Raw genomic sequence first — 57,671 nt, 5'->3', positions numbered from 1 at the left:
CAGCATAATCGGGTATATATTTAATTCCACAGTAGGGTGCTGGATTATGACTAGCAGTAAACATTAACGCCCCAGCGGAATTTAGGTGACGGGCGTTGTAGGCAATTACTGGTGTGGGGCAATCCCGATCGGTAATTTTCACAGTCCAACCCAAGTCTGCTAATACTTGGGCCGCTGTTTGGGCAAACTGGTCAGCTAAAAAGCGAGTATCGTAGGCAATAAGTACTGGTCTATCTTTTGTGTAGGCTGTTTCTAAGTAAGTGGCGATTGCCCTTGTTACTTTCCGCACATTCGGAAAAGTAAAGTCATCGGCAATAATCCCTCGCCATCCATCGGTACCAAATTTTATCTTGCTAGACATTTTTGCCACTTGCTCCGGTACATTATCAGTACTATAAAAGCTTCCCGCAAAGCGTGTGTAGCAGCAAGTATCCTCCGAAGTTCTTTTCTAAGCAAGCCTTAGCTTAAACTTCTCCCCACCGTATTTTCTCTCACTGTTTCTGAGCAATGTCAACCCCCGATCGACCTTTTGCCAGTTATCACCTTTGGTCTCTAGTTGCCCCAGCGACTGGGCAAGAACGCTGGCATTGCCAGATGAGACGGGGGTTTATCAAAGCACGGCAACACGAGCCACAAGTCAAAGCGCTTTTAACGCAAGCCACAGCGCCCCAGCGCATTGGCATACTAGCTCAAAAAGGCGTTTATGAGTTTCATCATCACAGGCATCTGTTGAAGCAAGCAGATGGTGTAGAAAGAGTTGCACAGCTACTTAAATTAGGCAACTCAAGCGTTCAAGTCCAGCAACGTGTACTGCAAATTTTGCAAAAATATCATGATGCGCCGTTGCTTTTGGATAAAGATATTATCCAATTAACTCCGGGTGATGAAGGCTTTCCTAAACCGATAGTAGTTGAACAAGAAGATTATTGCTTTCGTTTATATGCGGCTATGGACTGCGTTTTTATTGAGTCTGATAGCACTTTACATATTTTGGATTTCAAAACTGGTAAGTCGGCTTTTGACAGACGACAGGCATTGGTTTACTTGTTAGCTGCTCGTTATCTTTACCCTGGACGAGAAGCTGTTGCATCATTTTATAATTTAGAAATATGTAAAAAGTCTGAGCTAATTAGTATAAATAATAGTGAATTGGAATCCTTAAAATTTGAGTTAGCGAATATTGCCCACAAGCACCAGCACGATTTGCAAAAATATCAGGAAGAAACTACTAATTTCAGTAAAATATTCCCTCCTAATCCTGGCTCTCACTGCCGCTTTTGCCCATTTAACTCCATCTGTGATTTTGCCGATTTTAAGCAGCATCAATCATATCCATTGCCCAGTTTAAGAGTTAATAGCTAATTGGTTTACCTATACAGCTTGGTCAATTTTCAAAACAATCTACTAAATACTCGTATTTTTACTGACCTGATTCTCTTCTCCTATCAGACAACCTAGATGTTAGATACACCGATTTTTATCTTTGGTTGTAAGGAGTTAAGACTAATGCAATTAACCACAAATCAATCTGTATTTAGATTAGTAGGAATTTCGACGTTTATTTTACTTCTAATATTTAAGGGAATTTTACCTCAACCTATTTATGCATTGCTGTCATCTCTAGACGCTTGTGATATTCAACTTGAATGTGCCGCTGCTGGCTCAGAATTAACTCCTACTACGAAGGCTGCAATTAGCACAATTAAAGCTGAAAATGAGCAGGCTCTAAATAAAGCGAAGGAGAGATATTGTTCTTTTTATCCACTTAATTTGGTTTGTGGGCCACAAGGTCAACCTTCAGTTCTTTATAATTACAAATTTCACCAAACAGTACATTACAAGAGGTCTGGTTCTCCTGACAAATTTGTAACTCATCATTATCGAAGTTGGCGACCTGCACCAGGGGCAATTAGAAGTTTAGCTCAGTATCCAGGTATTGAATTTGGTGGTGGTTATCCTCCATCTGGTGATTATGTAACCTGGATTCGTTTAAATGATGGAGATGGTAATAATCAAACTCGTGGAGTCGTTTATGAATACTCTACTGGCGACACCATGACATGGGATGATTATGCAAATTCTTCTAACAATAATGTTGAGGGAGAATGGATTAGCGATGTAGTTCGTGCTGATACACGGCCAGCTAATTCACCCCCTCGTGATAGGAAAGACTGACCTCAATACAAGCGCGAGTCATGGTCTAAGATAATTTTTTTCTATTCTGTAGATGAGCATGAGGCACTACAAAAATTTTTTGAATTGTTTGAAGAATACTTGACTCAGAACAAGAGTTCAGAAGTAGACGAAAATAGTGGTTAAGCAGAGAGGATTAAGGTGCGTTAGCCTACGACATAACACACCCTACTCGCTAATTTTTCTATTGCATCACGATTAATCTGGTAATGTGAGTATTAACGTGATGGCTATTGCACCAGAATAGGTTTATTCAAAATGCTCATTACCTCGCCTGGATTGGGGCTTGGTAGCAGAGGACTCCAATCGCCAACATCTGCATAACTAATAATTTGCAAATAACGAATTGTGCTGGTTACAGCTTTAGAAAAACCAATTAACAAATGTTTGAGTGGTTCTTTAAGAGGAGTTGCTTGAGAGGATATTTGATTGATGGTGAAATCAGCCCCTGACAAAAAGCCTTGAGTCATAAATCCCACAAAATAATTTGCACCTACTTCTGGTCTTGCTTGTTGAGCAAAAAATTCCTCAAACTCAGCCTTGGCTTGTACTTGTGTCATCATTTATTAATCTCCCAATAGGGGGGGTAAACATCAGCGATCGCTTTATTTGGTGTCCAGCCGGAGGGCGATCGCATTCCAACACTCACAATCATACTGCCTAAATAGGACAATCGGATAATAGGATAAACCACTAAATCAACATAGCCTAAAAAGCTATGCAAAAATTAAGCGGTTGTAAACTGTGCAAGGTTGATGAGTGAAAAGAAGGAATTACGGGGCTATGTTTCTCCAGAGTTAAACCGATTGTTTCGGGCTGTGGTAGCTCTCAAAGATAAAAACCTCAGCGATACGATCGCTGAGGCTCTAGAAGACTGGCTCAATAAACCTGAAAACCAGGAGCTAATTAAAAAGCATAATTTGGGTAAATAAATGGAAGAAATTCAAAAAGGCGGTAATTCTTTAAGAATTGTGAACCGGATATGATTAATCGCCAAATCACCGATGGGGATATCTTCTTTGGTTAGGCGCGCACCTTGACTTGTCACGGTTTCAAAGGTGATACCTTTGCCAATTTCAATGTGATACCAGCACAAACCCATAAAAAAGCGCGTCGGATAAGGCCCACCTTCACTCACATCGTCAGGATTTGATTCCATTGGCAACCAGCCGAAATTTGGGACGTAAAATTCTAGCCAAACATGATTAAAGTCGGGTTGTAGCGGTACTCCTACGAAGTCACTATGGGGAGGACATTTGTACCTGCCTACGGTGCGGCAGGGGATGCCATTTAAACGGGATAGGGCAAGTAAAACACCGACATATTCGCCACAGGAACCAACGCCCCGCTCTAAAACTATATCTGGTGTGTCAATGTAAGGTTTAATACCGTAGGATAACTCATCATAAACATAGTTACGGATGCTGTGCATTTTCCGCAGCACATTGGTTTCAGAACCAATCGATTCTCTGGCGGAACGGCGAACAATGGTAGTATCCATTGCTAAATGGTCGTCGTCCACTAGGTAGCGTGTTTGTAATTCTAGGGACAGTTTAGGTATATTTTCTACATCTCTAGGTGTGATGCGATACTTAATACCTCGAACTTCCAAAAGTGCTTTCCAGCCAAATATATGCCGTTCGCCTGGTGCAAGAGAATCAAATTTAAAGACTGCTACACGTTGCCCCTCTATCACTTCTTCGGTAAAAGGTATACCAATAGGTTCAACGTGTTTCACCTTTTGACGCTCAGTTTCCGATGGTAGAGCGATGCGCCATTCCACATCAGGTAAATAAACTTCGTCTAGAGGTGCAATTTCCTCAGCATAAGACATTTCAATCAGATAGCCGTTAGAGAGGGCGTAACGCTTATCTGGCTGGTAATGATAATACAGAGGATGAATAAAAGTGCGATCGCGGAATGTTAGCTCATGACTCGGATCGGCATTGGGGTTATCCCGGATATAAGGCTCCTCTGAGGCGTAGGCGACGTAAATACTTTCTTTGCCTGTTTCGTCATTTTTGTGTATTGCTATGCCTGTGGGACATTCAAAGGGTGTCAGGACGCTAAATTGCAGTTCTCCCGTGGCTCTGTCCATCGCGTAAACTGATTGTTCGGTGCTATCGCAAATCCATAGCATTTCTTGGTTGACTGCCAAATTCTCTATCCCAACTCCAGGGGCATAAAATCTGGTAATCTCTTTTCGCGTTTCGCGGTCAAAAACCAGAATGTAGCCCAGCCTTTGGCAACTGACATAAACTGTTGTTTCCCAAACAGCAACGCCATCAGCTGCATAAGGCAATGTTACAAAATGTTCCAGATCCAAAGCGTTGAGCTTGCACAAATAAACACTATTTTCTCGGCTTGCCCATAGAGTATCATCCCACACCGCTAGACCAGTGACATCGGTAAATTCTTCAACTTGATGGGGATTGAGAATTTTGCTGTTGTCAGAGGTGGGATCGATCTCCAGTAGATGCCCTTTAATACTGTCAATGGCAATCAGTCTATCTTTAATGAAAGTAATGCCACACAGGGCAGCAGCAGTAAGCGGTCGAATTGTTCTTTGCCCAAACATCTGGCTAACGGTCAAAGTGGGGAGTGCAAAACTCATAAAACCTTGTGGTAAGTGTAAAAAACCCTCACCTTTAGGTAGGGGAGGAAACATGACTCAAGCGGTTTTACCGCCGTCACACCAATTGCTTGAAATGGAAAATCCTAGTCGAGCAATGGCTCCCCCGATTGGGGTGGATGAAGAGTGCTGAGTTAAAAGACTGCCCACAATGGGCGTTGCTCTTACCAAGTACATCAATTAGTGGTTCTCGATCGCTACGTTTACGGCGAGGTACTAATAATTATCGGTACAATGTGTTCCGAAAAACTCTTTCGTGAGAAATAATACTATGTCAAAAAAGGAGGAATTTACAAATATTAAGAATTACATATACACTCATACAACTGGGCGATCGGCTTAATGTAACTTTAGAAAATGGAATTCCTGCCATCACTAAATTATGATCGAATTTTGTAACCATTTGCTGTGACCTACACGATGTCTGCTAATTCTCTGCCTGAAGGTGCCGCCGTTTGGCATAGTTTAGAAGTTGATAAAGCGCTAGACCTGCTTGATAGTAACGCAGACAGCGGCTTAACACCCCAAGAAATTCAACAGAGATTACAAAAATACGGCCCCAACGAACTTGAAGAAACTGCTGGCCGTAGTGCTTGGGAAATTCTGCTGGATCAGTTCAAGAATATTATGTTGTTGATGCTGATTGGCGTAGCTCTCATTTCTGGGTTTTTAGACCTGATGGCTTTGCGGGAGGGCAGATTAAAGCCTGGTGAAGTGCCATTTAAAGATACAATCGCAATTTTAGCAATTGTTATCCTTAATGGCATACTCGGCTATGTGCAAGAAAGCCGTGCTGAAAAAGCCTTAGCAGCCTTGAAAAAAATGACTTCTCCCTTAGTGCGGACGATCCGCGACACCAGACTGGTGGAGATAGCAGCTAAAGAACTAGTTCCAGGGGATGTAATGCTGCTAGAAGCTGGGATGCAGATAGCCGCAGATGGACGCTTGATCGAACAGTCTAATTTACAAGTGCGTGAGTCGGCATTGACTGGTGAAGCGGAAGCGGTGAATAAACAGGCATCATTAAAATTGCCGGAGGAAACATCATTAGGCGATCGCCTCAATGTCGTTTTTCAAGGAACTGAAGTAGTCCAAGGACGCGCCAAGGTTCTGGTGACTAACACTGGAATGACTACAGAACTAGGCAAAATTGCCACCATGTTGCAGGCGGTGGAAAGTGAACCTACGCCTTTACAGCAGCGGATGACTCAACTGGGTAATGTCCTGGTTACAGGTTCTTTGATTCTTGTGGCGATCGTCGTCGCTGGTGGTGTGATCAGAGACGGGGGTTTTAAAAATATTCAAGAACTCTTGGAGGTTTCCTTGAGTATGGCGGTTGCTGTAGTGCCAGAAGGTTTACCAGCTGTAATTACTGTCACCTTGGCACTGGGAACCCAGCGAATGGTACGCCAAAATGCCTTGATTCGCAAATTGCCAGCAGTGGAAACGTTGGGTTCTGTAACGACCATCTGTTCTGATAAAACCGGCACCCTGACTCAAAATAAAATGGTCGTGCAATCGATTTCCACCAATAACAAAACTTTTCGCGTCATCGGCGAAGGTTATGCTCCCACAGGGGACTTTCAGTTAAATGGTCAAAAAATTTCCCTAGAGGAGTCTCCAGAAATCTCCGCGTTAGCAGTCGCCTGTGCTGTTTGTAATGATTCAGTATTGCAAAAAGAACAAGGTGAATGGGTGATTTTGGGAGATCCGACAGAGGGGGCATTACTCACCCTGGCGGGAAAAGCCGGAATCGAAAAAGACCAGTGGAACAGTAAGTTACCTCGCGTTGGAGAGTTCCCCTTTTCCTCAGAACGTAAGCGGATGAGCGTGATTGCTCAGGTGGAGGGAGTCGCCACAGGTGAAGCATTTTCGAGAGGCGTTGACCCTGCGATCGCCGGTTTTCTGCAATCAGAACCTTATTTAATGTTTACCAAAGGTTCTCCAGAGTTAACCTTGGCACGTTGCACTCAGATTCATTTGGGTAATGACACAAGCCCCTTAACCGAAGCACAACGCCAGAAAATTTTGGCAGAAAATGACCTGATGGCGAGTAAAGGTCTACGGGTACTAGGTTTTGCCTACAAACCGCTAGTAGAGGTTCCACCGGAAGGTTCAGATGAGGCATCTGAGCAAGGCTTGGTGTGGCTGGGATTGGTGGGAATGCTAGATGCGCCACGCCCAGAAGTCAGGGCAGCTGTGCAAGAGTGTCGGGATGCAGGCATTCGCCCAGTGATGATTACTGGCGACCACCAATTAACAGCACGAGCGATCGCCACTGATTTAGGAATTGCCCAAGAAGGCGATGCCTCCGGCAACCCCTCCGGTGTACGTGTTCTCACAGGTCAAGAATTGCAACGGATGACTGACCAGGAATTAGAGCAAAATGTTGACCTAGTGAGCATTTATGCCAGAGTTTCCCCAGAACACAAACTGCGAATTGTCCAAGCACTGCAACGCCGGGGTAGATTTGTGGCGATGACAGGTGATGGTGTCAACGATGCTCCAGCCCTCAAACAAGCCGACATCGGTATTGCAATGGGTATTACTGGCACTGATGTCAGTAAAGAAGCTAGTGACATGGTGCTACTTGATGACAACTTTGCTACCATTGTCAGCGCTACCAAGGAAGGCAGAGTTGTTTATACCAACATCCGCCGCTTTATTAAATACATCTTGGGCAGTAACATTGGTGAAGTTCTGACAATTGCCGCCGCACCCTTAATCGGTTTGGGAGGTGTTCCCCTGACTCCCTTACAAATTTTGTGGATGAACTTGGTGACAGATGGTTTACCAGCCTTGGCATTAGCTGTGGAACCTCCAGAACCGGATGTCATGCAACGTCCGCCTTTTAGTCCCCGCGAAAGCATTTTCGCTAGGGGATTGGGTTCTTACATGATTCGCATTGGCATCATCTTTGCCATTATCACCATTGCCTTAATGTGGTGGGCTTATCAACATACCCATGCTGCTGGGTATCAGGGAAATCCCGAAGCTTGGAAAACAATGGTATTTACTACCTTGTGTATTGCCCAAATGGGTCATGCGATCGCCATTCGCTCCAACAACCGACTGACCATCGAGATGAATCCGTTCTCCAATATATTTGTCCTAGCGGCTGTTGTCGTCACCACGATTTTGCAACTGATGCTAGTTTACGTCCCGCCTCTGCGAGATTTCTTTGGTACTCATTACTTGAATATGCAAGAGTTGGGGGTTTGTATTGGTTTCAGTGCTTTAATGTTTGTCTGGATTGAAGCAGAGAAGATATTTTTGCGGATTATGGGCAAGAAGGCTGTGTAAATTGGGCATGGGGCATAGGGCATAAGAGGCAGAGGTGCACAGGGGCAGAGGGGCAGAGGGAAAAACTTACTGCAATTTATTTCTCCCCTGCTCCTCTACTCCCCTGCTCCCCTACTTCTTCTTTGTTTCCCTGCTCTCCAATGCCTAATCCTCAATGCCCCATGCCCAATTATCACTATGTACTTGAAAACCCTTCACCTCCGACAATTTCGCAATTATCAAGACCAAAATGTTGAGTTTACTGCTGCCAAAACAATTTTGGTAGGTAATAATGCTCAAGGAAAGTCGAATTTGTTGGAGGCGGTGGAGTTACTGGCGACATTACGATCGCACCGCATGACCCGCGATCGCGATTTAGTTCAAGAAGGGGAAGCCATAGCCCAAATTAATGCCACCCTTGAGCGACAAACAGGTGTTAGCGACCTGACCTTAACCCTGCGCCGTAATGGTCGCCGTAGCGTTGCTCTCAATGGCGAATCGATCCGCCGTCAAATGGATTTTCTTGGGGTTCTCAATGCAGTCCAATTTTCCAGCTTGGATTTAGACTTAGTACGCGGCGGCCCCGAAGGTCGCCGCAACTGGTTAGATACACTGTTAATTCAACTTGAACCAGTTTATGCTCACATTTTGCAGCAGTATAACCATGTGTTACGCCAGCGCAATGCCTTTTTAAAACGCCATGTAGAGACATTGGATGCAACGTCTTTACAATCAGAACTAGCGCTGTGGGATGCACAGTTAGCTACTACAGGAACTAGGGTAATTAGACGACGCGATCGCGCTATCCAAAGATTAGCTCCCATTGCTACCACCTGGCACGGCAGTATCAGTGGCAGTACAGAAATTCTGCAAATCAAGTATGTACCTAATATTCCTTTAGAGGATAACCAGCCAGAAGAAGTACAGCAAGCTTTTTTAGCAAAAATTCAGCAGCGAACCGTTGCTGAAATGCACCAAGGTACTACTCTTGTCGGCCCCCATCGAGACGAAATAGAATTAACCATTAACCAGACACCCGCTCGTCAATATGGTTCTCAAGGTCAGCAACGAACGCTGGTTCTAGCCTTAAAATTAGCCGAATTACAATTAATTGAAGAAGTCGTCAAAGAGCCACCATTACTATTGCTGGATGATGTTCTTGCCGAACTAGATTTATCCCGCCAAAATCAATTGCTTGATGCCATTCAAGACCGCTTTCAAACTCTGATTACTACCACTCACTTGGGTTCTTTTGATTCCCAATGGTTGAAGTCATCCCAAATTCTTTTGGTGAAAGCAGGAGAATTAACAATTAAAAATTAAAAATTTATTTAAAGATCAATACGCTTGGGTTAAGGGTTATGTAGATAATTGGTCTTTCAAGACGCGATTTATTGCGTCTATACATCAGGGTTTTGTTGCTCATTCTGAACTATATTGATTTAAAGATATTTTTATACAGGGATTTATAGCATCTATTTGTATGCCTCTACTCTGATTTTTTTTGATGTTTTTCAAACCTTTTAAAAACGTTGAGAACTAAAAAAGTCAGCATAGCACTGATTAATCCTAGCTGCCATAAACCACAGCCAGCAGCAATTCCCAATGCAGACGAAACCCAAATAGCCGCTGCTGAGGTGAGTCCGTGAATTTCTAGTTGCTGTGATTCTTGAGAAGATTGACGCACAATTTCCCCAGCACCGAGAAATCCTACACCAGCTGCAATCCCTTGAATCACGCGGCTAAGTGCATCAGGACTAGCTTGCAGTCCTGCTGTTTGCAGCATAATTATCAAGGTAAATAAGGCTGAACCTAAACTCACCAGTATGTGAGTTCTTAAACCTGCTGGTTTGCGCCTAATTTGGCGTTCTAAGCCGATGATTGCTCCAATAAGCAATGCAGTACATAGCCGGAAGCTGATATTCAGCCAATCATCAGTTGCAAGGTAGTAAGTGTTTGCCAATGTTTAGTCTGATATGGAGAATTCTATATACTAGGTTAAATCGTAATATTTTTATAAAAATAGTACAAAACTATTCTAATGTCTTATTAATGGAGTTTAATCCAATGGGTGTAGTGCAATAGCCTATCTCATATTGGGATTCTATCAATTCAGTAATGATTTTGAAACTGAGAATTAATATTTTCCATTATCAAGATTATTTTTCAATAAAATATTATTCTGGCCAATGAATGGAGATTGGCATTGTTAAATTGTGGCAGCGATCGTAATTTGGGCAAACTACATGAATTTTAAGTTTATTAGTTTTTTGGCTATTTAAAATGACTTAGCCACAGAATCATACCTTAAATTGTTAGATTTAACCTATATACTCAACAATTAAATATGATACGGCCATGTACAAATCGAGTAAATCAGCTATACAGCGTATTTAAAGTTACTGAAGTACACAACGATTCGTCTCAAAGCCAGGTATAAAGCCTGTTTTACTTCTGACTCCTGTTAGGGCAGCCCATTCTGAATTCTGCTGTCAGGAGTCTCTACCTGCTGTATTCTGGTTCAAAACCCGTAACTTTGTAATTCATGCAAAAGAAAACTGCTGTAAGTCCTAAGTACTTTTTATTCAGAAGTCAGTGGATTAACCTGATAACATACCAAAAAGAAATTGCTGTGGCTACAAATAGACAATTAACAAATTGAGTGAATAAACTCTACTGGCTAGATCAAATTAAACTACAAGACCGCGCCAAAGTAGGTGACAAAGCCTTTTACTTGAGCAAAATTATCCAGCGTGGCTATCCGGTGATGCCTGGTTTTGTAGTTTCGGCAGAAATTTTGCGACAATTTCTCGAAAATCTCAATAGTTCGGAATCATTAGTAGCTGACTTACCTTATTCTTCGCTACACCTGGATGTCACTAATTGGCGTCAACTTCAGCAGGTGGCTAGTCGCTTGCGCCAAGAAATACTGACTGCGACTGTAACCCCGGAGTGGGTGAGTACAATTTTCCAAGCAGCTAGAGAATGGCAAACTAGCTGTTTGATTCTTCGACCTTCCTTGGCAGTATCAACTGCTACTCCAGGTATAAACAACAATATATCGGGTTTAGTGGAGTCGGTATTTTGCCAGTGCGAACCGGAAGCGATCGCTTTGGCTCTAAAGCGTACCTGGAGCCAGATATTTCGGGCCAGAAGTCTATTATATTGGCAGCACTCAGGAATTAATCTGCAACAAATTAATCTCGCAGTTTTGGTGCAACCTGTTGAGAATGCGATCGCCAGTGGCTTGCTCACAGCCAACTCCTCTGGGTGGGAAATTGAAGCTACTTGGGGATTAGGAATTGCGATAGCTCTTGGCGAAGTACAGCCAGATGTTTACTACATTCAACCGGAAACTAGAGTTGTGCTTGAGCAACAACTGGGTAATAAAATGCTGGCTTATAGTGTTGATGATGCAGCATCTGGAACTTTTTCGCAACCCGTACCCAACTCAGTGCTAACACCAGATCGCAATTGTTTGATTACCTATCTACTTCCAGAAGCCCAACAAAAACAGTACTCTTTACAAGAAGAATACTTACAACAAATAATTGCTCTGGGAACTCAACTGGTAAGTGAACTAGGTAAAACTTTTACCATTAAGTGGACTATCACTCAACAAACGACATCTGACAAGCTTTACATCACACAAGTTAGTCCTTCCCAATCAATTTCCTACTCACACTTGATTCGGGGACTAGGAGCAGCCGGAGGACGGGTTGTAGCCACTGCCCTGGTAATTATTAATCCGCAACAGAAACCCGAACAACTACCGAAGGGAGTAATTTTAGTAGTACCAACGATTACACCTGATTGGTTGCCATTATTGCAACAAGTTGGTGGTATTATCACAGAACAAGGGGGATTAACTAGTCACGCGGCAATTCTAGCTAGAGAATTAGGTATCACAGCAGTAGTCAACGCCACATCTGCCACAACTTTAATCCAAACTGGCGAACGACTGCTGCTTGATGGCGACAGAGGAGAAGTTTTTCGCATCAAAGGAGACTCAAAGGAGGAGATGGACAAAGGGAGAGAAGAAAATCTTCTTTCCTCCCATCACCCCAACCCGAAAGCGCCTCATCCTGCTGTTACGTCTCATCTACCTATGATTGCTACCCAATTGCTGGTTAACTTGAGTCAGTCCACTTTAATAGAACAAGTGCAAAACCTGCCTGTGGATGGAGTGGGATTGTTGCGTTCCGAATTGATGGTACTAAATATATTGAACGCGCAACATCCCAATAGTTGGATTTTAAGCGGGCGTCAGGCAGAATTGTTAGAGCTATGGTCTGAGCAGATTATGCAATTTGCTCGTGCCTTTACCCCAAGACCCGTTTTTTATCGTTCTTTAGATTGGCGATCGCAGGATTTACCATCATTGAGTGATAATTTACAATCTTCGCCCCAGTCGATGTTAGGTGAACGCGGCACCTTTAGCTATTTACAAAATCCCGTAGTCTTTGAGCTAGAACTGAAAGCTTTGGTGAATGTACAGCAAGCTGGCTACACTAATGTAAACCTGCTGTTGCCCTTTGTGCGGACTGTAGAAGAATTTGTCTTTTGTCGTCGCAAAGTTGAGCAAGCTTTTTTAACCGATGTGGTGCAGTTTCAATTGTGGATGATGGCAGAAGTGCCAAGTGTCTTGTTTTTATTACCAGAATATGTAAGAGCAGGTGTGGCGGGAATTTCTATTGGTACAAATGACCTGACCCAATTATTGCTAGGAGTAGATCGAGAACAAGGACAGCTAGCAAAAGTTTTTAATGAACGTCATCCAGCAGTTATGGGTGCGATCGCTCAACTGATCCAAATGGCTAAAAGTGCCGGTATACCTTGTTCAATCTGCGGTCAAGCACCAGCCCTTTATCCAGAAATTATTGATAAATTAGTGGAATGGGGTATTACTTCCATTTCTGTTGAACCAGAAGCAGTCGAGCGAACATATCAAGCGATCGCTCGTGCTGAACAACGTCTAATTTTAGCAGCAGCACGACGAAAACTTCATTAGTTAGGAGTAATTCAATTTTGGATTTTAGATTTTGCAGAAAGTCTGAGCAGAGGTTGCATATATTCCGCTCTGGCTGTCCCAAATGCTGCTGATAAATGGTGGCATGAGGCGATCGCTGCAAGATGTGCCGCTCGTCCTGCAAAGATGGAGAAACTTAAGATGGCAGAAATTTTGGGAAACAATCCTGGGTTTGAGCTTTTAAGAGAATATTAGAATGATGGCCCCGCTCTACAGATATAGATGAGGCGTTGACCAAGTAAAAAGCCAGCAATTGCTTTCCATTATTTCAAAAGTCATTACTGCTGAATTGTTAATGTAACAAGTATTTGCGACAAAACAAAGACTGAAGTTCAGCCTTTGGAGATGAGAATAACTTTTATGTTTTCTTGTATACCCTGTAGCTTGTACTTAAGTATTTATATCAACAGTATATTGATTCAAATATTAAGTTTATTTGTATTTTTATCACTTCTCAACAAAAAATGCACACTGAAATTTACAAAGGAAATGTATAATTACTTATTTTTCAGTAAAAATACTGAGCCAGTAAGCAAGTTACTAGATTTAAAGTGGTTAGTTGAAAGCTAAGGGCGGTGACAACCCTGTTGAATTAGTACTAACTGCCCCAAGTTAATATCTGAGTTCTCTAATCAAACATCGTATCTGACAAAAGCAATTCAAGCATTGAATAGGCTATAAGCTAGGTGCAGCTTGGTTGATAGTCTATTGCACTCGCTTGCTTATGTAGAACAAGAGACATGGTAATTAACAAACAGATGTACAAATTTTCTATCCCTAAATTTAGACGGCAGCTAGTTGAAGATCGTCGCCAAGACGGTTACTGGATTGAAGCGTTTAACGTAGATGGTGACTCCAAAGACATAGATAGTAGCTCCAAACCAGATATCGTGGGATATGGGCTAGGTCAAGGTGAAGTAACTTGGTATCGAAACAATGATTGGAAAAAGACACTAATTGCCAAATATATTGGCCCTGTTGGTATGCACCATGTAGATGTCAATAGGGATGGACGGAATGATATTGTCATTTGTTACCAATACGGTCAAACAATGGTGAATTGCGATCCTGAAGGAGGCAAAATTGTTTGGCTGGAAAATCCAGGTAATTCTGAACCGTATTGGAAAAGGCATTACATTGGCCGCGCTACTTCCATGCACCGCCTCAAGGTAGGTTATTTTACGCAGGAAACAAAACTACAGGTTCTTGGCTTACCTATTGTGGGGAAGCCAAATGATGTTCACTCGATTACACCAATTGTGGTATTCACTGAGCCTGACGATCTTTATGGAGCAAAAGAGTGGAAGGAGGAAGCTCTCAAAGTATATGACAAGAAATACTATGAGAAAAATAATAAAAAGCCAGATCCTGAAGATCAAAATGCCCGTTTAATTTATTTCCATGTCATTCACGGCGTATCAGTCAAGAAGTATAACATTGAGTCTGGCTCAAATCTTGATTCTGCACTGATTGCTTCTGAAGAAGGGATTACATGGATCTATTTCAGCCTTGAAGATGGTGTATGGTATGGGGAAGCGATCGGCACAGGTGAAATAGGTCAAGTAAATAAAACAGGTTTCAAAGGTAGTGGTGATGTAGACGCAGGTAAGGTAGGAGATGATGATTTTGCCTACATTGCTGCCGTCGAACCATTTCATGGCAATACAGTAGTTGTTTACTGCAAGGACAATGAGAGTAGTTCTTCTCTTATTAACAGTGCTTGGAAAAGAGTTGTATTAGATGTTTATGACGATCCCAATGTAATTGGAGAAGGGCCAGGACATTTCGTAGTTTGTGCAGATTTTGATCAAGATGGTGACGATGAGTTTCTCGTTGCTTTGAGAGGGCCAATGCCTTGGCAAGGTGTCTTTTACTACAAGGCTATAGATGTTAAAAATGGCGTGTTTGCTAAATGGCGTATTTCTGAAGATTCTGCTGCACGGATCGCCGTTGCAGATTTTGATGGTGATGGCAGATTAGATTTTGCCACTATCGGCTATTCCGTAGGTGGATATTATTGTACAGAAAATCCATCCATTGTTGTTTACTATAACGACTTTGCCAAAACGTAGAGGAGCTTGAAACTGTGCGATCGCGCCCTCGATTCAGCTACAGTCCCATCAATTAGTCATTGAACTTAACCTCAAAAACTGATGGAAGCCAACAAAGCCAAACTACTTAACTTTTCTGGTGCTTACATCGATGCGAAGTACATTGAAAACGTCGAAAACTATTTCATCCAAAACCGTACTATCGTCATCAATCCCCAAGCCTCAGATGCCCACCTCAGCCAAGCTCCCGCCAGCGTTATTCCCGCTTTTTCATCCACGATTCTTAACGATACCATCATCCAAAAAGCAGAATCCTTACTTTTGCTTAAAGTGGTTGAAACTAACAATATTACCAAGCTCATTTTTGAGCCAAACTGGGATTTATTAGGTAATCTTATTGATGGTTTTCCCAAAGATGTACCATTGTGGCGTTCTCCCCAAGATGAGGCAGGAATCGTAGAATTCGATCCTTATTCGATGACAAGACAATGGAGTACGCCCCAACAAAAAGAAAGGTTTTCCGTCAAGGTTAACTTATGGTTTGCTCCTTCAAATTCTGATTGTGCCATCCATAACCAGCACAACTTTATCGAGATTCATACCCAAATCTTTGGTCAGGGAAGAATGCAGAAATTTCAAGTAAAAGCATTCAACTCCCTCTACGAAGACATGTTAATGAGTCCAGGATTTACCACATCTGTCCCATTTTGCCAAGTTCAGGAGAATCAAAAATATGTCTATCCTTGGCATCAATACTATGCCGATACAGACTGTATTTGGTTAGCGATCGAATTTCATCCTACTAAAGCTAGCTGATTCAGTGCTGAGAAATCGAGGCGTTCGATTTTTTTCCTTATTTCTATCTCAAATTTTTAGAAATAGCCATTCTATCTCTTGATATTGAGTATGGAATATATCAGCAGGTGTAGGTTGTTGAAATCTTTTTTAAAGCACAATCTAGGAGATTCTTATGTCTGATTCAATTTCAATTTCTAACTCCCATTCCTATAGATTTGTGAAGGTTGAAGAATTCTTTGCAGATTACAAAAAATGGCACAAAATCGAGAAGGCTGTTTCTGCATCATTCAATGAAGAGAAGAAGACATTGACTATCGAGTTCAACAATATCCCTGGAGTAGAAAAAGGACGCTGTTCTATGCTCCTCCAATTCCTGCGAAAAGATATTTTCAGAGTTCGCTTCAACCCTTTTAAAAGTTCAGATGGATCAGCTTCAGATGGATCAGACAGTTATACTTCTCAGAACACCCGCTCCATCGTTCGGGATACGCTTGAAAAGTTAAGAAAGGATTTAGACGAAAAAGAGCAATTTTGGATAATAAAGTCAGAAGAAAATGAAGAGTCTATCGAGTTAGTGACTGAGTATGAGTATAAGTATCATGATCTTCATAAGAAGATAATGAAGGTATCGGTACAATATAATCCCTTCAAAATTACAGTTTACAAGTACGCCAGTTGGGATGATATTGATCAAGACGAAAACGACTTTTTTCAAGTCTGGGAAACCGAAGAAAATGGAATTTACTACACATTCAACGGTATAGAAAAAGAGGATTACGCAATTCTTCAGATAATTAAAAAGCCAGCGACTGCTAAATATATTGGGTTTGGGGAACAAGGCGGAAAATCACTATGTAAAAATACCGCACAAGTCAATTATTTCAACTTTGACAATATGCGCTATCGCCAGGTCTATAATGTCGGGCCTTTGGATGGGCGAGAACCGCTTTACCATTCCGATCCTTTCTTTATGGAATTTAACGGCGTTCCTGATCAAAATAGCGTTTACGGGATTTATATTGACAATCCCTCTCAAATCTTGATCGATATCGGCTACGCCAACTCCAGTCGGTATATGTATGGGACTCGTTTTGGCGATCTCGACTATTACTTCTTCTTGGGCCAAGATGCCGCTAACATCATTGATGGTTTTACTTCAATCGTTGGGCGCTCTCGCCTCAAACCTCGCTATGCTTTAGGATACCACCAAGGATGTTATGGATATGAAAATCGCAAAGCATTAGAGTGGGTTGTTCAAAAGTATCGGGATTACGGCATACCATTTGATGGTCTTCACATCGATGTAGACATACAAAACAAATATCAAACCTTCACAATTAACGAGCAAGAATTCCCCGACCCAAAAGGAATGTTTGCTTGGTTAAAAGAAAAGGGGATTAAATGTAGCACAAATATCACCCCTATCATTAGCAACAAAGACCTGAACTACCAAACCTATAAAGAGGGATTGGATAAAGAATATTTCGTGGTTGATGAACGCCATCAGGCAAAAGAAACTGAAAGCTGGTATTATCAAGATTACGACAATGGACAGGAAAAATTCAACAAACCTAACTGCCCGAACTATGATGACAAGAAGCCTTTCACGGGTGAAGTGTACTACGGAGATGTATATACTCAAGAAGGTAAAAAAGAGCTTGGGACACCTGGTCATTACCCCGATTTAGGAATATTAGAGATACGTGAGTGGTGGGGCAAACAATATAAATATCTCTTTGAAATGGGCTTAGAGTTTGTCTGGCAGGATATGACAACACCAGCAATTCGTAACAATCGAGGCGATATGCGGAGTTTTCCCTTCCGACTACTAGTAACTAATGACTTTACCTCCGATAATGATCCCAAAAAGATACCATTTATTAAAATGTGGAATTTGTTTTCCTACAACCTCCACAAAGCCACATATCACGGTCTCAACGAACTGGGCGAAAATTTCCCAGACACACTAGGGGAGCGAAAAAACAAGCGTAACTTTATCGTTGGACGCGGCAGTTTCACTGGAATGCACCGCTTTGCAGCACTTTGGACGGGGGACAACAGTTCGACTTGGGACTTCTTGAAGATGAATATATCGCAAGTCATCTCTTTAGGAATGTGCGGGATGTCTATTTGCGGTCAGGACATCGGCGGGTTTGAGGCGGCGAATGACTCAGAAAAGTGGGCAGGGCCAGAACTGATCATGCGCTGGACGGCTGCGGGTGCTTTCCTCCCCTGGTTCCGTAACCACTATATGCGGAAAGGACGGAAAGAATTCCAAGAACCATTTCAATATATGGAATGGTTTAATGACAATCCGCCGGAACCACAAGATCAATACCGGATGGTACTTCCAGTTTGCAAATACTACATCGAATTACGGTATCGCCTGCTTCAGTTGTTCTACGATGCAATGTTCGAGAATTGCCTCAATGGGAAGCCGATTTGCCGCCCAATGTTCCTCAACGACTCAGAAGATAAGTCACTTTACAATGACAAGATTTCCTTTTTAGATGATCAGTTTTTTGTTGGTCGAGATTTGCTAGTAGCACCTATCCTTGATGAAGAGAACAAGTGTCGCGGCAAACGAGATATTTACCTTCCCTCACCATCCTGTGAATGGTATTGCTTTAAAAATAACCGACAGCCACTAGATGGTGCAGTGGAAGGCGGTACTACCATCCGTGAGTTCGATGCGCATCTAAGTGCTGATCCCAACCACATTAACTTCATTGTACCGATTTATGTGCGTGCAGGAGCGATCATTCCTACCATTGAGATTGAACAGTATGTTGGTGAACTCCACGACAAAGGAAAGCTTAACCCTATTACCATTAATATTTATCCTGGGTATGCCGCCAATATTGCTGATGGGGAGTCTAAATTCGATCCCTCAACTGCTGGATACATAATGTACTTAGATGATGGGGTTAGCCGTTCTTCTGCACCAGTGAAAGATTGGAGAGATGATAAAGAATTGCCGGGAAGAGACCCAATGGCTAATGGCGAATATCGGGCGACAAAGATCACTCAGCAGTATCTTGATTTACAAAAGAAAACGCGAAAGATCGAGATCGAGCGTATCCACGACGACGTCGAGCGTATCCACGACGACGTCAAGCGTTACAAGCCAAAGGAAGAATATTTCTTTGTTGCGATATTGCACGATCCATCTGAATTGCCTGCAAGGGACGTAAAATCTAACATAAGAAATTCATCTCCCTTGCAGAGCGTCAGCATAGACGAGCTAGAAATCCTCCTAATTAAAGATGGCACTCTTGACGAACGAGTTAAAAAACTTAGCGATTCTGAAAAGAATGCTTGGTATTACAACGAGAACATCGATATCACTTTCATCAAGGTGTTCGATGACATTCCGTCGATCACTATAAACATAGAATACGTCTAACATAGATCCTCTAGGAAAATAGAACCTTTAGAGGGAGAAAAATCGGATATTGAGCGGTAGCAGAGACTGATGGTTGTATTCACTAACCATCAGTCTCTGCTACTACTAAAAGTAGCAAAGCCACAGTACATTGCCCGATTGTCCAGTTATTGTTTCTGCTGTTGCAGTCTGGGTAAATACAGCTGCTGCACTCAAAAAGACTAAACCGATTAGAAATTGACTGATTAAGGAGCGAATAGTAATCATCGTCGGTGTTGTATATAAGACATTCAACTTTATACAACACCATTAAAATGTCAATATCGATAAATTGCCGCAACGGCTGTGCTATATGGAATCTGTTCAAAGGGAACAGCGTAAACCGTGCCACCATTTAATAAAGTATGAGCAGCAACAAAATCCAACAAATCCTCATCACCAGCTTCTTTTTCTGGATGCAAATAAACCGTTTCTGAGGTTGGATCGAATAAACCCCACTGTTGCTGACCAACTGCAACTAATAATGAATCCACCCGTTGGTAATAAGCTGCTGAGATAACTTCTTCGAGCTTGTTAGATGCCTTACCAGTATCACCACCAAACAATTCGTGAAATTGCTCTAAAACATTTTGTTGCGACTTTTGAAAATCAGCCTCGACAATCGGCCAAGCTTGGTTATGTAACTCTTGGGCGCTGAGAATTTCTGGATTACCAGTGATAGCTTCATCCATCAAATGCTGGTAAGTATTTGCCTGTCTATACAAAGGTAAGAGATACTCTACCCCAGCCAACACCAAAGGCGCTTTTTGCGATCGCAGTTTCTCGTGTAATGCGCCATCAACAATTTGAAAGAATTGGATAATGTCTTCTTGGTGTTTATCCTTTTCAGGGCTTCCCTGTCCGTGAAACGTACCCGGCTGTGAAGAAGCATTAGCAGTTCCCCCTTTTGATGTGGCGATGCGAAACTGACCTTCTTTAGCAGTCTCGTCTCTTTGCAAAGCTTCATCTAGACTTTTAGGGAGATTTTCTACTTCCACCTCATTGACGCTGTAGCGTGTTCCTTCAAAGAACCTGACATCTTGTTGACTCAAAGCCAGTATATAAAAGCGACCATTACCATTTAAAATTGGTAGCAGTGGCTTGATGTGAAATCGGTCTGTAACCACGACCAACTCTTGAAAATCAATTGGCAGAGGATAATAGCGAAAAATATTTTCAGAAAGAAAAATCGCCAGTCCTTGCTCTCCCATTTGCTCCCAAAACTCTTGGGTATCAATTTCATGGGATTTTTGCAATAATGCGATCGCATCTTTCTCATCCAAACCCGCATCAATTAAACGAGTCTCCGCTTCCTTGACCAAATTTTTAAAGCGAATTGGGTCTTGTCGCACTTCTGCCCCGGCTGGGTGCGTTGGCATATAAATTGAAACACAATTACCTTTTGGCTGTTCTATTAATGTCTTTATTTCCTCTCTAGAGATTAATTGCATAAGATATCCCTCCTATCAACGTGACCAGATACATCAGACCAGACCATCGATATTCAACGATCTGATAGGACGTTATTCTCAAATGATGGCGGTTGAAGTTCAACCATTTGCTTCTGAGTTTATTTCACCTCAAGGAGAGTCTAGTTGCATCTTTCTTTTGATAGGCAATATTCCTCAAGGGAATTACTAATAAAAACCCCGAATTTAAAAGCCAAAATTGCCATGTTCATCAAATGTTTGGCGTGTTAGAGTTTGTGCGCCCTGAGTTTATGCCTATTTTACTATCTCGTTGGCTAAGACCTAAAGTTACTCGTTTCATAATCCAGTACAAACCCGCAAGTACCACAAAGGTGATAGTAATAATTACGAGGGGCTGTTTTCCCAGAATTTCTTCTACCCCCTTGGTAAGTACGGCATCAGGTTGAGTAATAAAATCCCAACTGTTAAAACGCAAAAATCGCCCCCAATAAACACCAACGGCACAGAGAAAATGTGTAATCAACTCAAAGCGCCAAATCCATTGACTTTTGCCGATGCGATGTAAGTAGTGACCCCAATTAATTAACGATATTACATAAGCTTCAAATCCACTTAAAATTACTAGCAAATATAGAGGAATGAGTACTAAAGTAATCATCCACACCGATTGAATCGTGCGGATATCATCTATCAAGTGAATTACATCAGTCAACAAATATGGTGCATTTGGTAAGAAAGCATAGAAAACTAAGAATCCTAGCCACCAAAGCCAAGTGCCACCGCGCCTCATGCGAAATAGCCAGACACTCAAAGCCAAAGGTATAAAAGCCAGAAACAAATTCCAAGTCATCCAACTCATATTAATTCGCAAGACCTGCATGACTCTGGCTATCAATTCTTCTTTCATAGGTGCTTACTCGGAAGATGTTTGATTGATGTAGATTCACTCTGTAGTGTTAGTGTTAGCCTTAGCGATCGAGTTTTTGTAGCCTCCAAGAAAATTAATTTCCTCCAATATCAGACAATATTTTTGTGTCAGTTAGAAGTAAATGCAAGCTGCTGTATGTCCAAAATTTAGAGTTTTTGTGTATTTTATGCTGGAGGATGAAATTTATCAATCAATCGGCTTAAGCCACTAGTATAGCCAGAAAATCATCAGGGTAAAACATACCACTGAAAGGTAGTCTGAGCAACAAAAACGCCGCGAATAACTGATAGTGGACTTTTTTAATTGCAATGTTGCCCCTGTGCTAACTATTATATTGATTTCATTTTGCCGTGCTAGAGTTACAGAAGCACTCAAAATTTTTGTCAAGTTAGCCTTTGCTTAGGGGCGGACGAGACGCCCACCCGACAAGAAGTAGTTGGATATTTTTTATTGAAAAGTCCCTAACTAACGCAGTAGCACTCGACTACGCGGGCCGATCGCTTGTTTGGGTGAAGTAGGTATTGTACAGTTATTAGCAGAATCCTGTGAACAAGCAGGTTGAGCAAGGGTTGCAGGGTTGACAACTACTTGATTAACCTCTAAAAAATTACCACTACTGAATTCGATATTAGGTGTAGTAGAGAGCGATGGAGAATTAGATCCAGATGTAGGTGTCGAGGAAATAATCGCACTACCACTATCAACTACAGGTGCAACAGTCAGTGTGCTACCACCATCAACTATTGGTGCAACAGTCAGTGTGCTACCACTATCAACTATTGGTGCAATAGTCAGTATGCTACCACTATCAACTATTGGTGTAGGAGCGATCGCACTACTATCAATTACTGATGGAGGAATGGGTGTACTTCCACCGCTAATTACTGGCGGGGGAATGGGTGTACTACCACTGCTAATTACTGGCGGGGGAGTGGTTGTACTTTCACTACCAGTAGTTGGTGTAGGAGTTATGAGAGTTGCAGTTGCAGGTACTTTGATTTCTATTCTTGCTAGGGGTGAGTTAGTCATTTCCAAAGATGTCACCTTTGGCGAACCTGGGAGATCGGATTTGAAATCAAAGACTGTGGGGGTTGCACCACCATTGCGATTGCTATATCGGACTCCATATCCACTCACTTCAAAGGTTCCCTGATACTGGTTTCCAGTATTTGGATCGGTGACAGTACCAGTGTATAAGGCTTTTGTGAGATTAAATTCATCCTGAACTACTCCTTGAAATGTGGTTCCTGCTAATTGTCCCTGGTATTTATAGGGTGTCAACTCACCGCCAGAGAGAATCGGTGAAGTGAGAACGCCATTAAAGGAGACAATCGGAATGCCTTTAAAGTCAACAAAATAATGCAAACTACCATCAGCACGTGTTTTTACCTGCACATAGTCTGACTTGTATATAGGGACGTAATTAGGATTGTTCTTAGTACCTAAGTTCCGCGAGTAAGTCCCCGTGTCGTCTGTATCAACACGAGTAATGCTTTGATTGAAATTGGGATTATTTCTGGGGAGTTGAATAGTCCCTGATAATGTGCCAGTGCTTTGAATTGTGATTTGAGCGAAAGCGCTTGTTCCAGTTAAACCGATGATGACTGCGGCTAAACTACTGCTGCTAACAAGAACACAACCCAACTGAACTGATGAATTTAATTTCATGAAAAATTTGCTCCTTTAATCACGTATCAAAAAAAACACGCACTCCTTTTCCCTACTTCACAAGGCAATGAAAGCATCTAATACTGAATTAGTAAGTACAAAATTAGCGTATTTTATTACATTTACATCAGTACAGAATTAAAACCGGAAACTTGCTCTTAATGTTCCAACGATTAATGCATCGTTAGCGGCATTGTGATCGGGATTGAAAATAACGAATAAGCCTGGAGTCAAGGCGATATTGTCGCTCAGTTGGGCGCGGTAAAAAACTTCTACGTGAATTGATGTGTCATTACGTCCACCTGGTGTCCCCCCATCAGAAAAGTTGGGAAAATTGAAGCCATCGGGTAAAGTACTGGAAGTAATTTTGGGCGGTTGTCCGACAAGAACGCCTCCTAAATTCCCAGGACGCAGCAAATTAGGAAAAGCCGCGAATACCATCCAGTTAGTAGTTTCTACACTTCCAGAAAGGTTAGATGGCTTGGAGGAAGTAAAGCCACCCCAACCGCCCAACTGCAAGTTAGGGTTAATTCGCCAAGCAACGGTAGCGCCTATTGCTTGGGTGTTGAAAGCTGTAGGATCTGCAAAAGGTGAAATCAGTTGAGAATCGCCAATACCACCTCCCAGTAAGCCATCTGGAGAGTGGGAATAGAGATAATGTACGCCGACATCAATGTTATTTGTGGGTGCTAAACTTAACTGAGCGCCAGCAGTATATCTACCACCAAATAGTCCGCCCTGGTTGATGTTGCCGGGAAAATTGGGTATTTCGGTACTATAAACGCCTTGCAAACTGATGCGATCGCTAATCTGCCAGTCAAAGCCTATACCACCAGTGCCGTTACCAATACTTAAAATCGGGTTCCGCTGACCGAATAGAGAAATTGCACCGTCACTAGAACCTTCTAAAGGGCTAATACCGCGAAAGGTATTGATTGGGTTGACTCCCGCCGTACCTACGACAATTCCCAAGTTATCCGAGGCGAGAAATCGATAAGATAAGTCACTAATAACTAGATTGTTGTCTGTATTCGACTCGAAACCCAACCGTCCCATATTGGTAGATAAGAACGATGCATTAGAACCCAAATTACCCGCAGACAGCCCTGTTAGCAGTAAATCTCGCCCTGTAAATGAAGTTGCTAAGGTTAGTTGGGCGCTACTTGTGAAAGTCAGATTGGTTTTTCCTTGGCGTTCAGGTACTCCATCTCTAGGAAACAAATCGACATTGGGGCTATTAGTTCCCTGAACGCTAAAAATGGCTTGACCAAATAATCTAGTTGTTGTGGAAAACTGATTACCTTTTAATTGACTCGTCCAGTGTTCTACAGTTTCGACACGCTGCTGTAATTGTTGCAACTCTGCTTTGAATTCACCTTGCAACCTTTGCAGCAGGATTAAATCTTCATTATTAACAGTATTAATTTTATTGTTAGCGATCGCATCGTTAATCTTCTCCAAACAAGCATTTAAACCAGCCGCAAATTCATAACGGCTAATACTACGATTCCCCAGATAAGTCCGATCAGCGTATCCAGCAATGCAGCCATAGCGTTCTACTAAAGACTGCAAAGCACCAAAAGCCCAATCGGAGGGTTGCACGTCCTGGATCTGCGATACTGAGGTGACTTGAGACATTTGGTTGTCTGAGTCTGGGGGATGGGGAGATAGAGATAATTCTTCTGTGTTTTCCTGATTCTGAGCAACTTCTGTTCCAGGTTGAGTATCTTTTAATTTAAGTAAGTTAAGTGAACTTATGAATTTAATTTTTTCTCTATTTTTTCTAAGTATATTTTCGTACTTATTTTTGATAATTGGCGACGTGTTTATATCGGGCTGTACGAATTCAGGTGGTGTAATTTCAGCAGGTGAGACAACTTGAGATAAATTTTCCTGTGTTGACTGCTGCACCGGATTATCCAACAGAATTACGGATTGCTCTGGTAAATTGAGCGCAGATATTGGCACTGTTGCCAGCACACTTGCCATCAGTAGACTCATATCACTCCTGGTATTTCATTTGACTTACACCAATACTTCTTTTGACAGACAAAGTTGGTGTATATCAGGAATTTTTTTGAAAAAAAAGTGATAAAAGTTACTCTGGTTCAGAGTGTCAAGGGGGAGCAGGGGAGTAGTTGCACTAAGTCTTTCCCCTCTGCACCTCTGCTTCTTGTGCCCAATGTCCCAGATAGATTATTCTGGTTCGCTACAATACTTATTCATCTGATTCACTAACGTATCTGACTGTTTGCCAAGAGTTGTAGCTGTTGTCAGTGCTGAGTCAATTTCGCCTCTAGCCTTTTGGATTTTTTCTCTCCCAGATTCCGAGGCTTCTGCTGTCTTGGTTGCACCAAGCGCCCTACCTGCTTTAGCGATCGCTTGACTAAGATTTTGAAAAATCTTCACAAAATCGCTTTGAAATTCTTTCAGTTTCGGATCTGTTAGCTTCAGTTCTCCAATGGATTTAGTCACAAAGTCTAAATCTTTAGATAGCTGTATGCTAGTTATCACTTGCGCTCCTTTCTTTTTATCAATTAGAGAAGTTCCAGCATTCACAACTCGAATCAGTCGTTGGCACTGGGAAACTTTATTGTCGCTGCAACTAGTAACGCATAAAGCAATACTTAGGCTCACAGGAGCAAGAACAGTATATTTATGTGAAATAGACATTAACACCCCAACAGCAATCAAACCCACAATATAGTATCCAATATTACGAGTAAAAGAGGTATTTGGGCGAATGGCACGAAGTTAAAATACAGCTTTTGCCCTGACTGGTTCCCAGCCTGGGAGGCTTTGCGTCTAGTGGCTTAACCAGAGGCAGAGCGTCTCAGAATACATTCCCAGTCTGAAGACTATGAACGAGGTGACACAAGCCTTTGGGCTTTTCTTAGTGCTACTGGTGCATTGGGTATTAGGCATAGAGAAGAGGGGGAAGACGCTGCATGGGGATTATCGGTTGATAATTGGGGATTAGAAGTTAATGATTTCAAAATTTACAAACTCAATATTTAAGTAGCCGCGATCAACTGCGTAAGAGATGGTCATTGACCGACTCAATAATTACTGTTACAGCACGTGGCTTCCAAATCGACTATCAGATATATTCCAGCTTTGAGAGATTCTATGCGTTCTGCCATTAATTGAGGATCTAAGGTTGAATTCACTCTATATAGAAATTAGGGATGGGTATTGGGAAAGCTCTTCCCCAGTCTTCAATATGATAAATGCTAGAGCAGTTTTGTAATTAATTAAATGTTGTTCTCAGATGGGAATTTTGATGATAAACTCGGTTCCCATACCTGGTTGAGAATTCACGTCTAATACACCTTTGTGTTTCTCTACAACTATTTCATAAGCTATCGACAAGCCAAGTCCAGTGCCTTTTCCAACGGTTTTTGTAGTAAACAACGGCTCAAACAAGCGTTTTTTGAGCCGTTCGGGAATACCAATCCCATTGTCAGCAATCCGAATTACAACCAATTGTTCAGAATCTATTTCTGTTGCAATTTGAATTTGAGGAATTAGATTGCTCATTTTGCCATGCATTATAGCTTCGTCAAGAGCATCAATTGCATTTGCCAAAATGTTCATAAATACTTGATTCATCTGCCCAATATAGCAGTTTACCTCTGGTAATACTCCATAACTTTTGATAACTTCAATGGTGGGACGATCGCCATTAGCCTTGAGGCGGTGTTGCAAAATCATTAGTGTACTATCTAGTCCTTGGTGCAAATCAGCAGATATTTTGGCATCCCTATCAGAGCGACAGAAGTTGCGGAGTGAATTAGAAAGGTTCCGAATTCGTTCACTTCCTAGCTGGAGTGAAATCAAAATTTTTCCCATATCTTCGAGAACAAAGTTTAGATCCAAGTTCTCAATAGCAGTGGTAATTTTGGCTGTTGGGTTTGGATACTCTTGTTCATACAGTAGGAGCAACTCGGTTACTCCTGCAATGTATCCTTGCAAGGGTGGAATATTGCTGGAAATAAAGTTGATGGGGTTGTTGATTTCATGTCCAATACCAGAGATTAACTCTCCAAGTGTTGATAGCTTCTCTTGCTGCACCAGCTTGACTTGGACTTTTTGCAAAGCCTTGGTGCGATCGCTAACTTGTTGTTCCAAAGATTCAGTCAATTTTTTGAGTTGTAAATGCACGCGCACTCTAGCAATGACTTCCTCTTGTGCAAACGGTTTCGGAATATAGTCCACTGCACCAAGGGAAAATCCCTTCGTTTTGCTTTCCGTATCTGCTAAAGCAGTGGTGAAAATAATTGGAATATTTTGGGTAACAGGATTGGCTTTGAGGCGACAACAAGTTTCAAATCCGTCAATACCTGGCATTTGTACATCCAGCAAAATCAACTCTGGTTGATTGCGTTCGGCTTGAGCGATCGCACTTTCTCCATCGACTGCAACGCGGAAACGAAAACCCTCACTATTGAGTGCTTCACACAGGAGAGATAAATTTGTGGGATTATCATCCACAATCAAAATAAATCCGTTATTTGGAGTTTTGCTCATGATGAATTAAAAATTAAAATTTCACTCAAGTTAATTAATATATTGTTGAATAAAAGTTTCCAAACGTTTGAGTTGGAAATTACTAGCAAGTTGGACAAGCTGCTGGACAAAAACTCTTAGCTGATCGTCCGATGCAGAAAGTTGTTCAGCCAGTTCTAAAATTTTTTGAATATCGCCATCTTGTACGAGGAGGAGCAACTGTTGTAAAACCTCATTGGCAGGATAAATAATCTCATTTACTCGATCTAAACTACCTACCTGGTTGTTTTTAATTACATCTACCTTGCCGTCAAAAATCCATTCCAGGTACAAAAATTGTCGTAGCATTTCCAGTAGTGTTTCAGCTTCTACAGGCTTTGGTAGAAATGCATCTGCACCTACATCAATACTCTTGTGCTGGTCGGCTGCAAACACACTGGCTGACGAAGCGATGACAGCAATCTCTTTAAATTGCTCAGACTGACGCAAACGATTGATCAACTCAAATCCATCTAATATAGGCATCACTAAGTCAGTGATAATCAAGTCTAGTTTGTTTGCTAGAGCTTGTTCCCATGCTTCTTGACCATTACTAGCTTCTACAACCGTAAACCCAACTGGCTCTAGTAGATTTACAATTACCGATCGGTTTTCCCATTTATCATCCGCAATCAAAATGGTGCGCCTTTGTCCTTGATAACCAATAATAGTTCCCTGCTCAACCACTCTAGAAGCTTTTGCCCAGTCTTTAGATTCTGGCAATTTTGCCTCAAACCAGAAAGTGCTACCTTTGCCAAATTCACTTTGTACCTGAATTTGACCACCCATCAACAAAACAATTTTTTGGCTGATTGCTAATCCTAAACCTGTACCTTCAGATTGTCGTTTTTGACTTCCCACTTGCTCAAAGGGCTGGAAGATTTTATCGGCTTGTTCTGGGGTTATACCCGTGCCAGTATCTACTACCTGAAAGCGAATTTTGTAGTTAGTTTTTCCATTGGTATTTGATTCTTGACCAATCACCTGAACTTTGAAGGTGACACTGCCTTGATGAGTAAATTTCATGGCATTACTAAGCAAGTTAATCAGTACTTGCCGTAAGCGTTTTTCATCAGCATGAATACCTATTGGTAAATCAGGATCGATCTCGATGTGAAATACAATGACTTTTTGTTCTGCCTTGATGCGGCAAATTTCAGTCACGCTATCTATAAAAGCAGGCAAGTAGAAATCAACAGGATACAATTCCAACTTCCGAGCTTCTATCTTGGAAAGATCGAGGACATCATTAATTAGAGTTAAAAGATGAGAACCACATTGATAAATAATGCTGAGTCCTTTCCGTCCTTTTTCACTCAAAGATTCTGTGCGTTGGAGAATTTGTGTATAACCCAAGATACCGTTAAGAGGTGTGCGTAGTTCATGACTCATATTGGCGAGAAATTCACTCTTGGCTTGGCTAGAGTTTTGAGCGATTTCCTCTGCAATGCGTAGTTCTTTCTCAATGCGCTTGCGCTCGACAATTTCAGTTGAAAGTACTCGATTAATAGCTTCTAACTGGGCAGGGCTAGGTAGTGTGAGAGCTTGAGGCATAAGATAAAATAACGCAAATGCCGTATATATCGAAATAATGGCAGTTAGAGCTTTTAAACCACCTGCAACCCAATAGTCTGGATGCCAAAGCGTCCAAATATCCATCAAGTGTCCAGTACTGCAGGCAATGATAAAAGCACCAAATAACATAAAGACTCCATTGAAAGGAACGTCTTTGCGCTTGGAAATAAAGTAAATCAGTAGGAAGGGAATAGAATAATACGCTAGAGCGATCGTGGCATCAGAAATAATGTGGAGCCAAACTAATCCAGTTTGCCAGAGATAACAATGTCCGTGGGGAACAAAACCGTTAGAGTGGAAAGCATAGTTGAAAAATGTCGGCATGATACTAGGGGTTGCTAGATTTGAAAGATATACCCAGAACTCTAGTATTCCCAAACAATCAAGTAGAAAAGCGCGATCGCTACTTTTTTATATTAGTTTTCATTATCAAACAGAATATATGCGTCAGTCGTCAGAATTCCGAATTGAATTCTGAACTTCATAGTGGATGAATAAACGGGTTTAAAACCCCCTCCAAATCTTCGATTTGGTGGTCAACAAGACCTGCGCCGGTCTGAATCCCCGACTGTAAGCGACGCGGAAAGCGAGTCCACGAGCGTCTTAATTCTGACTCCTGAATTCTGAATTCTTCTTCAATTAGATTTTTATTTGTTTTGTAGTGTTTAATTAATTCAAGACTTATTGCATCAACAATTAAATTTTTACGGGTATAACAAGTTTATGTAATCAGCATTAGTACTTTATTCTTACCTTTTTGTAACAAGAATAATCTATAAGTATATTACCAAAATTTTCAATACTCCATATTAAATTAATGTTTCCCATACTATTAAAAAATCATCAAGATATGCTTAGTAAACTGCGTATTTGCTGACTTAGTTTAATTAAAACTATAGGATGTTTCTATAAAAATACGTAATTTTTCGTATAATATCATAAAAACAAAGAGTGAAATCTAAAATTTAGATGAGATTTGGGAAAATACTGTGAATCGAAGTGCGGGAATTACTAAACTTTCAGGGCATCTAACTGTAACAAAAGTATTCCTCAAGTTTTGAGTAACTAGGTTCAGTCAATAAAGTCAGCAGATGTTTGCCTCTATTTTCCACAGACTTTACACACCCTCGTTCTGCAATTTGGAATATGAAAACAAACTCATCTAACTCGCTGTTAACAGTATCAACTGGCCCGCTAAAGATTTCAGAGTTGCCTCCCAACCCCGTGGGTACAGGTGATGAATCTATTCATCTTTCTCTAGTAATTCCTACTTATAAAGAGCGTGAAAACATCAAGAATGTAGTCAACGTATTGAGTCAATTACTGGATGAATCTATTGCCGGAAACTATGAACTAATAGTGGTAGATGATGATAGCCCAGACCGAACCTGGGAGATAGCACAATCTTTGACGACAGAATACCCCCAATTGCGGGTGATGCGACGCCAACAGGAACGGGGGCTGTCTTCAGCAGTGATTCGTGGGTGGCAAGCAGCCACGGGCAGTGTGTTGGGGGTGATTGATGGAGATTTACAGCATCCACCAGAGGTACTAATACAACTGTTGCGTAGTATTGAGCAAGGAGCAGATTTGGCAGTAGCTAGCCGTCATGTAGAAGGAGGCGGTGTTAGTAGCTGGAGTGTTGTTAGGCGTTTTTTGTCTCGTGGCGCTCAGTTGTTAGGCTTGGTGATCTTACCGGGGGTATTGGGCAGAGTTTCTGACCCGATGAGTGGTTATTTTATGGTGCGCCGGAATGCGATCGCAAATACAATACTTAATCCAGTTGGATACAAAATTCTCCTAGAAGTAATCGGGCGGGGAAAAGTAGGCCAAGTTGCCGAAGTTGGCTATGTGTTCTGCGAACGCAAAGAGGGTGAGAGTAAGGTGACATGGAAGCAATATATAGATTACATCCACCACTTGGTACGGTTGCGGCTCTCCACAGGACGGGTAGGACGATTGCGTAGAAAAGTCAATTTCCCAGTTGGTCGATTCGTCTGCTTTGGGTTGGTTGGCTTTAGTGGTGTGTTTGTGGATATGGCAATACTTTACTTGCTTAGTGAACCAACTACTTTGGCTTGGCCACCGATACCCAGCAAAATTATTGCTGGTGAGATTGCAATTTTAAATAATTTCTTTTGGAATGACGCTTGGACATTTGCTGATGTCACCGCCAGACAGCAAGAATGGCAGCAACGCTGGAAGCGGTTTTTCAAATTCAATCTAATTTGCCTTGCTGGACTGGCTTTAAATATACTGATCTTATACTTAATGTATAATTTAGTTCTTCCTCACTTCATCCACAATGATGTCACAATTACATTTACAGTATTAAATTTAAAGTTAAATTTAATTATTCGTAAGCTTTACATTGCCAACTTTATTGCGATCGCAGTTGCTACCATCTGGAATTTCTGGATTAATTTGAAACTTAGCTGGCGCGTCACTGATGTGAAATAATCACAACGAGGGATTTGAGATTTTGATTTTTGTTCTTAGACTTTAGAACGAACTGAAATCTAAAACGTCAAATCTACAAGTCCATTCGTGTGAGGCCCGGCAATGAGAGCTTTTTTCCAAGGTGCATTTGATTTTTACAGAAAAATTATCTCATTGCTACCTGTCTATACTGCCCGTTTTCTGCCCATAGTAGATGCAGTAGATGCAAATTCCACCTCAAAACGCAAGTATTGGCATAATTGGCAGTTTCGCCTCCCTCCTTTCTGGCTTCATCTCTTGCCGATCTTAATGTGGTTGATCGTCGGCATCAGCTTACGCCTAGTCAACTTGACTGCAAAGCCTCCTTGGACTGATGAGTTTGCCACCTTGGTGTTTAGCTTGGGAAATACCTTTTTATCAGTTCCCCTAGATCGAGCGATCGCACCTGATATTCTATTACAACCACTGCAACTAAACCCAGCGGCGACTATTGGTGATGTCATTCACAACTTAGCCACACAAGATAGTCATCCACCACTGTATTTTGTGCTGGCTTACCTGTGGATGAAATTATTTAAGAGCGACGGAGGATTAGTATCGCTGTTTGGTGCGCGATTGCTACCAGCTATATTCGGTGCTGCCTCCATTCCGTGTGTTTACGTATTTGGCAAGGTAGCGTTTCGTTCGCGATTGGTGGGACACTTAACTGCTGCGATGATGGCAGTATCACCCTACGGTGTATTCTTAGCACAAGAAGCGCGTCATTACACTTTGGCAAGCTTATGGGTAATTGGTTCCCTCACCTGCTTAGTAATTGCCACACGTCATATTCAAAACCGCACACCTTTACCTATATGGGTAGCACTTTTATGGGTAGGAATTAATGCTTTAGGTATTGCTACTCATTTTTTCTTCACCCTCACTCTTTGCACAGAAGTCATAGTTTTGATTTTTCTTGCTTGGCTTCAATTACAAACTAGCAGCAAATTTTCTCTTTTCTTCTCTTTTGTCTGGCGACGTATTTATGCCGTTGTTATAGGTACTTGTGTAGCGGGTTTAATTTGGATACCAACCTTGTTAGAGAATAAAAATCGTGATAATTTAACCGAGTGGATTCGAGGTTCGCGTGTTGGACTAGATTGGTTCAGCCCAATTTTTCAAGCTTTAGGAACATTGATTGCAATGATTTCCTTATTACCAGTTGAATCTTCACAGCTATTGGTTGTGATTGCTTCTGGATTGGTGATGTTGACTTTCTTTATTTGGGCAGTACCAATTTTGCTGCGTGGGATTAAAATTCAACTACAGCACCCAGAAAACCGGATTATGATTCAGGTGCTTGCTGGAGTAGTTATCAGTGCGATCGCTTTATTCTTTATATTTACGTACTTTTTGGGTATTGACCTCACCAGGGGTGCTAGATATAACTTTATTTACTTTCCTGCGATCGTTGTTTTACTAGGCGCAAGTCTCGCAGTTTGTTGGCATCCTCCCCAGGAATGGATGGAAACAGAGCCAGGGAAAAATGGGATAACAAGCATAGGTAAATGGGGAATAAACGGGAAAAAAGCCGTAATATTAATTTGGTTAATGGGATTTTTCAGTGCAGTTACAGTAATTTGCAATCTCGGCTATCAAAAATATTATCGTCCTGACCTGTTTGTGCAACTAATTCAACAAACATCCCCAACACCAGTACTGATTGCCACTACCCACAAAACTTATGTACACACTGGAGAAATGATGGGAATTGCGAGGGAGATTAAACTTGCAAATTCACTTCAAAATCCTCTGTTTCTCCTTGCTCATCAAGATCGAGATCCGAATGCTTCCACCATTGCTCTAGAAAATACTTTAAAGAAATTACCACGACCTTTTGACTTGTGGCTGGTAAACTTTCACGCACCCGTAGCAGAAACCGCGAACACATGCGTTATGTCTGATACTCAATCTTTGCCAAGCATAGATGGCTACGAATATGAACTTTATCATTGCCAGGAGAGTTAATTTTCTCATAAACAAACCTCAAACCCTTATTAGACCATCAGGAATCACGGTTCCCGATCTTAGGTTTGGGAATATGTTCATAAGCTATGCTGTCGGCTAAAAGTAAAGGCTTAGAAACTTTACAGATTTTATTTACCAGTTGTAGTAAATTAATGCTATGGGAGTTCTAAATGGTATGTGAAAAATTTTAAGTAGTGTAGGGTGGCTTTGACCGCCCTACGTATATTTCAAAAATCAAATAAGAGTCCTATATATTAGTCTAGTAAATCACTTATAAGTGTACAAATAATTTTTTTTGTATCCAAAAAGCAAAGGATGACATATTCAAAACATTTCCCACCAGATGACTGTCCTCCATCACAATCCGATATTGCATCAGGGCAGTTTTACAGGTTTATTAAAAAGGCTCATCTAAGACCGCACCCAAAAGATTTTCTATCTTGGCGGCAAGAATTTTCAGACAAGGAATGTCCTGCGGGTCTATCCGAGTGTCAAGCTTGTGGAGTATCTATTCATTCGTCATTGGATGATGCCAAAAATCTATCTCTTAGAATCCCACGTTTTAAGAATATGAAAATTGCAAAGGGTATGTTGAGTGGCAAACTGGGAAGGACAAAACATACTCCATCAAGGCATGAAAAATCTCACCATACTTGGTGGATACCAGAGGATAGCGAACCTTGTAAGGTTTTTGAACTGATTGATGCGAATAAAGAAGATTCTACTAAAACATAAACAGTTATAAACATGAGTTTTTTGCCGGAAAGGACAATACTAGGACAGCTTGAAATCATAGAAGTTTATGACTTTTCTGATAAGCCCGTATTGTTTTCCTGTAAAAATAAATCTGGATTAATTTTTACTGTACTTTGTGTAGATAGTTCAGATTCGGCGGAGATATGGTTATATGCTCCCATGTCTTCATCTAAATTTCAGAGAGTAGTCCAGGCCGGAGTTGAGCTTAGAGATATATTTATTGATACAGAAGATGCTTTTGTCTATCAGGTAGAAATTCCTTATGAAGATGATCTGAATGTTGTTGTTAAAACTGTTGATTGCAATGAAATACCAGATGGATATTTGCCAGGATTAGGGCAAGTAATTGAATCTCAAGAAAATTGTAATGATACTAATATAGAAAACCTCATCCCCTAACCCCTTCTCCCTTGGGAGAAGGGGAATTGAATGTCTAGCTCCCCTCTCTCTTGGGAGAGGGGCTGGGGGTGAGGGCAAAATGTTTTCACCAAGCGGGTTTAGCGTTAAGTTGACACCAATGTGGTTTTAGCCATTCCCCTAAATTTACCTTGAACTACTACCCTGCTCTAAAAACTCTATTTTTATGCGATCGCGCAAAGTCAGGACAACAGTACACTTGTATTCTAGGCTAGAACCCCTATTAAATCGTTCAGCTTTTTTCTAACTCAATTTAAAATGGGCGAACCGGGAGTAATTACAGAATCCCCGTGCGTTAACACTGGGGAGTGTCAACCGTAGATGCATCTTGTGGAAGTTCCTCAAATATCAATATCCATAGCAGACTAGATAAAGAAGAACAAAATATATCTGACACGTTTTCAAGTAGCAAAAGCTATAACTAGCTAAGGAGGATTTATGCGTGCAGTATTGATGGCAGGGGGTTCGGGAACGCGGCTTCGCCCGTTAACTTGCGATCTGCCGAAACCGATGGTGCCGATTCTAAATCGACCAATTGCCGAACATATTATCAATCTCCTCAAACGACATCAAATTACAGAAGTTATTGCAACATTGCATTATTTACCTGATGTCTTGCGAGACTATTTTCAAGATGGCAGCGATTTTGGCGTCCAGATGACCTATGCTGTCGAAGAAGATCAGCCTTTGGGTACAGCAGGCTGTGTGAAAAACATTGCCGAACTTCTTGATGAAACTTTTTTAGTTATTAGCGGTGATAGCATAACAGATTTTGACCTAACGGCAGCGATCGCATATCACAAACAAAAACAGTCAAAAGCTACTTTGATTTTAACCAGGGTTCCCAATCCGATTGAATTTGGAGTGGTGATTACCGATGAAGAGACACGGATTCGGCGATTTTTAGAAAAACCCTCTAGTAGTGAAATTTTTTCTGATACCGTCAACACTGGTACTTACATTCTCGAACCAGAAGTTTTGGAATATCTGCCAGCAAACGTTGAATCTGACTTTTCTAAAGACTTATTCCCCTTACTACTAGCAAAAGATGAGCCAATGTATGGTTACATTGCTCAAGGTTACTGGTGTGATGTCGGTCACTTAGATGCTTATCGCGAGGCTCAGTATGACGCATTAGATCGAAAAGTGCAACTAGATTTTGCCTACAAAGAAGTTTCTCATGAGTTATGGGTAGGCCAAAATACTTACATCGATCATACGGCTGTGATTGAAACTCCAGTAGTGATTGGTGATAATTGCCGCATCGGGGCAAGAGTACAAATTGAGGCAGGAACCGTAATTGGGGATAATGTCACTATTGGCGCTGATGCTAATCTCAAACGTCCCATAGTCTGGAATGGGGCATTCATTGGCGATGAAGCAGCTCTTTCTGCCTGTGTGATTTCCCGTGGCGCTCGTGTAGACCGCCGCGCTCAAGTATTAGAAGCTGCGGTTGTAGGTTCGCTTTCTACGGTGGGAGAAGAAGCCCAAATTAGCCCAGGCGTGCGTGTTTGGCCCAGTAAGAAGATTGAGTCAGGGGCAGTTTTAAACATTAACTTGATTTGGGGGAACACCGCTCAACGAAATTTATTTGGGCAACGTGGTGTCCAAGGATTAGCTAATATCGACATTACCCCAGAGTTCGCCGTGAAATTGGGATCTGCTTACGGTTCTACCTTGAAACCCGGTTCTAAAGTAACGGTTTCCCGCGACCAGCGTAATATCTCTCGGATGGTGACGCGATCGCTGATTGCTGGTTTAATGTCAGTAGGTGTTGACATTCAAAACCTCGATGCCACAGCTATCCCCATCGCCCGCACAGTTATACCCACAATGTTGGTAGCTGGTGGTATCCACGTCCGGGTACACCCCGATCGCCCTGACTACATTTTGATTGAATTCATGGATGCCAAGGGCATTAATATCTCCAAAGCTCTGGAAAAGAAAATTGAAGGGGCTTATTTTAAGGAGGATATGCGGCGGGCGCTAATTCATGAAATTGGCGATGTATCTTATCCCAGCCAAGTCATGGATCGCTACTGTACTGCTTTTGAGAAACTGTTGCATGTTCATACACTCCGCAACAGCCGCGCAAAAGTGGTGATTGATTATGTTTATGCGGTATCAGGGGCAGTTTTACCCCAAATGTTGGATAAATTTGGCGCTGATGCAGTGGTATTGAATGCCAGTGTCAATAAAACGGCGATGTCAATCACCGATCGCGAAGGATTGCTGACTCAGTTAGGCCATGTAGTGGAGGCATTAAAAGCTAACTTTGGGGTGCAAGTATCTGCTAATGGAGAACAGCTAATTTTAGTTGATGAATCAGGCTACCCAATTCGTGGGGAAATGTTAACAGCACTGATGGTAGACATGATATTAACCGCTAACCCCAGAGGAACAGTAGTTGTACCAGTTCATGCTTCCAGTGCTATTGAACAAGTCGCCCGTCGCCATGATGGCAGAGTGATTCGCACTAAAGCCAACCCTACAGCTTTAATGGAAGCTTGCCAGAAAAACCCGAATGTGGTGTTAGGAGGTAGTGGAGAGACTGGTTTTATTTTCCCGCAACTGCATCCGGGATTTGATTCCATGTTCTGCATTGCGAAGATAATTGAAATGTTGACTATCCAAGAGCGATCGCTTGCTGCTGCGCGGTCAGAATTGCCCCGTGTAATTCACAAAACTTATACAGTTCGTTGCCCCTGGACAGCCAAGGGTGCTTTGATGCGTTACTTGGTGGAAACTCACCCAGCGCAAAATCTAGAATTAATTGATGGAGTGAAAATTTGTCAACCCTATGATGACAGTTGGCTGTTAGTTTTACCAGATGCCAGCGAACCACTGGTGCATTTGTATGCAAATAGCAACGATCGCGAATGGGTAGATGAGACTGTGAGAAACTACCGCACCCGTGTCCAGTCGTTTGTGGAAAGACAACAAGAATATCAACCAGCCGAAGTTTAATTTGTAATGACGCTCTCTACGAGATGCTAAAAGCGTAGCTTGCAACTCTTACAGAGTACGCGGACTCGCTACCGCTACGCTAACGTAATTCGTAATTGAATTATTTAATTACGAATTACGAATTAGCAATTACGAATTATGTTGAGGGAGTTCTAAATTATTATCGAGAACATTCTGATAAATTTTTCTCAGCGTAATTGCAATCAAAATAAATTAAAGCTTCTCTAGTAGAATCGAATCCTGGAGTTGTCTTATATGGGCTACTTGTTGGACTTGCTTCATATAGCCAAATTTTCAAATAGTAATTACTATTATCATCGGTAGACCATAATTCATAACGGTAATTACCTCCTGACCCCTGACTATTTAAGTAATCAGCTAGTACTTTATTTGATGTAGACACAAAGCTCAATACAGTCAAAACCGGAATTACGGCTAGTTTTAATATTTGGATTAATTTCATAAATGCACAAAAAACTTACTCCCTCTAGCTTCCTTTACCGAAGTAATTTTTGAAACCAGTAATTATCAGGAATGTTTTGTGAGGATATCGTCAGGTACAGCGTTATCGATATTTTTAGCAGCGATCGCACTATTTATCAATCAATTTTCTTGATCATAACGGTTCTTGGTTGAGTGAGGTACACCCGTAAGGGCACGGCAGTGCCCATTGGTGTCAACTTAAGAAAAAATCTGCTTTGAGAGGACGTTTTGCCCTCATCCCCTAACCCCTTCTCCCAACTTGGGATTCGGGGAACTAGAGAATTTGCTCCCCTCTCCCAAAATTGGGAGAGGGGTTGGGGGTGAGGGTCAAACCTGGAAAGTTCGCCAAATCTAGCTTATACGTTAAGTTGACACCTATGGGCAGTGCCGTGCCCTTACACTTCGCGATTAATCTTGTACCAGCTATCTTCACAAGGGCCTCGGCTTAGAGTAACCCCATAGATAAATCTAGGGGATTGATCTTGGACGTATTATTTCTTGTTGCACTCTCCTCGAAATAAAATATTTATTTCTTTTTCCTTGGCTTAAAAGCCGTGGCTTCAGACATAAAGTGCTGAGTGCAATTATTACTTTTTTACTCAGCACTCAACACTGTTTTGGTCAGCTAGATACTTCTATTCGAGTAAGTGCAAGCTTTTTAACCAATTAAGGTACGAGAATTCTTGCTGCCTCGTCTAGTTTTCGGTTTTTTTCCTGAAATTCTTAACAAAAGTTTACTTAGTTAAATAAAAAAGACTCTCAATAAGTCTGGTAGTATATCTTCAGAGTTATTGAGACTGATACTCATTAAGTAAGTCATGTATTTCAGCTATTTGCAAACTTTCTGAAAAGATAACGCCATGACAAGCGTGGCAGTTCAAACACTGGAGTCGATGCCTTGATGGGCAGGGAACGCTGGATTAACCAACCTCTCAGGGCGACTTTTCTGCAGAGCACACAACTATTTATCAGGTGTCAATATGTCAAAAAAAATTGGTTTGTTTTACGGTACTCAAACTGGCAACACTGAATCTGATGCTGAAAAAATTCGGGATGAGTTTGGTGGTGATGTTGTAACATTACATCCCATTTACGAAACGGATACTAGCACTTTTGATGAGTATGACTTGCTGATTATTGGCTCTCCCACTTGGGATATTGGTCAGCTTCAGAGCGATTGGGAAGGCTTTTTCTCCGATCTGGATGAAATAGATTTTAGTGGTAAGCTAGTTGCCTATTTTGGTGATGGAGACCAATATGGCTATAGCGATAACTTCCAGGATGCAATTGGAATTCTGGAAGAAAAAATTTCCCAACGAGGCGGTAAAACTGTTGGTTACTGGTCAACTGAGGGATATGACTTTGAGAATTCTAGAGCCTTGAAAAATGGCAAGTTTGTCGGATTGGCACTTGATGAAGGTAGTCAATCTGAGCTAACAGATGAGCGAATTAAAACTTGGGTTGCTCAGTTGAAGACAGAATTTGGTTTGTAGAAATTTGGGGCGCACGGCTAGCTGTGCGCCTTTATTGAAATTGATAATTTGGAAGTTATAGGTATTTATGTCTGATTCATTTGATGTTTTATGGTTAAGTGCCAGTCCTGTTTTACAGCGTTTTGATAAACCATTACTTGAACATTTATCTAGTTATATAAATGTCGCCCAGTGGGAATACCAGCAAACCAAAGATGAAGCCAGTTGCATAGATCAAGCTGTGGATTTGCTGTATGAATTTTTAGAATGGCGCGATCGCCCCGTGCATTTAGCAGGACATGGGATGGGTGGTGCGATCGCTTTAACCTTTGCGCGGCGATTTCCTCAAAAAGTGCGATCGCTCACTCTGCTGGCTGTTGCAGCTCAACCTGCAAACAATTGGCAAGCTCACTATTACTTTCAACGGCAACTTTTTAGCATCAGCCGTGAGTTAGTTTTGGCAAGTAGCGTTCGCAGTCTTTTTGGAAATCAACCACCTCATACTACTAAGAAGTTAGTAGCTGCTTTAGATAAAGATTTAGAACAATCTCCATCATCACACTCTTTATTTAAGTTGGTTTATTTACCCAAGGGTGGAGTTTCTATGCCAATGATGGTATGTGGTAGCAAGAGCGATCCTGTAGTCAATCCACCTGCATTGCATGACTGGTTAAATTGGTTGAAGCCAGAAGATAAACTCTGGGAATGCCCACAAGGGTATCATTTTTTTCACTATTTCTATCCTCAACAGGTTGGCGAAGAAATTTTGAGTTTTTGGCAATGCCACCATCCGCATCTACTGGAAGCATCTGCACTATCTTTTAGCACTTCTACAAATTAGTAACTTTGAGAGTGCGATGTCTGACGACAAGCCTTACGGCTACGCACTTGTGAAATTTGGGATGTAATGAGGTGCGTTCGCCTTTGGTGTTGGCGCTGCGTAGGCGTAGCCCGTCGTAGACATCGCTAATCATTTTACCACTCATTATTGATGCTTCATCTTTTCAAGCTGGGTGTAATCATTCGGATAGGCGTTCTCGAAAATAAAGGCGATATAAATTACAAAGGCATTGAACTTCATTTTCTTTAAATTTAATTAAGCCCAGACTGCGTAATTTAAAAGTTTGTACAAAGTCTAACTTACAGCAGTTTTCATGTATTTGAACCACATCTGTCGTAAGGGCACAGCATTGCTGTGCCCCTACCGCATGGTCTATTTACCTGAAAATAGCTGTAACAGGAATATTACTCTCAATCACTTTTTTCATCGCTGCTTTTAACAATTTATCTTCTTCCAGTAGTGAAAGATAGGGATGTAAAAAGCCTCTAAATAAGCAGGAAGACTACCACCAAATTGATATTGATAGTCTTGGGTAACAGGCAAATTCATAGTTATATGCTACATGGGTAATACTCAGGTAATATGTCAATTAAGACACAAGATACGGCTTAAAGGCTGAAGTTTATCTCACAAGTTCATGAAAATTTTGATTTACCACAAGTCCTATTACCCCCCTTAATCCGCCCGATATATTGGGGGGAAACAGAAAAAATGTTGTTCCCTCCCCTTATAAAGGGGAGGGTTAGGGTGGGGTAAAACCGAGATTTATCAACTACTTGAGACTTGTGTATACACGGTACCTTACCAAGGGGGGACTACAGGGGGATTAAAACGATCTCAAATTCTCACGAATGATTTAGGACTGCTATATAAGCAACAGATACCTCGAAGTCATGTTGAAGTACTCCAAAGTCGTGTTGAGGTACTTCAAAGTCGTGTTGAGGTACTTCAAAGTCGTGTTGAAGTACTCCGAAGTCGTGTTGAAGTACTCCGAAGTCGTGTTGAGGTACTTGAAAGTCGTGTTGAGGTACTTGAAAGTCGTGTTGAAGTACTTCAAAGTCGTGTTGAGGTACTCCGAAGTCGTGTTGAGGTACTTGAAAGTCGTGTTGAGGTACTCCGAAGTCGTGTTGGAGTACTTCCAACTTTGTCGCACTGCGATCGCTTTCATAAATCTCCACAAACAAAGCGATGTCTACGACGGGCTACGCCTACGCTTGACTTTTAAAACAGTCGCTACAATTATCCTTAAGTGAAGATTAGCAATCAGTTAGCCTGGAAGGTGGTAAAAGTTCAATAATAAAAAAGATTGACACAACCATTTTTGGTTTCTCAATCCCATAACTTTACTCCCATTCTACAAAAATTATGCAAAATATCACTAGAATTACTCGTAATCCTGAAGTGATGGGCGGCAAACCCTGTATTCGAGGAATGCGTCTCACTGTTGGTACTATCGTCGGCTTAATGGCATCTGGACACAGTAATAGCGACATTCTCAAAGCATATCTCTACCTCGAAGAAGCCGACATCTATGAGGCCCTTGCCTACGCTGCATGGCGGGCTGAAGAGATTGAAGTCCCTCTCAAAAGTGCATGAAAATTTGGATTTACCAATTAGGCGCGGATAGTATTAGGGAAATATCGCTAACTCAGTTTCCGGGTCAAAAAAGTGAATTTTCTCTAGAGTTAGCGATAACCAAAGTTGCTCACCAGGTTGTACAAATCGGTCTGGTGGTATTCGCACTTGTAGGTAATTGGCTGTAGTAGCTCTTTGAGATCCCGGTTCGGCAATCTTAACAGCAAGAAAGGAATCGTTGCCGAGATTCTCTACCAAATCTACTTGCACGGGTAGATTTTTGGTGGCAGGCATACTCAAGTTCAAGTGTTCTGGGCGAATACCTAAAATTAGAGTTTTCCCATCATATTTTTGTAAAGCTTTTCCCCAGACTTCTGGCAGGGTGAAACGAAACTGGGAATGAGTAATCAATTGCGGGGCATGAAATTCCACAGAAATAAAATTCATCGGTGGTGAACCAATGAACTCTGCTACAAAAAGGTTGGCAGGGCGGTTGTAAAGTTCTAGGGGAGAAGCGACTTGCTGAATTTTACCCTCAGACATAATTGCAATGCGATCGCCCATTGTCATCGCTTCTGTTTGATCGTGGGTAACGTAAATTGTCGTTGTCCCCAATTGGCGCTGCAATTTGACTATTTGGGCGCGGGTTTCTGCCCGCAGTTTGGCATCTAAGTTAGAAAGCGGCTCATCCATTAAAAATACTTGAGGGTCACGCGCGATCGCTCGTCCCAATGCAACCCGTTGTCTTTGTCCCCCAGATAGCTGTTTAGGTAAGCGATTCAGCAATGTTTCGATTTGCAACAGTTGAGCAACACTACGCACCTGCTCATTTACCGCCCGTTCTTTGTCAGAAGTGTAGCGCAATCCTTTAGGTAACTTTCTTGTTGCTCCCACAAAAAGATTCTCCGCCCACGCCCGAAGATATGGAGATGAGGGAGTAATTTCTCCCCCTGCTTCCCCTGCTTCCCCTGCTTCCCCTGCTTCCCCTGCTCTCCCAAAACGGCGGCGTAACCCAAAGGCAATGTTGTCATACACCGTCATGTGAGGATAGAGGGCGTAATTTTGAAACACCATTGCGATGTCGCGTTCTTTAGGTGGTAAGTCATTGATTAAGCGATCGCCTACCCAAATATTCCCTCCAGTCATCACTTCCAAACCAGCGATTAACCGCAGCAGGGTGCTCTTACCACAACCAGAAGGGCCTACCAGCACCATAAATTCGCCATCTGCGATCGTCAGGTTAATCCGTCGCAAGACGTTAACACTTCCCGCCCGTTCTTGCACTGCATCATTTTTCTCCCCAGACGTAAGGGAAGATTGGTTTTCTGAGGTCACACCTTCCCCTTTTCGCGGGGAAAAACTTTTATAAACGTTTTCTAAAACAACTTGGGACACAATGACTAATGACTAATGACTAATGACCAATGACTAATGACCAATGACTAATGACTAATGACCAATGACTAATGACCAATGACCAATGACCAATGACTAATGACCAATGACAGTTTAGCGTTCATAATAATACACATTTAGGGTAAATACGAAAAGTTAAAAAAACAGCTTTTACCATAAAAAGCAAACTATTCTAAATTTTAGGGCTGTTAGGAGGTGTTGTTATGACTACCGATGTACCTAAAAATCTTTCCCAAGACCCAAGCATTAACCCTGTCCATGACATTGTAGACGTACAAACCACAGATTGTTGCATTGTGGGTGGGGGGCCAGCAGGAGCAGTATTGGCGCTGTTGTTAGCGCGTCAAGGCATTTCTGTGTTCCTGCTGGAAGCACACAAAGACTTGGATCGCGATTTTCGTGGTGATACAATTCATCCATCGGTGATGGAAATTATGGAAGAATTGGGACTTAGCGATCGCTTGCTAGAACTTCCCCATACCAAAATGCGCCAAATTAGTATTCAAACTCCTCAAGATACTGTCACATTCGCAGATTTTAGCCATCTGAAAACCCATTATCCCTACATTACAATGCTTCCCCAGGTGAAATTCCTGGAGTTCATCACCCAAGAAGCACAAAAATATCCTAGTTTCCATCTGGTGATGGGTGCGAATGTGCAGGAATTAATTGCCGAAAATGATGTAATTCAAGGTGTCCGCTATCGAGGAGGCGGTGGTTGGCATGAAATTCGGGCAATACTGACAGTGGGTGCAGACGGTCGCCACTCACGTTTACGCCATCTGGGTGAGTTTGAATCCATCGAAACTTCGCCGCCAATGGATGTCCTCTGGTTTCGCCTACCGCGTCAGCCAGAAGACTCAGAGGGGGGAATGGGGCGCTTTGGTCAAGGTAAGCTAATCGCCATGCTTGACCGTGGTGATGAGTGGCAACTTGCCTATGTTATTCCTAAAGGAGGCTATCAACAACTAAGGGCTGCGGGTTTGGAGGAATTGAAAAAATCTGTTGTGGAAGTAGTGCCAGAATTTCAGCAACGCATCCAAAATTTACATGATTGGTCACAAATAGCTTTTCTCTCAGTCGAGTCCAGCCGTGTCAAACGCTGGTATCGTCCGGGACTGTTACTCATCGGTGATGCAGCTCATATAATGTCCCCCGTTGGTGGAGTTGGCATTAATTACGCAATTCAAGATGCTGTAGTTGCGGCAAATGTACTCAGCAAACCGCTCAAAAACCGAGAAGTACAACTTAGCGACTTAGCAAAATTACAGCGTCAACGCGAGTTGCCTACACGTATCATTCAGGCGTTTCAAACTTTTATCCAAAAGCGGGTATTGGCCCCGGTTCTCACCTCAAATAGCACCTTTGTACCACCTGCGTTTTTGCGCTTACCCATCGTGCGCGACCTTCCAGCCAGGTTGATCGCCTTGGGTGTTTTTCCAGTTCACGTCAAGGCTTAATTTTTGCCAAGAATTTTTTCTATTTAATTAATAAATGGTACAATCATACTACTCTATGCAGAATTGAATGCTCAATTTAGTCAAGCGAAGGTGGCGAACAGTATACTCAATGCTGTTCAAAGCGATCGCTTGGCTTTTATGCTAGAAAGGATTAAAAACCCAAACATTATTAAAAAATGCAAACAATTAAACATATAGCAGGAGGCAGGAGGCAGAAGGCAGGAGGTAAAAGTATTACTATTCCTAGCTTTCATGCTTTCAAAATGTCCTAACCTGTGTGACTACGGCTATATATATAGGACTCATCTTTGATTTCTGAAATACACGTAGGGTGCGTTACGCCAAAGGCTAACGCACCAGTTAACGATTTAGGTGCGTTAGCCTACGCCATAACACAACGCCAGTCCGCTCAAGTCGGGAAACCCGCCCACGCGGCTGGCTCCCCTACAGATACTTAGATTTTTTCATAAATCAAATCGGATTCCTATAGATATTAATTGACACTACATAGAAAAACCCCCTCTTTTTGAACCAGCACTTTTTGCAGTCAGGAGTAATTTTAATGAACAGCTGCGTTTTGATGGCGGAAATTATTAACGAGCCGCAACTCCGCTATACAGCCGATAATCTGGGAGTCACGGAAATGCTGGTGCAGTTTCCCAATTCCCAGAAACCAGAAGATCCGCCAGCCACGCTGAAAGTTGTTGGCTGGGGTAATTTAGCGACAGAAATTCAGCAAAACTACCACCAAGGCGATCGCGTCATCCTGGTAGGACGTTTAACTATGAATACTGTTGAGCGTCAAGAAGGTTTTAAAGAAAAACGTGCTGAATTGACAGTACAACAAATTCAATCTGTTGGAGGTAGTTTTAATACCGATCCATTGCCCTCAGCAACCGTAACTCCATCATTCACTGAAACTGCTCCCCGACAACCATCTTCAGCATCTCGTCCTCCACAAAAAGACGTTCCCACTTACGAGTCACCACGTCCAGCGCCTACTCCAGCGACAAATCCTGTTGGTGTTGCTCCCCAAACAAAAACTTACGAACCCGTACCCCAACCCACAAATTATGAGCGAACCACTTATCCAGCAGTGAAAGAGGAAGAACCAGATCCAGATGATATTCCCTTCTAAAGTTGGTAGTTGAGCGTGTATTCAATTTGCTTACATATTTAGCAAAAAGCATTACGATTAGACGATTTTTACAAATAGCCATCCTTTAGAATGTGCTATTTTTTTTGTCTGCATTACCAGATTGAGGCTCTCGGAGTCAAAAAGCCAGCAGCAGGATTAGTTAATAGTTTGTACACGAAATTTTGGTTGAGTCACTCGCTACCACGGACTAAGGGACTTCCAAGTAAAAAAATATTCCATCGTTGTGTGGGCAGGGAGCAGGGAGCAGGGGGCAGGGAGCAGGGAGCAGGGGGCAGGGGGCACGGGGCAGTGAGCAGGGAGCAGGGAGCAGGGAGCAGGGGAGAAAAACAGTTGTGTTGAGTCCAGAAATTGGAATAATTTATTTTTTGGAGTTCCCTAATTTGTAGTTGTAGCGAACTACCTGATAAAATCATCAGCGAGAAATTTCAGTTTTGTATTTTTGATTACTAGCAAACTTTACATTAAACCATGCTTTATCTGCCTGAAATTATTCACTAGATAGAAGAATAAGTTTAGTAATAAAGAGTATCTTTTGAAAACAAGACTAAGAAATTTTTTTTTAAATGCCAAATAATTTATTTACACCAGTAGAAGAAAGAGAAAAAATCTTTTGCACAGAACTGGTTCAGTGCGGTGTGTTATATGAAAAAGCGGTTACTGCCGCTAAAATTTTAGCTTCTGGTCAGGCAGATGAGCTTTTGTCGTCTGAAGAAAGAAAAGTTGTCAAAGATGCCTGTAAAAAGTGGTTTGTACAGAATAAGCCCTATAAACGTTGAAGCTTATACACCCGTTTTGAGTTAGGCAACTCAGAATAATTAGAACGCTGAAGCTGGCGTAAGTTCGTAGATGCGTGTCAATCGCTCACGAGTAAATTTCTACCTCTGCCATGAGGTATTGGCTCTTGTAAAACCGCTTTCAATCGCCTATTACACGAATAAGCTCTAACGTGGAACTGTATATATTGATGTGATGATGTTTTGACTCAGCTTGCTCCCTAATTGTATGACAGTCTCTCTAGCTTTACCTGGATTTCAACCAGAAATGTTGAAATCCCGATGCTTTTGTTTTGCATTTTTTATCACTAGCAAATTTTAGATGAAACCATGCTTTATCTGCCTGAACTTGTTCACCAGGTTTAGTAATGAAGAGTATTCTTTTGAAAACAAGACTCAGCAATTTTTTTTCTATAGGACTCATATTTGATTTTTGAAATATACGTAGGGTGCGTTATGCCTCTGGCTAACGCACCATGCAAAGGCTTTGGTGCCGTACTCTCGGCGATAACACAACGCCAGTCCGCTCAAGTCGGGAAACCCGCCCACGCGGCTGGCTCCCCTACACATACTTAGATTTTTTCATAAATCAAATCGGATTCCTATAGTTGATTCAGAAAATACAGGCTTTTTTCTAACTTCAAGTAAATCATGAGTAAGATGAATCGAGAGAATTCTACTAAACATATTTTAGTTTGTGATGATATTGAACAAATGGTTCAAATGATGAAACTCGTCTTAGAATCAGAAGGTTATGAGGTGTCAACTGCAAATAGAGGTTCGGAGGCAATTGACAAAATTCAGATGAGAAAACCTCATTTACTAATTACAAATTTAATGATGCCAGATATGAGTGGTTTGGATGTAATTAATTATGTTCGGCAAAATTTAAAACTAAATACTCTGCCGATTTTGATTGTATCAGCCAATAATGAAGAAGATTTTCTCAATAATGAAGTAGCTGGATTTCTTTGCAAGCCAGTTAAACTTGATGTATTTGTCAAAAAAGTCAAATCAATTTTAGAAGTAAGTTAATTGATTTGAACCGGGCGTGAATAGCAAACTGGTATTGAGCCGAGGGCAACTAGATCGGGAGCTAATGCCGGAAGCTAGCGGACGATCGCAGGAAACTATTAACTAGCGATCGCGCTGTGCCAGTTGCGTAAGTCCTGATATTGTGGAAGTATGCAATGTCAGAAAAACTGCCAAAGAGTGTAAAAACCAAATTTATCAACACATACATCAAAACTCTTGTTAAAATCCAAATAATTTTCAGTTAAGATTCATACCCAACTCCTATGAGAGAAACTGTCCTAGAGGTTCGCAATCTACAAGTTGAATTTCCCGGTGATGGCAATAAGGTCAGAGCTTTGGATGGTATTTCCTTTGGGCTGCATCGAGGTGAAACTCTAGGAATAGTAGGAGAATCGGGGAGTGGTAAATCAGTGACAGCCCTGGCTGTGATGGGTTTGTTACAAACTCCCGGTATAGTTACTGGCGGTGAAATCTGGTTTCGTCCGCAGGAGAATGGCAACCCCATCGATTTGGTAAAATTGCCTCCTGAGCAAATGCAGTTACACCGGGGTGGCGACATCGCCATGATTTTTCAAGAACCGATGAGTTCGCTCAATCCGGTTTATAACATTGGGTTTCAGCTAACAGAAGCGATTATGCGGCATCAAAATGTGTCAGCAGCCCAAGCACGACAAATTGCGATCGCAGGTTTGCAAGAGGTTAAACTTCTACCTAGCGATGAGGAGATCCAGCAGCAGTATATCGAAACTTGGCATCAAACCAACAGCAATTCATCGAAACCAGAACCATCAAAGTTGATGCAGTTGGTTAAACAACACAAAGAAGCCATGCTGGAACGTTACCCCCATGAACTTTCTGGGGGTCAGTCGCAACGGGTAATGATTGCAATGGCAATTTCTTGCAACCCATTAATCTTGATTGCTGATGAACCAACCACAGCCTTAGATGTGACGGTGCAAGCGACTATTTTGGAGTTAATGCGAGAATTGCAGCAAAGCCGTGACATGGCAATGATTTTCATCACCCACGACTTGGGGCTAATTTCAGAAATTGCTGATCAAGTAGCGGTGATGTATAGAGGCAAAGTTGTCGAATCTGGTGCTTCTGAGCAAATTTTCAGCAATCCCCAGCATCCATATACTAAAGGCTTGATAGCTTGTCGCCCCACACTCAACCGCCGTCCCCAAAAATTACTCACCGTTTCCGACTACATGAGTGCAGAAGAGACGCCAACGGGACAAGTAGTAATTCAGCCAAAAGAACCCGCACAATCCACAGAAGTGACCACCGAAGAGATTGCTGCAAGATTGGCAAACTTCAATGAGAAGGAACCCCTGCTGCAAATCCGTAACCTGAAAGTTGGTTTTCCGGTGCGCGGGGTGTTTGGTGGTACAAAACGCTATAATATGGCAGTTAATGGCGTTTCTTTTGATGTTAAACCAGGAGAAACAGTAGGTTTGGTGGGAGAATCGGGTTGCGGCAAAACTACCCTTGGCAGAACCTTACTGCGATTAATTGAACCGATGAGTGGTCAGATTATCTTTGAGAAACAAGATATTACTACTCTCAAAGGAGAACGGTTGCAAAAACTGCGGCGGGAAATGCAAATAGTTTTCCAAAACCCTTTTAGTTCCCTCGATCCCCGAATGAAGGTTGGGGAGGCGGTAATGGAACCGTTGTTAATTCACGCTGTTGGGAAGACAAAACAACAACGACGCCAGCGAGTAGTCGAACTTTTAGAACGGGTGGGGTTGAGTGCAGATGCGATTAACCGCTATCCTCATCAGTTTTCTGGCGGTCAACGCCAACGGATTTGCATAGCTCGTTCTTTGGCATTGAATCCTAAGTTTATCATCTGCGATGAATCAGTTTCAGCGCTGGATGTTTCAGTACAGGCGCAGGTATTAAATCTTCTCAAAGAATTACAGTCAGACTTTCAGCTTACTTATATCTTTATTTCTCACGATTTAAGTGTGGTGAAATTTATGAGCGATCGCATTTTAGTCATGAATCGCGGTCAAATTGTTGAGGAAGGGACAGCCGAAAGCATTTACCAAGAACCCAAAGAGGAATACACGCAAAAATTAATTGCTGCGATTCCTACTGGTAGTGCTGAACGGGTGCGAAGTCGTCATCTACGGACTTTATAGTTAAAAGGGCGGTTAGGGATTTCCAAGAAATATAATTATCCAAATAAACGAACCACAGAGACGCAGAGAACACAGAGAGAGAAGAAATAGAGAGAATTTTTGCGTCAGTTTTGGGATATTTTTTTATTTGGAAGTCCCTTATACTATTTCTTTGTGAGGCTGCGCTAAACCTTTTTAACTTCTTCTTTTTTTGCGTCCTTTAAACCTCTCTCCAAACCTTTCTTCCTATGGGTGAGAGGCTTTGATGTTACCAAAAATACTTTTCAAACATCCTCTAACAAATATTTGTGCAAACAAAATTAATTACATCTGCAAGTCCAGACTGAGTTTTTAAATTAGTAAAAATAAAAGGTTTATCACCGCGCATTTTTTTAGCATCTCGTTCCATCACACTTAAATCTGCACCAACGTAGGGTGCTAGATCGGTTTTGTTAATCACTAACAAATCAGACTTGGTAATACCGGGGCCTCCTTTGCGGGGAATTTTATCACCAGCCGCAACATCAATGACGTAAATTGTTAAATCCACCAATTCGGGACTAAAGGTAGCAGCTAAATTATCGCCGCCACTTTCCAAAAATACCAAATCCAAATCGATAAAACGTTCTTCTAACTGTTCAATTGCCGCCAAATTCATCGAAGCATCTTCGCGGATGGCAGTATGAGGGCAACCACCAGTCTCTACACCCAAAATGCGATCGCTAGCCAACGCCTGAGAACGCACTAAAAACTGAGCATCCTCCTGAGTATAAATATCATTCGTCACCACCGCAATCTGATACTGCTCACGCAATCCCTTACATAAAGCATCCACCAAAGCCGTCTTCCCCGAACCCACTGGCCCAGCAACTCCCACTCTAAATGCGTTCATTTTTATTTGTCCTTTGTCATTTGTCCTTGGTACATGGTAGATGTTTATTAGTACTTAGTTTTTGACCAATGACCAATAACCAATGACCAATGACTAATGACCAATGACTAACTCCTAAATAACCTTGTATACTGCGTTTCATGCTGCATACTCGCCAGCGACAAACCCCAACTACAACAGGCGAGTTGATCGTCCTCCAACGTGAGAATTTCTAATACCGTAGCACTAAATAATGGTTGCAAATCTAGCAATAACTGCTGTCCTGCTGTTTGTCCAAGGGGGATAAGTTTTACGCCAGCAGTAATCAAATTACTTGCCCAACTATGCAGATATGCGAGTAATGCGGCTTTGATACTGATTTGCCAATGGGCAACGGCAATGCCAAAAGCGATCGCATAATTGCAAGGATTACCGACAGCATTGGCAATAGGTACAATCTGCGGTTCTAGTTTACCAAGTAATTGGATCAGCGATCGCCCCATTTGCCAACTAGAGGCGCGTAATTCTTCTGTTTCCCTAGCAGCCGATAACCACAAATTCCAACGGCATAGGGACTCAACATCACCTGTTTTTACAGCTTGCTGCGATCGTATCATTACCACCGCCTCTAACCGAATTGCCCCATAAAGCAACTCTGCTTTTAACCAATCTTTGAGATGTGTGTGGTTAGCGATCGTACCATTTTCCACCAGCATTTCCAAACCTTCAGAATAACTATATGCTCCCACAGGTAAAGCGGGGCTAGCCAACTGCAAAATACTCAAAAGATGGCTATCAGTGAGCATGATGGTGTTGTCCATAAGCTCCTAATTCTGGCTGAAACGGTAAAATTTCCTCTTTAACTTCTAACCCCAATTGTTCCAACATCAGGCGTAAAACCGAATCAGAGGACAAGCGTAAATAAGTCGGAGTAATTTCTACAGGTACATGGCGATTTCCCAGATGGTATGCTGCCCGTAATAATAAAAGTGGTGTTTGGGCAAAGGCAGTCACCACTAGTTCTGGTTTGGCAGTAATTCTGATTAAACAGCTATGGGTTTCTTCTTGCAAAATATCGCCATCATGTAAAACAGTTCCTCTGGGTAAATGTAAAAACACAACTTTACCATCTTCAGTTTCAAAGCGATGACGAGTGCGGGTACGTTCTTCTGCTGTCAGCGCTAGAGTAAAAGTGACTGTGGCATCAGGGTTAGGTGATTTCAGTTGGGTAAATGTCAGCATACATAATTTTGCCTGAACTTCCGCTTTGCATTCTGGTTCTAATTTACAGCTATTTTCAGGTAAATAGACCACGCGGTAGGGGCACAGCATTGCTGTGCCCTTACGACAGATGTGCTTCAAATACATGAAAACTGCTGTAACTCTAGTCAGCTATAGGCAATGTAAACCAGAAAGTTGCCCCTGCATTCAATGCACTGTTCACACCAATTTCGCCACCGTGAGCATTGATGATTTGCTTACACAGATACAACCCCAATCCCAAACTTACAGAATTGCCGATACTTGCACCCCGAAAGTAAAGGTCAAAAAGCCGATCGCTTTGTTGTTGACTAATTCCGACGCCGTTGTCACTAACAGTACAATAAATTTTGTCATCCTTACGGATAGCGTTGATTGTCAAGAGCAATCCAGGGGGATTATGTTTGAGAGCATTGACAATTAAGTTAGAAAAAACTCGCCATAGTTGCGTGGGATCGGCATTCAATAATGGCAAATCTGCGGATACTAGATTTGTCAGCTTGGCTTGATTTTGCTCTAGCAATGGCTCTAAATCGACGATCGCAGCTTCGACAACTGTCAGTAATTGTACGGTTTGACGCTGCAAAACAACACCTTGCACCTCGCCGACATAAGCTTCCATCAACGAATTAATTAAGTTCAGTTGGCGATCGCTACTTTGAATCATCCGCTCTAAAATTGAGCGGGAAATCGCAATATTTTCCTCTGAACGTGCAAGCAAATTCTTCAGCACCATTAAAGTACCTAGTACTGGGTTGCGTAAATCGTGGGAAACTGCATGGAAAAATACTCGTAGTTCTTCTTCAGTTTGCTTGCGCTGGGTAATGTCTTCAATCAAACCTTCGTAGTAAAGCAATTTTCCCTGTTCGTCGCGCACTGCGTAGGCTTTTTCTGAAATCCAGACAATACTCCCATCTTGGCGATAAATTTGGGACTCGAACTCGGAAACGCTGCCATACTTTTCCATCAGGCGCACAAATTCTGCCCGACGGTTCGGATCGACGTACAATTGTTCAATATCAGTGAAATTTGCTGTCACTTCCTGCGCTAAAGAGTAGCCATAAATCCTCGCTAAAGCAGGATTTGCCGTAATGTAATGTCCATCGGGACTGCTTTGAAAAATCCCTTCAACGGCGTTTTCAAAAATGCTGCGATATTTAGCTTCGGCAATCTTGAGTTTTTGGTAGGCAGATTCGAGTTCTTGACGGGCGAAAAATTCAGAACGTTGCAGGCGATCGTACAGATAAACACCGATGTCACATATAGTACAAAACCAGAAAATGTATAAAATGAACGTTACATTATATATTCCTGGGTGGTCGGGGATTGGTGTTTTTAGCCCAAGTGCTGTATTCACACCAAAATAGTAAATCAGCACACTCACTTGAGTTAGCAAGTGAAGAATCCAGCAGACGGGCATCAACACAGCTTGGCTTAAGAACAACAACGACCAACCAATGGTATCGGGTAGCGCGAAACCAGTAAGAGTTGCAAACAACTGCGATGCTAAACTAATTGACCAAGAAGACCCTAAAAATAATAAATCTGGACGATGACGACCTAATTTAGTTTTATGTAAGGCAAAGCAAATAATTATACTTGCAAGCATTGCAACATTAATTACCAGGCGCTGAGTTCTAAGCACTTCTGGCAGTTGCTGCAACTCTGCAAAAGGAAAAAACAGGCTGTAAATGTCTCGCAAAGTAAAAGACAACAGACAAATCAGCGCCAGCCATAACCATAAACGTAATCTCTGCCACAAAAAACGGTTACGCCAAGCTCTGTAAAGAGTAGTGATTTCATCTGTTATTGGTGTAGAAAAGGTTTTTCTCCACCAGCTTTGCACTGTTGTAAATGGAGTAGCCATTAGCATCCGAGCAACTTTGCCCATACCTTGAGGGTGTTTCCCTTACTCAACATTGCCATAAATAACACCCTCTCATTTTTTGGTGATTTATGGACGATTTGTTGCGGATGAATTCAGGAGTGCCTCGGCTTAGAGTAACCCCATAGATAAATCTAGGGGATTGAAGTAAAGACGTATTAAATATGCGCTACGCTCCTAGCGAAATAAATATTTATTTTTTCTTCCATACTGAAAAGCAGGGGCTTCAGACCTTCTGTGCTGAGTGCGATTATTACTTCATTCCTGGGCACTCATTACTTAGCACTCAGCACTTTTTCGGTAAACAGAGGTAGTGTAAACCAGAAAGTTAACCCACGCTTGCGGTTACTCATAACCCCGATTTCGCCGCCATGTGCCTTAATAACTTTCCGACAAAGATACATTTTTAAGCCAATGCTTGTAGAGCAGCAATCTTGAGGATCGCGGACATGGAGATCGAAGAGGCGATCGCACTCTACTTTACTCATTCCCACACCGTCATCTTGAATCTGAGTGCGAATCATTCCGCCCTCAACGGTGGCACTCAGAGTAAAATGTAATCCTGGTGGATTATTTTGCAAGCTATGTGCGATCAAATTTACCAAAACTTTCTGCAATCGAGTCCCATCTGCCATTACTAATGGTAAGTCTGCGGGAACCAAGTTCTTCAAAGTCGCTTGATTTTGTGTCAGTATGGGTTCCAACTGGGAGGAACATTCGCCCAGTAGGCTACTAAGTTGCACAGGTTCGAGTTTGATCTCAATACCCTGTTTTTCACAGGAATTAATTTCTAGCAATGAGTTAATCATTGTCAGTTGGCGATCGTTGCCCTGAATCATCCGCTCGATGATTGAGCGAGATATTGGAATTTGGGATTGGGAAGAGGCAGAGGGGCACTTAGCTGGGAGCAGAGGGGAAAGAGATAATTTTTTATTCTCCCCCTTGCCCCCTGCCCCCTGCTCACCTGCTTCCATACTCTCCACTCCCTGATTTAACAAATTCTTTAACACCATCAAGTTACCCATCACGGAAGTTCGTAAATCGTGGGCAACTGTGTGCAAAACAACATCTTTGACGCGATGCAATTTTTCAACTTCTTGCATTTTCTGCTGCAACTGTGCTGTTCGTTCTTGTACTTGGTGTTCTAAATTAGTGTTGAGTTCTGCTAGCTTTTGGCATATCTGACTTTGTTGAATCGCGATCGCTACCTGTTCTGACATCTGCTGTAACAAATCAATTTCTATTGGCTGCCAATGACGCAAACCTGAACATTGATTGGCAATTAACGCACCAAATAATTCATTACCTAGCATAATTGGTACAGTTAAAGTCGCCTTTGTTTGGAATTTTTGAAAGTGCGCTTTTACTTTGGGAGATAATGATATTTGTGTTACGTCTTCAACGACACGCACAAGATTATCTTTTAGTAAATTTCGTAATTCTTGTAAATAAGCTTCATCATTAGTAGACCAACCTGAAACTGATGGATATTTGGGATCTACTGATTCAGCAAGAGTTCTGACTCCTAAATTAGCATTATTTAAAGCAATGAAAACCCGATCTGCTTGTAGAAATTGCCTAACTTCCGTCACGGTGGTTTGAAGAATTTGCTCTAAATTAAGCGAAGACCGAATTCGCACTAGGGTTTCTGCCAACAAGCGATCGCGTTGGGCACAAAAGCGTAATTGTGCTTCTACTTGTTTGCGTTCTGTAATGTCGTGATGCACTGCTAAAATGGCAGGAACACCATCCAAATCAATGACTTCAGCTGAAAGCAACGTTGTAATTATCTCACCAGATTTTTGCCGAAATTCAATTTCCAAGTTACGAGCGACTCCCGTGCTTTGCAACTCTTGTACTAAGTTTAGGCGATCGCGATCGTCTACCCAAAGATTTAACTCAAAAGAAGTTTTACCAATTGCCTCATCTCGCCCATAACCGGAAAGATTCACAAAACTGTCGTTAACTTCGATAAAGCGTCCTTCTTGCAGCGTGCTAATCGTAATTGAATCGGGGCTGCAACTAAAAGCTTTGGCAAATTTTTGGGCAAGATTTTGTAAGGCGACTTCTCCTTGTTTGCGCTCTGTGATATCTCGGACGATTGCTAATACTTCATCTGCGCCACTCACTACCAACCGCGCCTCATAATCTCTGACACCCAAAGATGTTGGTAGTTGATATTCACAACTTTGTAAAGTTCCAGAATCTAAAGTTTTAGCGATCGCTACTTGGCTAATGGCTGCAACATCACTCGGCAATAACTCTTGCAAGTTTTTTCCAACTATTTCTTCTCTCGATAGAGTGATATTTGCGCCCTCACTTTTCAAATCTAGATACTCGCCATCACGGCTAAAGCGAAACATTAAATCGGGGATAGCATCCAAAATGGCTTTATACCGTGCCTCACTTCCTTGCAATTTTTCTTGGGCTTGTTTTCGGTCTGTAATATCCATAATCAAGCCATGCCAAAGAAAATCGCCTGCTTCTTGTAATTCGGGTTGTAAAGTACCTTGAATCCATTTAAGTCTGCCACTAGGCGTAACAATCCGACCTTCCCAATGCCAAGGTCTAAGAGTAGTAAGACAAACAGCAATAGATTCTGTAAAAGCTTTTATATCCTGTGGATGAATCAGTTTGTATAACACCTGAAAGTCTGCCTGTACAGCTTCTGGTTCTAATTCATACAAATATTTACAACCAGAACTAATATAAGGGATAAATACAGAACCATCCTGACGTTGCAGAATTTGGAAAATCATTCCCGGTAAATTGGCAGCAATTGTTTCCAACAGAGTGATTTTCTCTGGTGGAAAATCTGGTTTTTGCGGTGATTTTACAATTTCATCCACTCTTAGACCCTTTGATATATAAGCAATTGGTATAATATTCAAGGTAATCATAGCCATTGTAAAAGTTTTTAGCTCTTAGCGCGTAGGCGTAGCCCGTCGTAGACATCGCTAACAACAAAAAAAGTGGCTCTACTTTCAGAGTAGTTCTGGATGCTGCGATCGCATTCACCCAATCGGGTGAACCATTTGTCAAAGAGCGAATCAGTTCAGGAGTGCTGAGTGACTTTGAGACAAAAGTTTCAATCCTTTTCTGAACACTAAGTACAGTTTTGCATAAATTCGTAGCTTTTTTAAAGGCAGAGGAATGCAAAGAGAATGT

At 41.9% G+C, this 57,671-nt stretch carries 46 protein-coding genes (1 of these 46 running past the window's edge); 23 read left to right on the top strand and 23 right to left on the bottom strand.

Annotation, left to right across the window (positions count from 1 at the left end; all coding sequences use genetic code 11):
• Nucleotides 1-361: the 5' portion of a phosphoglucomutase/phosphomannomutase family protein gene (locus V7K41_RS29805; RefSeq protein WP_334854108.1), read on the bottom strand. It extends 1,064 nt beyond the left edge of the window; only the first 361 of its 1,425 coding nucleotides appear in the window; it begins with the start codon at nt 359-361; the stop codon falls past the left edge of the window.
• Between the two features lie 146 nt (nt 362-507).
• On the opposite strand from V7K41_RS29805, the gene V7K41_RS29800 reads away from it, so the two are divergent.
• Both V7K41_RS29800 and V7K41_RS29795 read left to right on the top strand, forming a co-directional pair.
• Nucleotides 508-1,362 carry a PD-(D/E)XK nuclease family protein gene (locus V7K41_RS29800; RefSeq protein WP_334854107.1) on the top strand — a complete coding sequence of 285 codons (855 nt, stop codon included), beginning with the start codon at nt 508-510 and terminating at the stop codon, nt 1,360-1,362.
• Between the two features lie 144 nt (nt 1,363-1,506).
• Nucleotides 1,507-2,175 carry a hypothetical protein gene (locus V7K41_RS29795; RefSeq protein ID WP_334854106.1) on the top strand — a complete coding sequence of 223 codons (669 nt, stop codon included), beginning with the start codon at nt 1,507-1,509 and terminating at the stop codon, nt 2,173-2,175.
• Between the two features lie 248 nt (nt 2,176-2,423).
• Here V7K41_RS29795 and V7K41_RS29790 read toward each other — a convergent pair whose 3' ends face one another.
• Nucleotides 2,424-2,663: a hypothetical protein gene (locus tag V7K41_RS29790; RefSeq protein WP_334854124.1), complete on the bottom strand. Its 240-nt coding sequence runs from the start codon at nt 2,661-2,663 to the stop codon at nt 2,424-2,426.
• Between the two features lie 89 nt (nt 2,664-2,752).
• A complete protein-coding gene (locus tag V7K41_RS29785; RefSeq protein WP_334854104.1) occupies nt 2,753-2,917 on the bottom strand; it encodes a hypothetical protein in 165 nt (54 codons plus the stop codon).
• 31 nt (nt 2,918-2,948) lie between these two features.
• Here V7K41_RS29785 and V7K41_RS29780 point away from each other — a divergent pair, with 31 nt between their 5' ends.
• Nucleotides 2,949-3,125 carry a hypothetical protein gene (locus V7K41_RS29780; RefSeq protein WP_181373885.1) on the top strand — a complete coding sequence of 59 codons (177 nt, stop codon included), beginning with the start codon at nt 2,949-2,951 and terminating at the stop codon, nt 3,123-3,125.
• Nucleotides 3,126-3,136: 11 nt separating this feature from the next.
• Here the strand turns inward: V7K41_RS29780 and V7K41_RS29775 are convergent, their stop codons facing one another.
• Entirely contained in the window at nt 3,137-4,807 is a 1,671-nt protein-coding gene (locus tag V7K41_RS29775; RefSeq protein ID WP_334854102.1) for a transglutaminase family protein, read from the bottom strand.
• Between the two features lie 438 nt (nt 4,808-5,245).
• Between V7K41_RS29775 and V7K41_RS29770 the strand changes: the two genes are divergently transcribed.
• Both V7K41_RS29770 and recF read left to right on the top strand, forming a co-directional pair.
• Complete coding sequence (locus V7K41_RS29770) at nt 5,246-8,128, top strand: cation-translocating P-type ATPase (protein ID WP_334854101.1); 2,883 nt, start codon at nt 5,246-5,248, stop codon at nt 8,126-8,128.
• Between the two features lie 177 nt (nt 8,129-8,305).
• The gene (recF, locus tag V7K41_RS29765; protein WP_334854099.1) at nt 8,306-9,430 is read left to right on the top strand and encodes a DNA replication/repair protein RecF; all 1,125 of its coding nucleotides are present in this window, start codon (nt 8,306-8,308) and stop codon (nt 9,428-9,430) included.
• A 166-nt stretch (nt 9,431-9,596) separates the two neighbouring features.
• On the opposite strand, the gene V7K41_RS29760 is transcribed toward recF, so the two are convergent.
• Complete coding sequence (locus tag V7K41_RS29760; RefSeq protein WP_334854097.1) at nt 9,597-10,070, bottom strand: MgtC/SapB family protein; 474 nt, start codon at nt 10,068-10,070, stop codon at nt 9,597-9,599.
• Nucleotides 10,071-10,769: 699 nt separating this feature from the next.
• Here V7K41_RS29760 and V7K41_RS29755 point away from each other — a divergent pair.
• From V7K41_RS29755 to V7K41_RS29740, 4 genes are all read left to right on the top strand, one after another.
• On the top strand, nt 10,770-13,118 hold the full coding sequence (locus V7K41_RS29755; RefSeq protein WP_334854095.1) for a putative PEP-binding protein: 2,349 nt from the start codon (nt 10,770-10,772) through the stop codon (nt 13,116-13,118).
• Nucleotides 13,119-13,876: 758 nt separating this feature from the next.
• Nucleotides 13,877-15,208, top strand: a complete 1,332-nt coding sequence (locus V7K41_RS29750) for an FG-GAP repeat domain-containing protein (RefSeq protein WP_334854093.1) — start codon at nt 13,877-13,879, stop codon at nt 15,206-15,208.
• Between the two features lie 81 nt (nt 15,209-15,289).
• Nucleotides 15,290-16,003, top strand: coding sequence for a hypothetical protein (locus V7K41_RS29745; protein WP_334854091.1), 714 nt, complete (start codon nt 15,290-15,292; stop codon nt 16,001-16,003).
• 154 nt (nt 16,004-16,157) lie between these two features.
• The gene (locus V7K41_RS29740; protein ID WP_334854089.1) at nt 16,158-19,391 is read left to right on the top strand and encodes a TIM-barrel domain-containing protein; all 3,234 of its coding nucleotides are present in this window, start codon (nt 16,158-16,160) and stop codon (nt 19,389-19,391) included.
• A 296-nt stretch (nt 19,392-19,687) separates the two neighbouring features.
• On the opposite strand, the gene V7K41_RS29735 is transcribed toward V7K41_RS29740, so the two are convergent.
• The 7 genes from V7K41_RS29735 to V7K41_RS29705 form a co-directional block, all read right to left on the bottom strand.
• Nucleotides 19,688-20,860: a baeRF7 domain-containing protein gene (locus tag V7K41_RS29735; RefSeq protein WP_334854087.1), complete on the bottom strand. Its 1,173-nt coding sequence runs from the start codon at nt 20,858-20,860 to the stop codon at nt 19,688-19,690.
• Nucleotides 20,861-21,089: 229 nt separating this feature from the next.
• Nucleotides 21,090-21,746 carry a DUF1361 domain-containing protein gene (locus tag V7K41_RS29730; protein ID WP_334854086.1) on the bottom strand — a complete coding sequence of 219 codons (657 nt, stop codon included), beginning with the start codon at nt 21,744-21,746 and terminating at the stop codon, nt 21,090-21,092.
• 486 nt (nt 21,747-22,232) lie between these two features.
• Nucleotides 22,233-23,435 carry a hypothetical protein gene (locus tag V7K41_RS29725; protein WP_334854084.1) on the bottom strand — a complete coding sequence of 401 codons (1,203 nt, stop codon included), beginning with the start codon at nt 23,433-23,435 and terminating at the stop codon, nt 22,233-22,235.
• A 138-nt stretch (nt 23,436-23,573) separates the two neighbouring features.
• A complete protein-coding gene (locus V7K41_RS29720) occupies nt 23,574-25,436 on the bottom strand; it encodes an iron uptake porin (protein ID WP_334854083.1) in 1,863 nt (620 codons plus the stop codon).
• Between the two features lie 195 nt (nt 25,437-25,631).
• Complete coding sequence (locus tag V7K41_RS29715; RefSeq protein ID WP_334854082.1) at nt 25,632-26,108, bottom strand: hypothetical protein; 477 nt, start codon at nt 26,106-26,108, stop codon at nt 25,632-25,634.
• A gap of 594 nt (nt 26,109-26,702) precedes the next feature.
• A complete protein-coding gene (locus V7K41_RS29710; RefSeq protein WP_334854081.1) occupies nt 26,703-27,965 on the bottom strand; it encodes a sensor histidine kinase in 1,263 nt (420 codons plus the stop codon).
• A gap of 30 nt (nt 27,966-27,995) precedes the next feature.
• Nucleotides 27,996-29,882, bottom strand: coding sequence for an ATP-binding protein (locus tag V7K41_RS29705; protein ID WP_334854080.1), 1,887 nt, complete (start codon nt 29,880-29,882; stop codon nt 27,996-27,998).
• Nucleotides 29,883-30,704: 822 nt separating this feature from the next.
• Here V7K41_RS29705 and V7K41_RS29700 point away from each other — a divergent pair.
• The 5 genes from V7K41_RS29700 (at nt 30,705) to V7K41_RS29680 (ending at nt 38,144) form a co-directional block, all read left to right on the top strand.
• Nucleotides 30,705-32,018, top strand: a complete 1,314-nt coding sequence (locus V7K41_RS29700) for a glycosyltransferase (protein WP_334854078.1) — start codon at nt 30,705-30,707, stop codon at nt 32,016-32,018.
• A 102-nt stretch (nt 32,019-32,120) separates the two neighbouring features.
• Nucleotides 32,121-34,004 carry a glycosyltransferase family 39 protein gene (locus tag V7K41_RS29695; protein ID WP_334854076.1) on the top strand — a complete coding sequence of 628 codons (1,884 nt, stop codon included), beginning with the start codon at nt 32,121-32,123 and terminating at the stop codon, nt 34,002-34,004.
• A gap of 315 nt (nt 34,005-34,319) precedes the next feature.
• The gene (locus tag V7K41_RS29690) at nt 34,320-34,739 is read left to right on the top strand and encodes a hypothetical protein (RefSeq protein WP_334854075.1); all 420 of its coding nucleotides are present in this window, start codon (nt 34,320-34,322) and stop codon (nt 34,737-34,739) included.
• 12 nt (nt 34,740-34,751) lie between these two features.
• On the top strand, nt 34,752-35,159 hold the full coding sequence (locus V7K41_RS29685; protein ID WP_334854073.1) for a DUF6575 domain-containing protein: 408 nt from the start codon (nt 34,752-34,754) through the stop codon (nt 35,157-35,159).
• A 456-nt stretch (nt 35,160-35,615) separates the two neighbouring features.
• Nucleotides 35,616-38,144 carry a mannose-1-phosphate guanyltransferase gene (locus V7K41_RS29680; RefSeq protein ID WP_334854072.1) on the top strand — a complete coding sequence of 843 codons (2,529 nt, stop codon included), beginning with the start codon at nt 35,616-35,618 and terminating at the stop codon, nt 38,142-38,144.
• Between the two features lie 160 nt (nt 38,145-38,304).
• On the opposite strand, the gene V7K41_RS29675 is transcribed toward V7K41_RS29680, so the two are convergent.
• A complete protein-coding gene (locus V7K41_RS29675; protein ID WP_334854070.1) occupies nt 38,305-38,607 on the bottom strand; it encodes a hypothetical protein in 303 nt (100 codons plus the stop codon).
• 1,000 nt (nt 38,608-39,607) lie between these two features.
• Between V7K41_RS29675 and fldA the strand changes: the two genes are divergently transcribed.
• Both fldA and V7K41_RS29665 read left to right on the top strand, forming a co-directional pair.
• Complete coding sequence (fldA, locus tag V7K41_RS29670; protein ID WP_334854069.1) at nt 39,608-40,120, top strand: flavodoxin FldA; 513 nt, start codon at nt 39,608-39,610, stop codon at nt 40,118-40,120.
• A 67-nt stretch (nt 40,121-40,187) separates the two neighbouring features.
• A complete protein-coding gene (locus tag V7K41_RS29665) occupies nt 40,188-40,940 on the top strand; it encodes an alpha/beta fold hydrolase (RefSeq protein WP_334854067.1) in 753 nt (250 codons plus the stop codon).
• On the opposite strand, the gene V7K41_RS29660 is transcribed toward V7K41_RS29665, so the two are convergent.
• The 3 genes from V7K41_RS29660 to V7K41_RS29650 form a co-directional block, all read right to left on the bottom strand.
• Nucleotides 40,930-41,085, bottom strand: a complete 156-nt coding sequence (locus V7K41_RS29660) for a hypothetical protein (protein ID WP_334854066.1) — start codon at nt 41,083-41,085, stop codon at nt 40,930-40,932. The two genes, V7K41_RS29665 and V7K41_RS29660, sit on opposite strands and share 11 nt — an antisense overlap.
• A gap of 33 nt (nt 41,086-41,118) precedes the next feature.
• Nucleotides 41,119-41,268 (bottom strand): AAA-like domain-containing protein, encoded by a 150-nt coding sequence (locus V7K41_RS29655; RefSeq protein WP_334854064.1) that lies wholly within the window; start codon nt 41,266-41,268, stop codon nt 41,119-41,121.
• A 517-nt stretch (nt 41,269-41,785) separates the two neighbouring features.
• Nucleotides 41,786-42,118 (bottom strand): hypothetical protein, encoded by a 333-nt coding sequence (locus V7K41_RS29650; protein WP_334854062.1) that lies wholly within the window; start codon nt 42,116-42,118, stop codon nt 41,786-41,788.
• 187 nt (nt 42,119-42,305) lie between these two features.
• Between V7K41_RS29650 and V7K41_RS29645 the strand changes: the two genes are divergently transcribed.
• Nucleotides 42,306-42,536, top strand: coding sequence for a DUF433 domain-containing protein (locus V7K41_RS29645; protein ID WP_334854061.1), 231 nt, complete (start codon nt 42,306-42,308; stop codon nt 42,534-42,536).
• Between the two features lie 33 nt (nt 42,537-42,569).
• Here the strand turns inward: V7K41_RS29645 and V7K41_RS29640 are convergent, their stop codons facing one another.
• Nucleotides 42,570-43,910, bottom strand: a complete 1,341-nt coding sequence (locus tag V7K41_RS29640; RefSeq protein ID WP_334854059.1) for an ABC transporter ATP-binding protein — start codon at nt 43,908-43,910, stop codon at nt 42,570-42,572.
• 224 nt (nt 43,911-44,134) lie between these two features.
• On the opposite strand from V7K41_RS29640, the gene V7K41_RS29635 reads away from it, so the two are divergent.
• The 6 genes from V7K41_RS29635 (at nt 44,135) to V7K41_RS29610 (ending at nt 50,508) form a co-directional block, all read left to right on the top strand.
• Complete coding sequence (locus tag V7K41_RS29635; protein WP_334854058.1) at nt 44,135-45,391, top strand: FAD-dependent oxidoreductase; 1,257 nt, start codon at nt 44,135-44,137, stop codon at nt 45,389-45,391.
• 308 nt (nt 45,392-45,699) lie between these two features.
• Entirely contained in the window at nt 45,700-45,849 is a 150-nt protein-coding gene (locus V7K41_RS29630) for a hypothetical protein (RefSeq protein WP_334854057.1), read from the top strand.
• A 104-nt stretch (nt 45,850-45,953) separates the two neighbouring features.
• Nucleotides 45,954-46,529 (top strand): single-stranded DNA-binding protein, encoded by a 576-nt coding sequence (locus tag V7K41_RS29625; protein WP_334854055.1) that lies wholly within the window; start codon nt 45,954-45,956, stop codon nt 46,527-46,529.
• A 584-nt stretch (nt 46,530-47,113) separates the two neighbouring features.
• Nucleotides 47,114-47,326 carry a hypothetical protein gene (locus tag V7K41_RS29620; RefSeq protein WP_334854053.1) on the top strand — a complete coding sequence of 71 codons (213 nt, stop codon included), beginning with the start codon at nt 47,114-47,116 and terminating at the stop codon, nt 47,324-47,326.
• A gap of 648 nt (nt 47,327-47,974) precedes the next feature.
• A complete protein-coding gene (locus V7K41_RS29615; protein WP_334854052.1) occupies nt 47,975-48,358 on the top strand; it encodes a response regulator in 384 nt (127 codons plus the stop codon).
• A gap of 263 nt (nt 48,359-48,621) precedes the next feature.
• A complete protein-coding gene (locus tag V7K41_RS29610; protein ID WP_334854050.1) occupies nt 48,622-50,508 on the top strand; it encodes an ABC transporter ATP-binding protein in 1,887 nt (628 codons plus the stop codon).
• A gap of 274 nt (nt 50,509-50,782) precedes the next feature.
• Here the strand turns inward: V7K41_RS29610 and ureG are convergent, their stop codons facing one another.
• From ureG to V7K41_RS29580, 6 genes are all read right to left on the bottom strand, one after another.
• Entirely contained in the window at nt 50,783-51,379 is a 597-nt protein-coding gene (gene ureG, locus V7K41_RS29605; protein ID WP_100901384.1) for an urease accessory protein UreG, read from the bottom strand.
• A gap of 107 nt (nt 51,380-51,486) precedes the next feature.
• Complete coding sequence (locus tag V7K41_RS29600) at nt 51,487-52,179, bottom strand: urease accessory protein UreF (RefSeq protein WP_334854048.1); 693 nt, start codon at nt 52,177-52,179, stop codon at nt 51,487-51,489.
• Entirely contained in the window at nt 52,154-52,600 is a 447-nt protein-coding gene (gene ureE, locus V7K41_RS29595; protein ID WP_334854123.1) for an urease accessory protein UreE, read from the bottom strand. Before ureE ends, V7K41_RS29600 begins: the two co-directional genes overlap by 26 nt.
• Before the next feature lie 142 nt (nt 52,601-52,742).
• The gene (locus tag V7K41_RS29590; RefSeq protein ID WP_334854047.1) at nt 52,743-54,485 is read right to left on the bottom strand and encodes a PAS domain-containing sensor histidine kinase; all 1,743 of its coding nucleotides are present in this window, start codon (nt 54,483-54,485) and stop codon (nt 52,743-52,745) included.
• Between the two features lie 293 nt (nt 54,486-54,778).
• Nucleotides 54,779-57,409, bottom strand: a complete 2,631-nt coding sequence (locus V7K41_RS29585) for a sensor histidine kinase (RefSeq protein WP_442943306.1) — start codon at nt 57,407-57,409, stop codon at nt 54,779-54,781.
• Nucleotides 57,345-57,671 (bottom strand): hypothetical protein (locus V7K41_RS29580; protein ID WP_334854043.1); only part of this gene is annotated, 327 nt, incomplete at its 5' end. The genes V7K41_RS29585 and V7K41_RS29580, both read right to left, overlap by 65 nt.

The organism is Nostoc sp. (genome assembly GCF_036917415.1).
Taxonomy (GTDB): Bacteria; Cyanobacteriota; Cyanobacteriia; order Cyanobacteriales; family Nostocaceae; genus Nostoc.
Note: the sequence above shows the minus strand (reverse complement) of the source record. Positions and strands in the feature narration are given on the sequence as shown.

What these genes read in the sequence shown, in the direction of transcription:
- V7K41_RS29635 (WP_334854058.1), top strand. Translation starts at nt 44,135, where the DNA reads ATGACTACCGATGTACCTAAAAATCTTTCCCAAGACCCAAGCATTAAC.
- V7K41_RS29770 (WP_334854101.1), top strand. Translation starts at nt 5,246, where the DNA reads ATGTCTGCTAATTCTCTGCCTGAAGGTGCCGCCGTTTGGCATAGTTTA.
- V7K41_RS29685 (WP_334854073.1), top strand. Translation starts at nt 34,752, where the DNA reads ATGAGTTTTTTGCCGGAAAGGACAATACTAGGACAGCTTGAAATCATA.
- V7K41_RS29695 (WP_334854076.1), top strand. Translation starts at nt 32,121, where the DNA reads ATGAGAGCTTTTTTCCAAGGTGCATTTGATTTTTACAGAAAAATTATC.
- V7K41_RS29725 (WP_334854084.1), bottom strand. Translation starts at nt 23,435, where the DNA reads ATGAAATTAAATTCATCAGTTCAGTTGGGTTGTGTTCTTGTTAGCAGC.
- V7K41_RS29735 (WP_334854087.1), bottom strand. Translation starts at nt 20,860, where the DNA reads ATGCAATTAATCTCTAGAGAGGAAATAAAGACATTAATAGAACAGCCA.
- V7K41_RS29710 (WP_334854081.1), bottom strand. Translation starts at nt 27,965, where the DNA reads ATGAGCAAAACTCCAAATAACGGATTTATTTTGATTGTGGATGATAAT.
- V7K41_RS29585 (WP_442943306.1), bottom strand. Translation starts at nt 57,409, where the DNA reads ATGGCTATGATTACCTTGAATATTATACCAATTGCTTATATATCAAAG.
- V7K41_RS29780 (WP_181373885.1), top strand. Translation starts at nt 2,949, where the DNA reads ATGAGTGAAAAGAAGGAATTACGGGGCTATGTTTCTCCAGAGTTAAAC.
- V7K41_RS29665 (WP_334854067.1), top strand. Translation starts at nt 40,188, where the DNA reads ATGTCTGATTCATTTGATGTTTTATGGTTAAGTGCCAGTCCTGTTTTA.
- V7K41_RS29745 (WP_334854091.1), top strand. Translation starts at nt 15,290, where the DNA reads ATGGAAGCCAACAAAGCCAAACTACTTAACTTTTCTGGTGCTTACATC.
- V7K41_RS29675 (WP_334854070.1), bottom strand. Translation starts at nt 38,607, where the DNA reads ATGAAATTAATCCAAATATTAAAACTAGCCGTAATTCCGGTTTTGACT.
- V7K41_RS29645 (WP_334854061.1), top strand. Translation starts at nt 42,306, where the DNA reads ATGCAAAATATCACTAGAATTACTCGTAATCCTGAAGTGATGGGCGGC.
- V7K41_RS29775 (WP_334854102.1), bottom strand. Translation starts at nt 4,807, where the DNA reads ATGAGTTTTGCACTCCCCACTTTGACCGTTAGCCAGATGTTTGGGCAA.
- fldA (WP_334854069.1), top strand. Translation starts at nt 39,608, where the DNA reads ATGTCAAAAAAAATTGGTTTGTTTTACGGTACTCAAACTGGCAACACT.
- V7K41_RS29705 (WP_334854080.1), bottom strand. Translation starts at nt 29,882, where the DNA reads ATGCCGACATTTTTCAACTATGCTTTCCACTCTAACGGTTTTGTTCCC.
- V7K41_RS29750 (WP_334854093.1), top strand. Translation starts at nt 13,877, where the DNA reads ATGGTAATTAACAAACAGATGTACAAATTTTCTATCCCTAAATTTAGA.
- V7K41_RS29610 (WP_334854050.1), top strand. Translation starts at nt 48,622, where the DNA reads ATGAGAGAAACTGTCCTAGAGGTTCGCAATCTACAAGTTGAATTTCCC.
- ureG (WP_100901384.1), bottom strand. Translation starts at nt 51,379, where the DNA reads ATGAACGCATTTAGAGTGGGAGTTGCTGGGCCAGTGGGTTCGGGGAAG.
- V7K41_RS29730 (WP_334854086.1), bottom strand. Translation starts at nt 21,746, where the DNA reads ATGAAAGAAGAATTGATAGCCAGAGTCATGCAGGTCTTGCGAATTAAT.
- V7K41_RS29715 (WP_334854082.1), bottom strand. Translation starts at nt 26,108, where the DNA reads ATGTCTATTTCACATAAATATACTGTTCTTGCTCCTGTGAGCCTAAGT.
- V7K41_RS29660 (WP_334854066.1), bottom strand. Translation starts at nt 41,085, where the DNA reads ATGAGTGGTAAAATGATTAGCGATGTCTACGACGGGCTACGCCTACGC.
- V7K41_RS29800 (WP_334854107.1), top strand. Translation starts at nt 508, where the DNA reads ATGTCAACCCCCGATCGACCTTTTGCCAGTTATCACCTTTGGTCTCTA.
- V7K41_RS29700 (WP_334854078.1), top strand. Translation starts at nt 30,705, where the DNA reads ATGAAAACAAACTCATCTAACTCGCTGTTAACAGTATCAACTGGCCCG.
- ureE (WP_334854123.1), bottom strand. Translation starts at nt 52,600, where the DNA reads ATGCTGACATTTACCCAACTGAAATCACCTAACCCTGATGCCACAGTC.
- recF (WP_334854099.1), top strand. Translation starts at nt 8,306, where the DNA reads ATGTACTTGAAAACCCTTCACCTCCGACAATTTCGCAATTATCAAGAC.
- V7K41_RS29680 (WP_334854072.1), top strand. Translation starts at nt 35,616, where the DNA reads ATGCGTGCAGTATTGATGGCAGGGGGTTCGGGAACGCGGCTTCGCCCG.
- V7K41_RS29740 (WP_334854089.1), top strand. Translation starts at nt 16,158, where the DNA reads ATGTCTGATTCAATTTCAATTTCTAACTCCCATTCCTATAGATTTGTG.
- V7K41_RS29720 (WP_334854083.1), bottom strand. Translation starts at nt 25,436, where the DNA reads ATGAGTCTACTGATGGCAAGTGTGCTGGCAACAGTGCCAATATCTGCG.
- V7K41_RS29615 (WP_334854052.1), top strand. Translation starts at nt 47,975, where the DNA reads ATGAGTAAGATGAATCGAGAGAATTCTACTAAACATATTTTAGTTTGT.
- V7K41_RS29790 (WP_334854124.1), bottom strand. Translation starts at nt 2,663, where the DNA reads ATGACTCAAGGCTTTTTGTCAGGGGCTGATTTCACCATCAATCAAATA.
- V7K41_RS29620 (WP_334854053.1), top strand. Translation starts at nt 47,114, where the DNA reads ATGCCAAATAATTTATTTACACCAGTAGAAGAAAGAGAAAAAATCTTT.
- V7K41_RS29795 (WP_334854106.1), top strand. Translation starts at nt 1,507, where the DNA reads ATGCAATTAACCACAAATCAATCTGTATTTAGATTAGTAGGAATTTCG.
- V7K41_RS29600 (WP_334854048.1), bottom strand. Translation starts at nt 52,179, where the DNA reads ATGGACAACACCATCATGCTCACTGATAGCCATCTTTTGAGTATTTTG.
- V7K41_RS29690 (WP_334854075.1), top strand. Translation starts at nt 34,320, where the DNA reads ATGACATATTCAAAACATTTCCCACCAGATGACTGTCCTCCATCACAA.
- V7K41_RS29625 (WP_334854055.1), top strand. Translation starts at nt 45,954, where the DNA reads ATGAACAGCTGCGTTTTGATGGCGGAAATTATTAACGAGCCGCAACTC.
- V7K41_RS29590 (WP_334854047.1), bottom strand. Translation starts at nt 54,485, where the DNA reads ATGGCTACTCCATTTACAACAGTGCAAAGCTGGTGGAGAAAAACCTTT.